Genomic DNA, 57,671 nt, shown 5'->3' on the forward strand with positions numbered 1-57,671 from the left:
GCGATCACCAGCCACCCACCAAGTTCGGTGACAACACCCCCCGGATCATGGGCGACTGGGGGCAACAATCATGCCGAACTTGGCTGGCCAAAACCTTGAGGATCAAGGTCTGTATATAGTAACGGGGCGGGGTCAGCTCTGTCATTTGGACACGTAGCGCTTTTCTTTGATTTGCATCAATGCGGAAAAATGGTCGAATTTGCATATTGAGATAGATCAAAGGATTGGTCGGAGTGTCCAAATGACAGAGCTGACCCCGAATTTGGTTACAAACAGTCACCATGTCTTACAGGTGCAACCGGGAAATTCGGGTACAGTGCGGCTTGTTGTAACTTTAACTTTGGAGCCCGTATGACTATCATGAAAAACTTCGCTGCCGTTGCTGCCATCACGACGATTGCACTGGCTGCGCACGCCGCTCCGATGGAATCGCTGCCGACTACCGGCACGCTGGTGGTGGTGCCCGCTTACGGCGAAGTCAAACACGCTAACGACCAAGCCGTGATTACGCTGGCGATTGAGGAACAGGACAAGGACAAGGCCGCCGCTGCCTCGCGCGTCAACACCAAGATGAAGCAGGGCACGGAGATCGTGAAGAAGGAAGATCCGCAAGCCAGCCTGAAAACGCAGGGCTATTACACCTATCCAGTCTATCCGGAAGAGCGCATGGTGGTGAATGGCCAGCCAGCCAAGCCGCGCGTACCGACCGCATGGCGCGTCGGCCAGTACCTGCAGGTGACCACCGCCAATCTCGACAAGCTGCCGAAAACCGTTGCCGCCGCGCAGAAGATCCTGACGCTGAATGGCATCCAGTTCGGCCTGACGCCTGAAACCACCCGCAAGCTGGACGATGAGCGCATTGCTGCCACCTACAAAAACCTGAACGAGCGCATCGGCTCGATCGCCAACGCCATGGGCCGCAAGGTCGGCGACGCCGTGCTCGACACGGTTGATTTCGAAGGCTCGGGTAACTACGCCGAAGCCCGCCCAGCCGCTGAGCCGATGATGATGCGCATGTCTAAATCCGCCGGCAGCATGGACGTCGCCGAACCAAGCTTCGAACCGGGCGAAACCACTTTGCAGATGCAACTGGTAGGTAAAGTTCGATTCAAATAAAGCGCCTGTGTTTTGAGGTAAAGTATTGTCTTTACCTTAACACTGGAGCTTGCAATGAAATACCTCGTGATGGCCGCGCTGGCGGCTAGTGTCTTCTCCGCCAACGCACAATCGCTGTCCACCACCGGCACGCTGGCGGTGGTGCCGGCCTTCGGCGAGGTGAAGCACGTCAACGACCAGGTCACCGTCACGCTGTCGGTGGAGGAGGTCGACAAGGACAAAGCCGCCGCCGCCTCGCGCGTCAACACCAAGATGAAGCAGGGGCTGGAGATCGTCAAGAAAGCCGATCCGCAAGCCATCCTGAAAACGCAAGCCTATTACACCTACGCAGTCTATCCCGATGAGCCGACCCAGGTACAAGGCCAGCCGCGCAAGGCGCGCGTGCCGACCGCGTGGCGCGTGGGCCAGTCGCTGCAGGTAGTGACCACCAATCTGGACAGCCTGCCGAAAACCGTGGCCGCCGCCCAGGTCCTCCTCAGCCTGAACAATCTCTACTTCTACCTCTCGCCGGAAACCACCCGCAAGCTGGATGATGAGCGCATCGCCGCCACGTACCTGAACCTGAATGAGCGCATCACCTCGATCGCCAAGGCCATGGGGCGCAGAGCCGGCGATGCTGTGCTCGATACGGTGGACTTTGAAGGCTCGGGCAATTACAGCAACCGGGTAGAGGTGACTGGTTCGCGTGTAATGGCAATGGCTGCGCCAGCAGCGCCGCCGGGCCCGGCGGCCGTGGCTGAGCCAAGTTTCGAGCCGGGCGAGACCACTTTGTCGATGCGCTTGGTGGGCAAGGTGCGCTTCAAGTAAGGTGCCAGCCTGCGGCCGGGTCCACTATAATGATGGCGCAATCCCGATAACCAGAAACGGACCACTATGCCCAACTTTCCCCGCCGCCGCGCCAAGAGTGTCGCGGCCCAAGCCAAGCTGCCCAAAACGTCACGCTTCAGCCGTTTTGCGCGTCGCGCCCGCGGAGAGGATTTGGACCGGCCGCGCCATCGCGGCATTTATCTGCTGCCGAATGCCTTCACCACCGCCGCGCTGTTCTGCGGTTTCTACGCCATTGTGATGGCGATGAACCAGAAGTTTGAACACGCGGCGTGGGCCATCTTCATCGCCATGGTGCTTGATGGCCTCGACGGCCGCGTCGCGCGCCTGACCAATACGCAAAGTGAATTCGGCGCGCAGTACGATTCGCTGTCGGACATGGTGTCGTTCGGCGCCGCACCGGCGCTGGTGATGTACGAATGGTCGCTGCGCGGCCTCGGTAAGCTGGGCTGGATCGCAGCCTTTGTGTACTGCGCCGGCGCTGCGCTGCGTCTCGCGCGCTTCAACACCAATATCGAAGTGGTGGACAAGCGCTACTTCCAGGGCATGCCGTCGCCGTCGGCCGCCGCGCTGATGGCCGGCTTTATCCTGATGATTCTTGATCTGGACGTTGATGTATCCGGGCTGGATATGGCCTGGGTATCGTGGGGCATCGCCGTGTTTGCGGGCCTGACGATGGTCAGCAACGTGCCGTTCTACAGCTTCAAAGATGTGAACTTCCGCAAGCCGGTACCCTTCATCGGCGTGTTCCTGATCGCGCTTGGTCTGGCGCTGATCGCCATCAAACCAGCTGCCACGCTGTGGCCTTTGTTTGCGGCTTATGGCCTGTCAGGCTATGTGGTCGCCGCATGGCGCGCAGCCAAGGGCAAGAAGGTCAGTCTGATTCAAACTGATATGGACAGTGACGATCCGAGCGAACGTCACTAATTAGAGGGCGGTAGGCCCTGAGCATCAGATTCAAGGAGCAATCATGAGCAACTCATCCAACCGCCTTATCATCTTCGACACCACGCTGCGCGACGGCGAGCAATCGCCGGGCGCTTCGATGACCAAGGACGAAAAAGTCCGCATCGCCAAGCAGCTGGAGCGCCTGCGCGTCGATGTTATCGAAGCCGGCTTCGCGGCCGCTTCCCCCGGCGATTTTGAATCGATCAAGGCGATTGCCACGGCGGTGCGCGAGTCGACCATCTGCTCGCTGTCGCGCGCCAATGACCGCGACATCGCCCGCGCCGCCGAAGCGCTGCTGCCGGCTGAACGTAAACGTATTCACACCTTCATCGCCACCTCCAAGCTGCACATGGAAGCCAAGCTGCGCATGCTGCCGGAGCAGGTGCTGGAGCAGGCCCGCAACGCAGTGCGCTTCGCGCGCCAGCATACCGACGATATCGAATTCAGCCCGGAAGACGGCAGCCGCTCGGATGAGGACTTCCTGTGCCGCGTGCTGGAAGGTGTGATCGCCGAAGGCGCGACCACCATCAACTTCCCCGACACGGTGGGCTATGCGGTGCCGGAGATATTCGGCGAAACCATCCGCCGCCTGCGCGAGCGGATTCCGAATTCCGACAAGGCTGTATGGTCGGTGCACTGCCATAACGACTTGGGTCTCGCGGTGGCCAACTCGCTCGCCGGCGTGGTGATCGGCGGCGCGCGCCAGATCGAGTGCACCATCAATGGCCTTGGCGAACGCGCCGGCAATACGGCGCTGGAAGAAGTGGTGATGGCGCTGCGCACGCGCGGCGGCTACTACAATCTCGAATGCGGCATCGACACCACGCAGATTGTGGCGGCGTCCAAGATGGTGTCGCAGATTACCGGCTTTGCAGTGCAGCCGAATAAGGCGGTAGTGGGTGCGAACGCGTTTGCACACGCGTCGGGCATTCACCAGGATGGGATGCTGAAGTCGCGTGAGACTTACGAGATCATGCGCGCGGAAGATGTGGGCTGGACTGCCACCAAGATCGTGCTGGGCAAACTGTCGGGCCGTAACGCATTCAAGCAGCGCTTGCAGGAGCTGGGCATCGATCTGGAATCCGAGGCGGAAGTGAATGCAGCCTTTGCCCGCTTCAAGGAGCTGGCTGACCGCAAGGCCGATATTTTTGACGAGGATATCCTGGCGCTGGTTTCGGACGAGCAGCAGTCGCAGGAGAGTGAGTTCTATCGCTTCGTCTCGCTGGAGCAGCGCTCATCCACCGGCGAGACGCCGACCGCCAAAGTGGCGTTCTTCATTGACGGCGAGGAGCACGTCAGCGAAGGCCGTGGCGATGGTCCGGTCGATGCGACCGTCAACGCCATCGAGGGTGAAGTAGGCAGCGGCGCGGAGCTGGTGCTGTTCTCGGTGAACGCGATCAGCACCGGCACCCAGTCGCAAGGCGAGGTGACAATGCGCTTGTCGAAGGAAGGCCGCATCGTTAATGGCGTGGGCGCGGACCCGGACATCATCGTAGCCTCGGCCAAGGCCTATTTGTCGGCGTTGAACAAACTGCATTCGAAGATTGAGCGAGTGAACCCGCAACCATGACCAAGGATTTTGATGTCGTAGCATTGGGCGAGGCGATGGTGGAGTTCAACCAGGCCAAGGCCAGCGAGCCGTTGTATCGCCAAGGCTTCGGCGGCGACACCTCCAACGCGGTGATCGCGGCCAGCCGCCAGGGCGCACGCACGGCCTACCTGAGCCGCGTCGGTGACGATCATTTCGGCCGCATGCTGCTCGACCTGTGGCAGGCCGAGGGTGTGGACACCAGCGCAGTGGCGCGCGACGCGCAAGCGCCGACCGGCTTGTATTTCGTGAACCACGGACCGCAGGGGCACAGCTTCAGTTATCTGCGCGCCGGTTCAGCGGCCAGCCGTATGCTGCCGCAAACGATGGACTTGAGCGCGGCCTCGCGCACGCGCTGGTTGCATGTATCGGGCATTTCGCAGGCCATTTCGGCGAGCGCTTGCGACACCGTGTTCACGGCCATCGAGGCGGCGCGCGCGGCAGGTAGTAAAATCAGTTTCGATCCGAATTTGCGTTTGTCCTTGTGGCCATTGGCCCGCGCCCGCGCGACCATCTGCGCCACGATTGTGTTGACCGATTTGTTCCTGCCTAGCCTCGATGAAGCGGTGACGCTCGCCGGCACCGATGACGTGCTGGCGATCTTCGCGTGGGCGCGCTCGCATGGCGCACGCACCGTGGTGCTGAAGGCCGGTTCATCCGGTGCGTGGTTCGCGGAGCAGAGCGAAGAGCCACAGCTGGCCGTAGCTCGCGCAGTGCAAGCGGTAGACGCCACCGGCGCCGGCGATTGCTTCGACGGCTCGCTGCTGGCTCGCCTAGCAGCCGGCGACACGTTGGCCGATGCAGTGCGTTACGCGAATGCCAGCGCAGGCCTGTCGACGCTGGGCCACGGCGCAGTCGCACCGATTCCAACGGCAGCGCAAGTGCGTGCGGCGCTACGCTGATAATTGGGGCCGCATTATCCCTCGTCTCGGCGGCCGCCTGCTCGGCTACTTCCTGCCGCTGGAAGGCACCAATTACGAGGCTTGGGGGCTGGTGGGCTTTGACTCGCTGGGCGAGTACGAAGCGTACCGCGCGCGCTTGCGCGCAGACGGCGAGGCGCAGGACAACTTAGCCTTCGCCCAGCAGCAGCGCTTCATCCTGCGCGAGGAGCGCACCTTTACGGAGGCAGTGTTATGATCGAAGGCGCGCAGCCGCGTTTCGCGCGGGTGGCCGCAGCGATAGGCGATCCGACGCGGGCGCTGATGCTGTCGCGCCTACTCGACGGCCGCTTTTACACGGCCACCGAACTGGCGCAGCACGCAGGCGTGGCCGCGCCGACGGCCTCGCAGCATCTCAAGCTGCTGGTCAATGAAGGCTTGGCCAGCGTGCGCGCGCAGCTGCTACGGCCATCTGGCAGGTGTGCTGGGTGTGGACCTGTGTCGCTGCTTAGTCGAAAATGGCTGGGTGCAGGGCGATGCGCATCAATACGCGCTGACCACGGCGGGCGCCAAACGCGTGGGAGAGTTGGGCATCACGCTCAACGAAGCACCGCGCCAGTTGTACGGCTGCGTTGACTGGTCCGAGCGCCGCGACCATTTCGCCGGCCCGCTGGCGGTGGCGCTGCTGGATAATTTCATTGAACGCGGCTGGCTGCGCCGCAGCGACGACTCGCGTGTACTGGCCCTGACGGCCGGCGGTGCGACGTCGCTCAAGTCCTGGCTAGCGCAGGATTAATTCAGCAGCCAGCGGTACTGCATGCTGAACCAATGTTCGACTGGCTGGCCGTTTTCCGACGACGGCTTGAACTGGCAGCGCGACAGCGCGTCTTGCGCGGTCACGTCGAGAATCGCATGGCCACTGGTTTTTTCAATGCGCGAATCGCGCACCTTGCCGTCGGTGCCGATCAGGAAGCCCAGTTGGACCGTGCCTTGGTACTCGTTGCGCAGCGCCTCCTTCGGCCATTCCGGTTTCGCACAAACGTAGTATTCGGCTTTGGCTTTGGCCTTGCCCGGCTCCCATTTGAACTTCAGTTGTTGCCACTCGTCCTGCCGCGCACCGTCGGCAGGCCTGAGCGCGTAGGTGCATTTCGCTGCGGCCGTCACGGAGGCCATGTCCAATTCACGGTAGCCGCTGCTGATGGAGATCTTGATGTCCGATGCGCGGCCATCAGGCTTTACCAGCACCTGCATCTCGGTCGTGCCGGATTCCTGGTTGGCCACCGACGAAGCCGGCCACTCCGCATCGCAAGACGACGAGGTGATCACAGCGGAGGGCCGAGCTTCGGTGGGGGCAGCCATCACCGGTATGGCGATGGCGAGAGGTAGGGCGAGCAGGTATTTGAGCATGTTGGCGCGTTCAAAAAGAATTTGCCAATTTTACATGGTCAGAAGCGGAATTTGACATAGGCCGCAGGGCCGTTTAGTCGCATATTGAGGTCGGTGTTATCGCGGTTGCGATTGAGGCTGGTTTTGCTGGCGCTGTATTCTGCCACCACGCCCACTGCCGGTGTCGGATACCACTCGACACCCAGCGCGCCACTGTAGATATGACCGCGAATGGTGCCGCCGTTTTTCTTGATGCCCGAGGCATCTGCATACACCCGCACCGTATCCGATACCGCGTGCCGCCAGCCTAGCTCCAATAACGGCGCGTAAGCGTGCTCGCTTTCGTTGTAGGCGGCATTGCCGGCCACACCGTTCAGCACGCCGCTGGCCGTGCCGTCCAGCCGCGCGCGATAGTAGGCCGCGCCGACGCCCACGCCAACTACGTTGTTGTCGCTGCCGATCCACCACTTGTAGGCGAGTTTGGCCAGATCGAGTTTAAGCTTGGCGTTCAGCTTGCCGTTACCAGTCAGCGGCAAGCCGTTGATGTTGGTGCTGCCGCTGAGTGCGGGATTGTAGGTCTTGTCGTAGCGGTAGTAGTCGAAGTCCAGTCCCTGCGTATCGCCCAGCAGCAACTGCGCTTTCAGGCGCGGTAGGCTGACGTGTTCGCGCAGATAGGAGCCGGTGGCGATGCGGCCGTAATTGGTGTCGCCTTGGTAGTCGATGCGCGGCTCGGTGGAGAACGCGCCCAGCGAGAGGCTGGCGCGGTCCAGCGGTGGTGCCGGCTCCGCCGATGCGTGGACGTGGGCTGCGACCAGCGCAAGCGCGGCGGCGGCATGGATTGCTGAGCGATACATAGGGCTCCGTGTATGCAATGTTGGTGAAAAGATCATAGCAGACATATACGGAGCGGCCTCGTCGGCGCACGCCCTTGGCGGGCGTGGGATTGTTCCTACTTCGTTTCTTTGATGCGCAAGGACAGCGCCGCTGCCAGCAGCATCGATACCCCTCCCAGCATCAGCATCATCACCGCGCTGCCGTGGAATACGTGGGTCAGGAAATAGCCCATCGTCGCGCCCGAAACCAATTGCGGAATCACGATCGACATGTTGAACATGCCCATGTACATGCCCATCTTGTGCGCCGGGATGCGGCCAGCCAGGATCGCATACGGCATCGACAAGGTACTGGCCCATGCCAGCCCAATGCCGATGAACGGCAGCAGCAGCCCGGCCGGCGAGCTGACAAAGTAGATCGACAGGAAGCTCAAGCCACCGGCCAGCAGCGCCAAGGCGTGCGCGGTCTTGCGGCTGGTGCGGCGCGCGATCAATGGCAGCACGAACGCAAATGCGATCGAGGCGGCGTTGTAGACCGCACCGCATACGCCCCACCAGCTGGCGCCATCGTTATACAGCGCCGAGTGGGTATCGGTGGCGTGGTAGATGTGTTGAGTCACAGTCGCGGTGCCGTAGGTCCACATCGAGAACCAGGTGAACCAGGTGAAGAACTGCACCAGCGACAGCTGCACCATGATGCGCGGCATATGCAGGTAATCATGCACGAAGCCGCGCAGGCCGGATGGCGAAGCGGCCGTGTGGTCCACTTCAGGATGGTATTGCTGGAGTTGCTCCGGCGGATATTCGCGCGTGCGCAACACGGTCCACAGCACCGCGCCAAGGTAGACGGCGCCGCCGATGTAGAACGAGTACACCACCGAGTCTGGCGTATGGCCCGGCGCGGCGGTGTTGGCGATATTGAACCAGTTTTGCAGCACGTAGGGCAGGGCGGACGCTGACACCGCGCCGACGCCGATGAAGAAGGTCTGCACGGCATAGCCGGTGGTCAGCTGCTCTTTAGGCAGCATGTCGCCGACGAAGGCGCGGAACGGTTCCATCGAGATGTTGATCGCCACGTCCAGCACCAGCAGCATGGCGGCGGCGGTCCACAGCACGCTCGCATTCGGCATGCCAAACATGCCCAGCGTGGCCAGGATGGCGCCCAGCAGGAAGTAGGGACGGCGCCGGCCAAAGCGGCCCCAGGTGCGATCGCTCATGTAGCCAAGGATGGGCTGCACCAGCAGGCCAGCCAGCGGCGCGGCGGTCATCAGGTAGCCGATCTTGTCGAGCTCGGCACCCATGGTTTCGAAGATACGCGGCACATTGCTCTGCTGCAGCGCAAAGCCGGCCTGAATGCCGAGAAAGCCAAAACTCATATTCCAGATGGCCCAGAACGAGAGGCGCGGTTTGGTCACCGCCTTGGCTGCGGCGGGTGCCGCCGCCGGTGCTGTTGCGTGCTGCATATGCTGTCTCCGTCGATTTTTTGTTAGCGTATTATCCACTCAAAAAGTAGTTTGACTACAAAAATCAACGGCAATTCTTTGTATTTGCGCTACATCCAGAACAGCCGCCATCAAAAAAGGATACACGGGTCTGGTTTTCCGCTATACTTCCGGGTCTGGTCTTTCCGACCGGGTTTTATTGTAATCACGGTGAGCAGGGTTCCGACTCCGCGCACCGCATGTTAAAGGTAAATATCATGACCGTAGAAAACATCAACAAAGCAGCGATCATCGCTGACAACGCACGTGGCGAAAAAGACACCGGCTCCCCAGAAGTGCAAGTTGCACTGCTGACCGCCCGCATCAACGAACTGAACGGCCACTTCAAAGCCCACAGCAAAGATCACCACTCCCGTCGTGGTCTGATCATGATGGTTAACCGTCGTAAATCCCTGCTGTCGTACCTGAAGGGCAAAGATGCAACCCGTTACCGCGATCTGATCGCTAAACTGGGCCTGCGTAAGTAATTTTTGCGCCGTCCGGCTTAAATCAAAATGCCTGCGCCAGTTTGCTGTCGCGGGCATTTTGTTTTTCATGGGTTAGAAAATTGCTAAGTAGTATTTAGTAATGCAGCAAAGGTGGCCTTCCCGGCGACCTGTGGTGAGGTGAACGACAGCTCCTGAAAATCTGTCGGCAAATAGAAAGGGATTACCCATGTTTAATAAAGTTACGAAAACCTTCCAGTACGGTCAACACACCGTCACGCTGGAAACCGGCGAGATCGCTCGTCAGGCCTCCGGCGCAGTGATGGTGTCGATTGAAGACACCGTCATTCTGGCAACCGTGGTAGCGCGTAAAGACGCGAAACCAGGCCAGGACTTCTTCCCGCTGACCGTCGACTACCTGGAGAAAACCTACGCAGCCGGTAAAATCCCGGGCGGTTTCTTCAAACGTGAAGGTCGCCCTTCGGAAAAAGAAACCCTGACTTCCCGCCTGATCGACCGTCCGATCCGTCCGCTGTTCCCAGAGGGCTACCTGAACGAAGTGCAAGTGGTGATCCACGTGCTGTCGGTCAACCCAGAAATCGATCCAGACATCGCTTCGATGATCGGTGCTTCGGCCGCGCTGTGCGTGTCGGGCGTGCCATTCAATGGTCCGATCGGCGCCGCCCGCGTGGGTTACGCCAACGGCCAGTACATCCTGAATCCTACCGTTGAACAACTGAAAACCTCGCAGATGGATCTGGTGGTTGCCGGTACCGAAACCGCCGTGCTGATGGTGGAATCGGAAGCCAAGCAGTTGTCCGAAGAAATCATGCTGGGCGCAGTCGTGTTCGGCCACACCGAAATGAAAGCAGTCATCGACGCGATCCACGAACTGGTGCGCGACGGCGGCAAGCCTGAGCAAGTGTGGACCGCTCCTGCCAAGAACGAAGCCCTGATCGGCCGCGTCGCCCACTTCGGCGAAGCCAAACTGCGCGACGCTTACCAGACCCGCGACAAGCAAGCCCGTACCGACAAGCTGCGCGCTGCGTCGGCTGAAATCTCGGCTGACTTGGCTGCTGAAGCTGCCGCTGCCGGCGTTGCTGCGCCGGATGGCGTTGACGTTGGCAACATCCTGTTCGAGATGGAATCGAAGATCGTCCGTTCGCAGATCCTGGAAGGCGAGCCACGTATCGACGGCCGCGACACCCGTACCGTGCGTCCAATTTCGATCCGTACCTCGGTCCTGCCGCGTACCCACGGTTCGGCTCTGTTCACCCGTGGCGAAACCCAGGCACTGGTCGTAGCGACCCTGGGCACCGCCCGTGATTCGCAGAAGATCGATGCACTGATGGGCGAATTCACCGACCCATTCATGCTGCACTACAATATGCCTCCGTTCGCCACCGGCGAAACCGGCCGCGTAGGTACGCCTAAGCGCCGCGAAATCGGTCACGGCCGTCTGGCCAAGCGCGCGCTGATCGCTGCACTGCCTTCGCAAGAAGAGTTCAGCTACTCGGTGCGTCTGGTATCGGAAATCACCGAATCGAACGGTTCGTCGTCGATGGCTTCGGTCTGCGGCGGCTGCCTGGCGCTGATGGATGCTGGCGTGCCAATGAAAGAGCACGTGGCGGGTATCGCCATGGGCCTGATCAAAGAAGGCGGCAAGTTCGCTGTGCTGTCCGACATTCTGGGTGACGAAGATCACCTGGGCGACATGGACTTCAAAGTAGCCGGTACCCGCAACGGTATCACCGCGCTGCAGATGGACATCAAGATCCAGGGCATTACCAAGGAAATCATGCAAGTGGCACTGGCGCAAGCCAAAGAAGGCCGCGAGCACATCCTGGGCGAAATGCAAAAGGCTGTGCCAACCGTGAAGACCGAACTGTCGGACTTCGCACCACGCCTGATCACCATCAAGATCAACCCAGAGAAGATCCGTGACGTGATCGGTAAAGGCGGCGCCGTGATTCGCGCGCTGACCGAAGAGACCGGCACCCAGATCGACATCAGCGACGAAGGCGTGGTCACCATCGCTTCCGTGGATGCTGCTGCTGGCCAGGAAGCCAAGCGCCGCATCGAAGAGCTGACCGCATCGGTTGAAGTAGGCAAGACCTACGACGGCGTGGTTCTGAAGTTGCTGGACTTCGGCGCTATCGTTCAAGTCATGCCAGGCAAAGACGGCCTGCTGCACATCTCGCAGATCGCCAATGAGCGTGTGAACGCTGTTGCCGACTATCTGAAAGAAGGCCAGCAAGTACGCGTCAAAGTTCTGGAAACCGACGACCGCGGCCGTCTGAAGCTGTCGATGAAAGCTGCTGCTGAAGAAGCCGCCGCTGCTGCTGCCAGCGCACAGTAATCGCTGAGTAGTCCCCAAGAAGCCGCCCGCGCGCAAGCGTCGGCGGCTTTTTTATTGTTGGGGTCGTCGTGCAAGTAGATGGGACAGCCGTTGAAGACCAGCTTGCAAGTGTCCACGGTCCTTGATGCTCCCTAAGGAGATCCGGATCGCATTTACGGATGTGGTGCCAGTGGCGAACGCCTCCGCCGGTGTAACGGCGATCCCCTCGTTGTCGGCGGCATGTGCGAGCTGTGAGGAGTTCCAGTACGCCGGCAATTCGAGCCATACATGCAGTCCGTCGCCGGCGCCGACGTACCGTCCCGCCAGAATATCGCGCGCCATCCGGTGACGCAGGCGCGCTTCTTTGCGTATGCCTTCCATCAATCCCCCGGCCGAACCGTCTAGTATCCACTGCGTGGCCAGTGCGGATGTCAGGGGCGCGGCCATCAGCGCAAATGATCTGAGTGCTGCGAGGAAGCGTTCGCGTTGCTGCGGGTCGCGTATCAGCACGAAGGCGACACGCAAGCCGGGTGTCAGGCATTTCGACAGGGTTGCGATGTAGTACACCTGCTCCGGCGCAAATGTGGCAATCGGTGGTGGCGGGGCATCGGCCAGCAGCCAGTAGGGATCGTCCTCGATAATGCGTACATTGCAGCGCTTGGCGATGCTGGCGAGCTCTTTGCGCCGGCGTGCCGGCATGGTGGTGGCGGTCGGGTTCTGTAATGTCGGATTGAGGTAGACCAGCGCAGGCTGATGCTGGCGGCACGCTGCCTCCAGCATCCCGGGCAGCATTCCGTGCTGGTCCGTTGCCACCGCAACCAGGCGCCGGCCGAATTGGGTCGCTGCGGCACGCAAGCCTGGATAACTCATCGGCTCTGCCAGGATCACATCGCCAGGCTTCGTCAGCGCAAGGATCAAGGCGGCGATCGCCGCTTGCGCTCCAGGGCAGACCATCAGCTGCCGGGCATCCAGATCGCCAAACATCGGCGCGAGCCATTGGGCGCCAGCTTTGCGGTCTGAGTCGCTTCCCCCGGCCAGGTGGTAAGCCATCAGCATTTCATTGTCTGCTCGCATCAGCACTTGCGACAAGCCTTGTTTCAACATATCGTCGAAGTCCACGCCATCGGGCGGTGGCGGGGTGTTCATGCTGAGGTCGAGGATGGCGTTCAGTTCCACTTTGGGCGCTGCGACATACGTGCCTCGGGCGCCGCGGCCCTCCAGCAGGTTGCGGCGCCTGGCTTCGTCGTATGCGCGCGTGATGGTCGTCAGGTCGACGTCCAGCTGCGCTGCCAGCTGGCGCTGCGGAGGCAGGCGGTCGCCTGGTTTCAGCGCTCCGTCTATGACTGCCGTCTGCAACGCATCTGCGATCTGCAAAAAACGTGGCCCGCCGTGCACCGCCAATCGCGGCAACCAGATTTCATCTTGTATGGTTTTCAACTGGGACATTTTGTCTCAATGTATGGATATTGCTTTTAAGTAGTATGCCAGTAATAACCTGGAATATTCAAAATGATCGATTGGATCCCTGTAGTCTTCGTTGTGTTCAAGTTTCTTGTGCTCGTCACCGGAATGTTCTTTGCCATCAAGTGGCATTACGACCAAGGGAAGAAGGGGCGGGAGAAGGAGCGGCGCGCGGTGCTGCGCGCGGCAGGCAAGGTGGCCGCAATCTTCGTGCTGGCGCTGCTGGGCCTGGGACTGCTCACTTTCTTCCTTGTCAGGATGCTGGGTATGGACTTGAACTTCTGAACTTCTTGGCTGTTCTGCTGGTCTAAACGCAGAGGCGGTTGCCATGAGTACCGGTTACGAAGAGGATGTGGCTGCTCGGGCCAAGGGGAGGGTAGCGTAAATGAGGGCCGGGCAGTGGGCGTTGCTGGATGTAGAGCATATCGCCGAGGAAATCGAGGATATGAACATCAGCCATCGCCATCAACTGGCAGCCAACTTCACGGATTTGCCCAAAGACCGTGAGTGGGTCTTTGGGCTCGTTCTGAAGGAGGGTTACTTGCCGTCGTAAGTCACGCGGAAGATGCGGCCGCCGTAGTCGTCGGAGACCAGCAGCGAGCCGTCGGCCAGCGAGACCACGTCGACCGGGCGGCCGACCACTTCGTCGCCACGCAGGAAGCCTTCGATAAAGGCGGTGTCGCTCACCAGCTTGTTGCCGTACAGCGTAATGAAGCGCACGGTGTAGCCGATCTTGGTGCTGCGGTTCCACGAGCCGTGCTCGGCGACGAAGATGTTGTTGCGGTACGCTTCAGGGAACTGCTTGCCGGTGTAGAAGCTCAAGCCCAGCGGCGCCACGTGCGGCCCCAGCTTGGCGACTGGCTCGACAAACTCCTCACACGTGCGGCCCTTGCCGAACTCCGGATCCGGCACCGCGCCGCCGTGGCAGTACGGGAAGCCGAAATGCTGGCCGAACTTGGTCAGCACATTCAGCTCGCACGATGGCGTGTTGTCGCCCAGTTCGTCGCGGCCGTTATCGGTGAACCACAGCTGCTTGGTCGAAGGATGGAAGGCAAAGCCCACCGTATTGCGCACGCCGCGCGCCACTTCTTCCAGCTGGCTGCCGTCCGGATTCATGCGGTAGATCTTGGCGCTTTTGGTGTCGTCGGTGTCGCAGATATTGCACGGCGCGCCGACCGGGATGTAAAGCTTGCCGTCCGGGCTGGCCTTGATCACTTTTTCGCCGTGCCATTTATCGTTCGGCAGGCTGACCTTTACCACTTCGTACGACGGCTTTTGCGCGTAGCGCTTGTCGATGTTGTCGAAGCGGATCACGCGGCTGATTTCGCCCACGTACAGAGCGCCGTTCAGCAGCGTCACGCCGATCGGGTTTTCCAGTCCTTCGGCGATGGTGACCACGTCGGCGCCTTGCTTGTCGGCGCGCGGTACCAGCGCATACACCTTGCCGGCCTTGCGCGAACCAACGTAGACGATGCCGCTGTCCGACACCGCCATGCTGCGCGCGGCAGTCGCGCCTTCAGCATAGACGCTGATGTGGAAGCCCTTCGGCAGTTTGAAGCCGCCCAGCAAATCGGTCGCCGCCGGCTTGGCCGCAGCCGCAGCCGCAGCCGAGGCAGTGGTAGCCGGTGCTACCGCCAGTTGCTTGTTGGCGTTGGAAGCGACGTAGGCGGCCAACAGCGAAATCTGCTGTGGGTTCAGCGTCCCCGACCAGGCCGGCATATTCTTCTCCGGCACGCCGTTGCTGATGACCTTAATAAGATTGGCCTTGGTCGGCGCGCCGTGGAGCCACGCGTGGTCACCGAGAGTAGGGCCGACTGCGCCCTCCAGTTTGGTGCCATGGCAGGCCGCGCAGTTGGCTTGATAAAGTTGTTCGGCAGTCTGTGCCGGCGCCGCGTGCGCGGCAAAGGAGGCGAGCGCCATGCCGATGGCGGCGGCTTGCAGAGCGGTCTTTTTCATTGCTTGTGTCCCCTGATGAGTGATGCCGACATTGTACAAGCTGTACTGCTGACATCACATCATCTTACGGGATCAGCGTGCAGTGCCGGTACGCTGTTGTGCTGGCGCTGCCAGGCGCGCCGAGGCTGGTTGAGTGGCATGCGCCCGCGCGCGGCCGATCGGCGTCACGCTGGCCGCTTGCGCCGCGCCATCCACCTTGAACACGCTGACCAACTCGGCCAGATGGGTGGCTTGCCCTTGCAGCGCGCCAGCCGCCGCCGAAGCCTCCTCGACCAGCGCGGCATTCTGCTGCGTCACGCCATCCATCTCGATTATGGCGCGGTTGATTTGCTCGATGCCGGCTTCCTGCTCGCTGCTGGCGGCGGTGATCTGCGCCATGATCTCGCTGACATTGCGGATGCTGTGCACCACTTCCGCCATCGTCTTGCCGGCTTCGTCGACCAGCATGCCGCCGTTGCTGATCTTTTCCACCGATTCGCTGATCAGGTGCTTGATATCCTTGGCGGCGCTGGCCGAACGTTGGGCCAGCGTGCGCACTTCCTGCGCCACCACGGCAAAGCCGCGGCCTTGTTCGCCGGCGCGCGCCGCTTCCACTGCCGCGTTCAAGGCCAGGATATTGGTCTGGAAGGCGATGCCGTCGATCACGCCTATGATATCGACGATCTGGCGCGACGAAGCACTGATCGCTTCCATCGTGCTGACCACGCCACCCACCACTTCGCCGCCACGCGCCGCCACACTGGAGGCGCTGGCTGCCAGTTGGTTGGCCTGGCGCGCCGACTCGGTATTTTGCTTAACCGTGGCGGTCAGCTCTTCCATCGAGGAAGCGGTTTCTTCCAGCGAAGCGGCCTGCTGCTCGGTGCGCGAGGACAGGTCGAGGTTGCCGCTGGCGATTTCATCGGAGGCGGTAGCGACTGCTTCGGTACTGCTGCGCACTTCGCTGACGATGGCGGCCAGGCGTTCTCGCATGGCGGCAATGCTGTACAGCAGGCTGCTGCGGTCACCCGCTTGCAGTTGCACGTGCACGGTCAGGTCGCCGCCGGCGATGCGGTCGGTGATGCCGGCCGCGTAGCCTGGCTCGCCGCCCAGCTGTTTCAGCAGCGAGCGGCTGATCAGCCAGCCCAGCAGCAGCGCTGCCGCGACCGAGGTGGCGCTGAGCACGAAGATCATCCACGCCGAGCTGCTGCTACGGTTGTGGATGGTGACGCCGATCTCGTCGATCACGGCTTGCTGGCGCGCTACCAGCGCACCCATCTGATTGACGTAGGCGACGCCGGCCGGCATGAATTCCTGCTCAATGATCTGGCGGGCCTGGCCCATCTCTCCGGCTGCCTTGGCGCCCAGCGCCCGCTTGCGAGCGTCCTGGTACACCTTGCGCTGGGCCTGGGCGGCGTCAAACAGTGATTTGGCCTGCGCATCGGTCAGTAATTCGACAATCTGGCGCTGGTTGGCTTCGGCGATTTTGGAGTTGGCGGCGATGCCGTCCTCGAACATTTTTTGCGATGCTGCATCGCCGGCTTCGGCAGCGGCCAGCGCGCGCTGCACGTTGGCCTCGACGATGGCTCTCCAAGCGCTGACCAGCCGTTCCGTCTTCAGGTGCTGGGCCAGCAGGGCGTCAGTGTCGGCTGCGGTCTGGCGAATGCTCAGCCAGCTGGCGGTGGCAACGGCCAGCAGTAGCAGCAAGGTGGCGCCAAAGCCTATGGCCAGCCGGTTGCTGACCTTCATTTCAGATAATTTCATAATGCCTCCGTATATCAGCGGTTGTTTGGGTGATGAGGTGTGTCTCGGAGGTTTTGTTATTAAAAAGAAACATAAGTTTCAATGCGGAATTTTATCACTGAATGATTATGCCGTGTGGCAACACCAAATAAACTACCTGGATTTACAAAACTGCCCAGCTTGGATAGGCTGCGTGGCATGTCTACCATCATTGATTTCGAAGCGCCGTTTGACGGCATGGTGCTGAAAGCCGACCACTACGTGGGTAGCGACAGCAATCGCATCTTGTATTTGCACGGCGCCGGCGCCAGCACGCGGCACGGCCATCACATGCTGCGCGCTGCCTTGCAGCAGCGCGGACTGGGCAGCGTGTGCTTTGACGCCATCGGCCACGGCGAGACTGGTGGCTCGCTGGCGCATTCGTCGGTGGCCAGCCGCACGCGGCAAGCGCAAGCGGTGCTGAAGGCGCGTGAGCTGCCGGAGCCGCTGGTGGTGTTCGGTTCCAGCATGGGCGCGTACAACGCCATCCGTTTGACGCAGCAGCACAAGGTCGATGCGCTGGTGCTGATCGTACCTGGCGTGTACACGCCGGCCGCTTACGAGGTGCCGTTCGGTCCCGAGTTTTCAGCCGTGATCCGCCGCGAGCGCAGCTGGTCCGATAGCGATGCCTGGGACATCCTGTCGCGCTTTGAAGGCCGGCTGCTGGTGATCCACGCCGAACACGACGCCGTGATTCCGCTGGAGATTTCGGAACGCCTGGTCGCTGCTGCCACCCGTGCCGAATCGCGCCAGCTGCACATCGTCCGCGGCGCTGAGCACAACCGCCTATGGGCGCTGCTGGCTGATACTCCGGCCGACTTCGATGCGGCAGTGGAGATGGTTGTGGCTGTGGTAAATGGCGGAAGGCAGTAGGAGTCGAACTTACGAGGGAGCGGCTGACGCCCCCCACCGGGTTTGAAGCCCGGCCCCATCACCGGATGAGTATGCCTTCCTTGGAACTAGTCGCCGTTATAAGATCAAGCGGCGTTCGGCCTGACCAGGTGCTGGTTGCCGACCCGCCGAGTATAGCCGACGCGGTCGAAGAACTCCAATACCTGTATGGCTCGCTTGCGACCGAGGCCGGTGGCGTCGCGGAAGGAAGCGGCCTGCACTTCGGGCAGCGTGGCCACGATGCGCGCCAGTTCATCCAGCCGTTGCGGATGGTAGAACAGATCCTTCACCACTTGATTCAGTTCGCCGGTCTTCGACAGTTTGAGCAGCAGGCGGCGCACTTCCGCTTCCGCCATCGAATGCTCGCGCATCAGGTCACGCACCCACGGCGGATCGAAACCGCCGGCCAGCAGCGAGGCCAGTAGCGGCGCGGCTTGCGCGTGTTCTTCGGCGCTGAGCTCCACGCTGTGGTCGGGCAGGTGCAGGCTGCGGCCGCGCTGCTTGATGTCGCCGGTGGCAAGCAGTGTTTCTATCAGCCGGCTCCACAAGCGGTCTTCCATATCGGGTGAGACGATGCGCTTCAGGCGCCACAGTTCCGGGCCTGCGTCGTCCGCCGCGCGTGCATGGAAATCGGCCAGTGCGGCCAGCACGCATGCTTGCAGTGCCTGCACCTCGGCTTCGGCGATCAGCAGCGTGTCGCCGCCTTGCAGCGGCACTTCCACCGTGCCGGCGGGCGCGATGATCTGTGATGCCGGCAGTTGTGACAAGCGCACCAGCATCGATGCGCGCAAGCCGAGCGGCCCACGCGCCAGCAGCGCTGCGATGTCCCCGCCGGCGATGAAGTCAGCGAGTGCTTGCAGCCACGCGCTGCGCGCTGGGCTGCGGCGTTTGCGCGCGGGCCCGAACGGATCGAGCACCACGCCGCCGCCGATGGTGGCGGTGGCTTGTGCGTTGCGGATCACGAAGCGGTCGCCGGGCACGGCGTGCACCGGTGCGTCCAGCACCAGCTGCACGCGGCCTGTGCGGCCTGGCGCCAGCGCATCATCATCAAGCGGCACCACGTTGGCCGTGTGATGTGCAGCGCCGAGGTGTACGTGCACCGGCGACCACGGTTTGAGCGTCAGGCCACAGTCCAGCATCAGCGTCAGTTCCACGTCCACGCGCGGCGAGCATTCGGCCAGCGCCGGCGCCACTACCCACGTGCCGCGCGCGATATCATCCTTGCTTGCGCCGCTCAGGTTGAGCGCCAGCCGCTGGCCTGCTCGCCCCATTTCTGCTGGCCGGTTTTGCGCATGAATGCTACGCACGCGCACCTGCTGTCCAACGGGCGCCAGTTGCAAGGTATCGCCCACGCGGACGCTGCCCGCCAGCGCAGTGCCGGTGACGATGGTGCCTTGTCCTGCCAGCGTGAATACGCGGTCCACGCCAAGCCGGAACAAACGCCGCTCGTCGCTGGCGGGCAGTGTGGCCGCAATCCCGGCGAGGTGCTGCCTTAGCGCTCGCACACCGGTGTCGTCGGCCGCCGTTGCGTTGGTGCGGAAGATGTGCGCACCGGCGAAATCGGTAGGTGCGAGCAAGGCGTGGATCTCATCTTCCAGCTGCTCCAGCCGCGCTATGTCCGCGCGATCGATCTTGGTCAGCGCCACCGCGCCGCGCTTTACGCCCAGCAGGCGCAGGATGGCGAGATGTTCCAGCGTCTGCGGCATGATGCCATCGTCGGCGGCGATCACCAGCAGCGCGGCGTCGATGCCAGTGACGCCGGCCGCCATCGTACGGATGAATTTTTCGTGGCCCGGTACATCGATCACACCGAGGATTTCACCGTCCGGCGCATCCGCGCGCAATGGTGTGTAGGCGTAACCGAGTTCGATGGAGATGCCGCGCGCCTTTTCTTCCTTCAGGCGATCGGTGTCGACACCCGTCAGCGCGCGTGTGAGCGTGGTCTTGCCGTGGTCAATATGCCCTGCGGTACCGACGATCATGCCGGGAGCAGGGAGAGTTGATCGAGGAAGCGCTGTTGCTGGTGCTCTTGCAGGCAGCGTAGGTCCAGCCACAGCGCGTCTTGCGCCACCCGGCCAATCACCGGCAAGGGCAGGGCGCGCAGGCGCTGTTCCAGCACGCCGAGCGCATTGCTGATGCGGCCTTCCGCTGCTGCGCGTACCACCAGTCCGTGACTCGGCAACTGGTCGACCGGTAGTGCGCCGCTGCCGATCTGGCTCATCATCGCTTCGTCGCTGACCACATAGCCAGCGCCCAGCGCCGCCTGCAGTTGCGGCAGGATGGCTTGCGCTTGCGCGCGCATGGCGGTGGCGGGACGGGTCAGCAGCTTGAGTGTGGTCAGGCGCTCCGGCAGCAGGTCGGGCGCGCGATACAGCGCGAGCACTGGTTCCAGCGCGGCCAGCGTCAGTTTGCCGACGCGCAGGGCGCGCTTCAGCGGATTCTTTTTGATTTGTGCGATCAGGTCTTTGCGGCCGACGATGATGCCGCACTGTGGGCCGCCCAGCAGCTTGTCGCCGCTGAAGGTGACCAGGTCTGCGCCGCCTTCGATAGTTTCGCGCACGGTGGTTTCGTGCGGCAGGCCGTATTGTTCAAGATCGACCAACGTGCCGCTGCCCAGGTCCACGGCCAGCGGGATGTTGTGTTTCTTCGCCAGTGGCGACAGCTGGTCCAGTTCCACGCTTTTGGTGAAGCCGGTGATGGCATAGTTGCTGGTGTGGACCTTCATCATCAGCGCGGTTTGCGGGCCGGCTGCTTCGTCGTAGTCCTTCAGGTGCGTGCGGTTGGTGGCGCCGACTTCGCGCAGCACTGCACCGGCGCGCGTCATTACGTCCGGGATGCGGAAGGCGCCGCCGATTTCTACCAGTTCGCCGCGCGAGACGATTACCTCTTTGCCGAGGGCCACGGTGTTCAGCATCAGCAGCACGGCGGCGGCGTTGTTGTTGACGAGGGTGGCCGCTTCGGCGCCGGTCAGCTCCAGTAGCAGGTCTTCGATCAGGTTATCGCGGTCGCCGCGTTTGCCGGTATCGATGTCCCATTCAAGGTTCATCGGCCAGCGCAGCGCTTCCACCACGGCTTGCACGGCGCTGTCGGGCAGCAGGGCGCGGCCAAGGTTGGTGTGCAGGACGGTGCCGGTAAGGTTGAATACTGGGCGCAGCGGCGAGGTGTTTTGTTCGCGCAGGCGTGTGGCCAACATTGCCAGCAGCGATGGGATGCTGGTGTCAGGCGCTCCGGCCGCCGTCGCCGCCGTGCCACCTTCGCGCGCGGCCAACAGCATGGCACGCAGCTCGGCCAGCAAGGCGCGAGCGGCTTCCAGCGTCTGCACGCGGCCATATTCCGCGATCAGCGCTTCGCAGCCGGCGTCCGACAGGATCAGGTGGACGGCCGGCAGGCGGATCGCGCTGCTGGTGGCGGAAGACGCGGTCATTCTGCGTTGAACCACAACAGGGGATTACCGCTGGCGCGGGAGTAGCCTGCTTCGCCGACCAGCAGGTCGAGCGCCAGACTGGCCAGGTCGTCGGCCAGCGGCTCGACGTGCAGGTCATGTTCCTGATTGAAGATCTTGCGGTAGGTGTGGCAGTCGTCGCAGGTTTCAGCGCGTGCCACTTTGCTTGGATCGTTGGCCTTGTTGGCTGGATCCGGCGCGCCTTCTTCCGGTTCGATGCTCTGGTAAGCCACCTTGGATGTGTTCTCGCAGCAGGAGCACTTCACGCGCACCATGTGCCACTCGCTGGCGCAGCAGCTGCAATGCAGGTAGCGATAGCCCTGTGACTGCCCGCCGATCCGGATTGCCGAAGCCACCGGATGCGCGCCGCACACCGGGCATAAAGTATTGGTCACCAGCGGCTGCACGCTGCGGCCATTGAGCTGGCTGGCGCGCGCGGTCCACATTACTTGCAGGGCAGCCGCCACGAACGGCGCATGCAGCGGGTGCACGCCCTCCGTCAGTTCGGACAGCACGGCATCGGCGCAGCCTTCCAGCTCCGAAGCATCGAGCGCGCGCAACTCCGCCAGCACCACCGCGAGTTGCGGCTGGCTGGCTGCAAGCGAGTCCAGTTGATCGAGAATGGCGTCGAACACGCGCCGCCACACGGCGGGACGCTGGCCGCTGACCGGCAGTGGCGGCATGTGATGGTCGATCGCCAACTGGATGTCGGCGGCATCAGGCAGGGCGAAGGTGTCCGGCGGCAGGGTACGCAGCACGGCTGCCTGCGCATCTACCAGCGCCGCCATCAGGTTGAGGTAACCGGACAGTGTTTCGCCGACTGGAATGCCTTTGATTTGATTGCCGGCCAGCTGACGCAAACGCGCGGCGCGCGTAGTGAACAGGCTGCGCGCATCCGGCAGCAGCAGGCGGGGTATGGAGGTGTGATCGAGCGCCTCGATCTCACCGGGTTCTAACAAGCGTTGTACCAAAAAATTCTCCAATTAGCGGATGGTGAATGCTCCTGGCGCAAGGAGCATTCTATCCTAGTCGCGGCTCTTGCGAACCACTTCTTCGAACCAGCGCGGATGGTGCTTGCGCGCCCACCCGTAAGTGACGGTGCCGCGCACCATCGCCCCGATCGATCCCTTGACCCAGAACGCCGCGTAAATGTGCACGATGATGGAACAGATCAGCACAAACGCGCAGAAGGCATGCAGCAAAGCCGCCAGCCGCACGATCTCGATCGGGAAGTAAAACGCGAAGTAGGCGCGCCAGATCACAATGCCGGACAACAGCAGCCCGCACATGCAGCCGATCAGCGTGAAGAACAGCAGCTTCTGGCCGGCGTTGTACATGCCGATCTTGGGCAGCTTCTCTTCGCGGTTGTTGAGCACATCGTCCATCTGCTTGAGCCACTGCTTGTCGGCTTTGTCGAGATGGTTATGGTGCCAGAAGCGCAGCACCAGAATCGCAAACGACACAAACATCACCAGTCCGATAAACGGATGCAGGATGCGGGTCCACTGGCCGCCGCCGAGGAACACGGCCAGCCACGCCGTCGCCGGGTGGAACATGGCCAGCCCGGAAACGGCCAGCAGGATAAAGCAGATGGCAGTGATCCAGTGGTTACTACGCTCGTTAGGCGTGTAGCGCTGGATCAGTGGGTTGCCTTCTTTATCGCGGTTGGGTGAGCTCATGGCGCTTCCTCCCTGATGCGTTTAGCTTCCTCGACTGCTTCTGCTTCCTCTGCTTTGGACACCTCGTTCGGACCCACGCGCGAGTAGTGGAACCAGCCCGCCAGCGCCGTCATGGCGATGCCCGCCAATGCCAGCGGCTTGGTCAAGCCTTTCCACAAACCGACGGTGACGCTGATGCTTGGATCCTTTTTCAGGCCGTGGTACAGCGACGGCTGGTCCGCATGGTGCAGCACATACATCACGTGCGTGCCGCCCACGCCGGCGGGATCGTACAAGCCCGCTTGCTCAAAGCCGCGCGACTTCAGGTCCGTGATGCGTTCTTCCGCATGCTCCTTCATGTCCTCCTTGGTGCCGAACATAATGGCGCCGGTAGGGCAGGTCTTCACACACGCAGGTTCCTGGCCGACAGCCACGCGGTCCGAGCACAAGGTGCACTTGTAGGCGCGGCTATCCTGCTTGGAGATGCGCGGCACATCGAACGGACAGCCGGCCACGCAGTAGCCGCAGCCGATGCAGTTCTCCTGATGGAAATCCACAATGCCGTTGGTGTACTGCACGATCGCGCCCGGCGAAGGGCATGCCTTCAGACAGCCCGGATCTTCACAGTGCATGCAGCCGTCCTTGCGGATCAGCCATTCGAGATCGCCTTTCGGATTTTCGTATTCCGAGAAGCGCATCACGGTCCACGACTGTGAGGTCAGGTCGATTGGATTGTCGTACACGCCGGTGGTCTCTCCCACCTCGTCGCGCAAATCGTTCCACTCCATGCAGGCGGTTTGGCAAGCCTTGCAGCCGATGCATTTGGAGACGTCGATCAGCTTGGCGACAGTGCCGGTCACCGGGGTACGCGCTTGCGGCGGCGTCACCGTGGTGGCCGACATGCGTTTGATATCAAGTGATTGTAGTGACATATTTATCTCCTCCGGCCGTTAAGCTTTTTCCACTTTCACCAGGAACGACTTCGATTCCGGTGTCTGCGAATTACCGTCGCCCACAACAGGCGTCAGTGTGTTAACCAAGTAGCCCGGTTTAGTGAGCCCCTTGAAGCCAAAGTTGATCGGCAGGCCAACGTGGTGCATCGGTTTGCCATCGATGGTCAACTGCTTGATACGCTTGGTCACCACCGCTTTCGCAATGATGTAGCCGCGTCCCGACGACACTTTCACACGGTCGCCATGCACCACGCCGACTTCCTTGGCCAGCGCTTCGCCGATTTCGACGAACTGCTCCGGCTGAATAATGGCATTCAGACGCGCGTGCTTGGTCCAGAAGTGGAAGTGCTCGGTGAGGCGATAGCTGGTCGCCGCATGCGGGAACTGCTCCTTCTTGCCCAACTTCTTGCGGTCGTTCGGGAACATGCGTCCGGCCGGGTTGTTGAAGGCTTTCGGATTGTTCGGGTGCAGCGGGTTATGCCCGATCGGCGACTCGAACGGCTCGTAGTGCTCGGGGAATGGACCCTCCGCCATGGCGTCGCGCGAGAAGAAGCGTGCCACGCCTTCGGCCAGCATAATGAATGGACCCATGCCGTTTTCCGGCGGTTCATCCACTTTGAAGTCCGGCACGTCCGCGCCGCCCCAGTTGGTGCCGTTCCACGCAATCAGCTTGCGGGTCGGATCCCACGGTTTGCCTTTCGGGTCGCAGGAGGCGCGGTTGTACAGCACGCGGCGGTTGGCCGGCCATGCCCACGCCCAGTTCAGCGTCTGGCCGATACCGGTCGGATCGCTGTTGTCGCGGCGGCCCATCTGGTTGCCCGCAGCCGTCCACGAACCGGCGAAGATCCAGCAACCGCAAGCCGTGCTGCCGTCATCCTTCAACTGCGCGAAGCCTGCCAGCTGCTCGTTCTTCTTCAGGATAACCTTGGTCGGATCTTTCGGATCGGTGATTTCCTTGAGCGCCTTGCCGTTGTACTCCATCGCCAGTTCTTCCGGGCTAGGGGAGGCCGGGTTAGCGTAGTTCCAGGTCAGGTTCAGAATAGGATCGGGGAATTTGCCGCCGTCGGTCTGGTACGCCTTCTTCATGCGCAGGAACAGGCCTGACATGATTTCCAGATCGCTCTTCGTCTGGCCAGGAGCTTCGGCGCCTTGCCAGTGCCACTGCAGCACGCGCGAGGAGCTGACCAGCGAGCCGCGTTCTTCCGCGAAGCAGGTGGTCGGCAGGCTGAATACCTCGGTCTGGATTTGCGCCGGATCGACTTTGTGGAAGTCGCCGTGCGGTTTCCAGAACTCGGAGGTCTCGGTCTGCAGCGGGTCCATGATCACCAGCCATTTGAGCTTGGACAGTGCATCGGTGGTCTTCTGCTTGTCCGGCGCCGATGCCAGGATGTTGAAGCCCTGGCAGATGTAGCCGGTCATCTTCCCTTGGATCATCAGCTCGAACGCCTGCATCATGTCGTACGGCTTATCCAGCTTCGGCAGGTAGTTGAAGGCGTAGTTGTTTTCCTCGGTCGCAGCGTCGCCCCACCAGGCCTTCATGAAGGAGACTAGGAATTTCTTCGAGTTGCTGTAGTAGCTCAACTGGTTGGGACGCAGCGGTTTCAGCGCGCGCTTGGCAACATACGCATCCCAATCCTGCTCGGCCTCACCCGGAAGCGTGAGATAACCCGGCAGCATATTGGTGAGCAGGCCAAGGTCGGTCAGACCTTGAATATTGGAGTGACCACGCAGCGCATTCATGCCGCCGCCAGCGATACCCATATTCCCGAGCAGGAGCTGTACCATGGCGCCGGTACGCAGGGTTTCCGCGCCGGTCGAATGCTGGGTCCAGCCCAGTGCATACAGGATGGTCGCGGCGCGTCCCGGCACTGCGGTCGATGCCAGCGCCTCGGCCACGTGATGGAATTTTTCCGGCGGCACGCCGCAGGCTTTCTCCACCATCTCGGGCGTGTAGCGCGCGTAGTGCTTCTTCATCAGCTGATACACGCAGCGCGGATGTTCGAGCGTTGGGTCGATCTTGGCAAAGCCGTCTTCGCCCATCTCGTAGTTCCAGCTGCTCTTGTCCGTGTACTTGTTCTTCTCGTCGTCCCAGCCCGAATACAGGCCGTCGTTAAAGGCGAAGTCCTCGCGCACGATGAACGGCATGTCCGTGTAATTGCGGACGTAGTCGTGCTGGATTTTGTCGTTGGTGAGCAGGTAGTTGATGATACCGCCCAGGAAAACGATGTCCGCACCGGTACGGGTAGGGACGTAATAGTCCGCCACCGAAGCGGTTCGGGTAAAGCGCGGATCGACCACAATCAGCTTGGCGCCGCGATGCGCCTTGGCTTCCGTGACCCATTTAAACCCGCAAGGGTGTGCTTCTGCTGCGTTGCCGCCCATGACCAGGATGACATCAGCATTCTTGATGTCTACCCAGTGATTCGTCATCGCACCACGTCCAAATGTCGAGGCAAGACCTGCCACCGTTGGACCGTGTCATACACGTGCTTGATTGTCGAATGGGAGCATGCCAGTGGCACGCATCGTTTTATGGGTTAAGTAGCCTACTTCATTGGTACTGGCCGATGCGCATAGCATGCCAGTGGTGGTCCAGCGGTTGACGGTTTTGCCGTCTTCGGTCTTTTCGACGAAGTTGGCGTCACGGTCCGCCTTCATCAGTTTAGCGATGCGGTTCAGCGCATCATCCCACGACATCGGCGACCATTCGGTGGCGCCGGGTGCGCGGTACTGCGGCGCGAGCAGGCGATTCGGCGAATGGATAAAGTCGATCAGGCTGGCGCCTTTCGGGCACAGGGTGCCGCGATTGACCGGATGGTCAGCGTCGCCTTCGATGTGGATGATGCTGGCCGCTGCATTCTTGGCGCCATCGCCAAGGCCGTACATCAGGATGCCGCATCCGACGGAGCAGTATGGGCAGGTGTTGCGGGTTTCGGTGCTGCGCGCCAGCTTGTACTGCCGGACTTCGGCCAAAGCCGTTGCCGGTGCAAAGCCGAGGAGCGCGATACTCGAACCCGCGATGGTCGCGCCAGTCACCCGAAGGAACTGGCGTCTCGACATCTGGTTCATGGTGTCGTCCTCTCTTTTAGGTCTGGTGACCATCAGAGTCTAGCACCGGCAACTAGCGATCCGCGAGTGTAGATTTGTATTAATTGTTGCTATTCGGCCAGAAATACCTTTTGGTATAGAACATTTGATAATCTTGGTTTTATTTATAACAACGTTTCAACTGCTTATAGTCGTAGAAGTGGCTGGCGGCGCTGATTTTGGCGTGCTTGCAGGCCGCTTTGAAGTCAGCTTCCTGCTCGTTGTAGAGCAGGCGCACCAGCGTGCGGCCGGCAGCATTTTGATAGACGTCCCACTGGAGATTGGCGGCCATCGGCGCGACTTGCGCACCGCGCCAGCTGCTGGCCTGGTAACTGTAAGTCGTCGCGCGCGGCAGCTGGGTGGACATGCCGGGTAGGCCGAAAGCGCTGGCCAGCGGTACGACGATTTCTGCGTGGGCGAAGCGCAGCTTGGCGGCGTGAGATAAATCGCCGGCGGCGATGGCGTCGGTCTCTTTGAAAAAATCGTCGAGCAGCGGCGCGGCCATGCGCCAGGTGACGTCGCCGTTTTCCGCGATGCCCGGACCTTTTTCGTAGAAGGCGATGGCGTCTTCCGCTTCAGCGTAGATGATGGCCTGCTCGGGCGGCATGTACTGGCTGAAGTCCGTCGAGAGTTCGGCGCGCATGTCGGCGGCGGCCGCATACAGCTCGTACAGTGCCAGTGCCGCATCGGTGGCGTTGGCGATGACGGTCTTGCCGTCGCCGGTCAGTGTGTTGGTGAATTTGCCGTCAGCGCTGGTGTAGCTGCGCGTGCCGGTGTTGGCGGCGCTGCGTTGGCCGGCGTTGAGCGCTTCGATGAAGGCTGGCGTGAACAGGCGCGCCAGCGTGGCCTGCGCGGCGGGGTGCAATTGCGGCTGCGCGTGGATTGCGTCCTCGCGCGCTTGCAGTTCGTCGCTCTTGACCCAGCGCTGGTAGGCCAGGCTGGATTCCGTCACCAGCGTATCGTCCTTGGCATTCAGTTTGTGGAAGTAGAGCGTGAAGCGGTCTACGCCTGCATCGACCAGCGGCGCGAGCGCAGGTTGCTGCTGCACCAGCGAGCGGCTAAAGAAATAGCCGCTATCGACCGCGCGGTCTTTGCCGGAGGTGACGACGACGAATTTCCGTTTGCCGCTTTCGGCGTCGCGGAACAGTTGCGGCATGCGCGCGCGCAGGCGCTCGGCGAGCTGCGTGTGTTCGGCGATGCCCTGCATGGTCTCATTGCCGTAACCGGGCTTGCTGATGCCAGCCACACCGTAGCCGAGCAGCGCGTTCGCCTGCATCATCTGTTCGATGTCCAGTCCCAGCGTGCGGCCCAGTGGCGTGAGGGCATCTTCCTTCTCCGCCAGCTGCCACAAGTTGTACAGCGCAAAATCAGTCTTGAAACTGCTCAGCCCCCGCGAACCATGACGCGCCAGCATCTGCGTGTAGACGGCCTTGTAGCCGGCCGGTGGAGCTTCGTAGCTGGCGCTGGCCTGCTGCGGCGCGTACGGTGTTTTAGTCGTCAACAGCAGTGACAGTGCGAGGGCGGCAGTATTCATCATTTAGAAGTCTACGCGAACATTGACGCTGGCAGTGCGCGGCGCGCCGATGTTCAGGTAGTTCTCCTGATAGTAGGTCCAGTACTTGCGGTTGGCGATGTTCGAAATATTCGCGCGCACGCTGATCATCTTGCCGAAGTAGCGATGACGGTAGTTGAAGCCCGCATCGAACAGCGTGTAAGCCGGCAGCGTGTTTACATTGGCTGCGTCCATCGCCAGCTCGCCCAGATACTGGGTGCCCACGTGCAGCGCCAGGCCTGGCGCCACTTCGCGCCACGTCGCCTGTACCGAAGCCTGGCGGCGCGGCGCACCGACGGCGCGTTTGCCGCTGTAGCCGGCGGCCGCGTTTTCCAGCGTCGCGTCCAGCAGCATGATGCCGCCTTCGATTGATACGTTCTTCGCTGCCTGCACCACGGTATTGAACTCGAAGCCTTGGTACTTGGTTTCGCCGTCCATCACGTAGAGGTTGGCGGCGTTGGTGTACTGCGCGCCGCGCTCGATGCGGAACAGCGAAGCGGTGGCGTTCCACCAGCTGCGCTCCGTCTTCACGCCGACTTCCGACTGCTTGCTCTTGATCGGAGCGAAGGTCTGGTTGGCGTTGACGGTGGACGTCGGCGCGTTGGCTGCCTGCTCCAGCGCTTCCACGTAGCTGGCGTACAGCGTGGTGTCGGCGGCCGGCTTGTACATCAGCGCGACGGTCGGCGTGGTTTTGTTGGCGGAGTAGTTGGCGGTCAGCGCGCCCTTGTTCGAGTAGGCGTTGTCGCTGAACTGCGTGTAGCGCAAGCCGCCCAGAATCGACCAGTTGTCGTTGAACTTGAAGGTGTCGCTGGCGAACACCGCTTCCTGGCGCGTGGTCTCGTCACGATAAGTACCGCCGCTGTAATTGATGCCCCAGACGTTGATGATGGTCGGCGCGTACAGGTTGCCGGTGCCCAGATAGGTCTTAGGCGTCACCACCGAAGAAGTCGAGACGAGGTTTTGCGACATCACACCGAACACCACATCGTTGCTGCTAAAGTTGCCGTTGATGGTGGCCTGCACCTGGTCGAAGTGGTAGCCGTGCAGCTCGGAGGTAACGCGGTCCTTGTAATCGCCGGCGTTGCTGGTGACGTAGTACTGGTCCTTCTTGTACACGCGGGTCGAATCCGAAGTGCGGTAGGACGCATTGGCTACCCACTGCGGCGCGATGCGGTACTCGATGCCGGTGGTGGCCAGCGTGTATTCCACATCGCTGCCTGCACCGACGCTATTCAGTTTGCTGTCGCCGTCGATCGGCGTTGGAATCTTGTAGGCTGGTGCGATGATGATATCGGTGCCGCCTACGCTGTGGCGGCGCTGGTAGATCGCATCGTAGGTCAGTGCGAAGTCCTTGGTCACGCGCCACTCCAGGTTCAGGCCTGCGGCGTTGCGTTTGATCGAACCGCTTTCCTGTTTCAGGTCGCCGTCTTCGTGCAGCAGGTTGAGGCGATAACCAAAGCCGCCTTCTTCGCCGAGACGGCCGCCGGTGTCGATATGCTCTTTAATCGCGCCGCTCTCCTGGTAGCCCATCGCTGCGCTGAAGCTTGGGCTGGTGGTAGGACGCTTGCTCACATAGTTGACGATGCCACCCGGCGAACCGAAGCCGTACATATAGCCGGTCAGGCCTTTCATGGCTTCCACGCTTTCAAACATCTCCAGCGGCATTTCGGTGCCGCGGTTGATGTTGGCCAGGCCGTCGATCTTGTAGCCGTTCAGGTCATCAAGGCGCAGGCCGCGCATCTGGATGGTGGCCGGGTGGGTGGAGATTGGCGGCGAGATGGCCGTTACCGATGCGTCGTATTTCAGTACTTCGGAAATGCTGGTGGCGAGACGGTCCTCGATCTCTTCACTGGAAACGGCCTTGGTGGAGAAGGGCGTATCCAGTTCCGACTTGCGACCCAATGCACCGCTGCTGACGCTGTCGCCGAGTTTTTTCTTCTCGACGGTGGCTTTAACTTCGACCGTGGACAGCGCACCGCCAACGTCTTCCGCCATGGCGGAGAAGTGGAGGGCGCACAGGCCGGCGGCGGCTAATGCCAGTTGCAGACGGGATGGAGTGAAAGGCGATTTCGAGGACATGAGTAACCTGGAGAGTGTGCAAAGCTCGCAATCTTATCGGGCGTATATGACGCCCGTATGACGCTGCTCCAGGTCCCAAACGATTTACATCGTTTTACAACAGCCGTTCGATATCGGCCAGCGAAGGTGGCGACGCGCCTTGTGCCAGACAGGCCGCAGCACCGGCGGCCACCGAGAACTGCAGATGCTGCAACGGCGCCACATCAGCGCGATGCATCATGCTCCACGCCAGCGCGGCGATGCTGGCGTCACCCGCGCCGACGGTATCGACAATGGTGATCTTCGGCGCCGGCAGCGACCAGCTCTCGCTGCCCACATGCAGCTCCGCGCCGTCGCCGCCCTTGGTGTACAAGTAGGTTGCAGCTGGATTCCAGCTGCGCAGCGTGTTGAAAGAACCGTTGATATCCCTGGTGCGGAACAGGCCTTCCAGATCTTCTTCAGATACTTTAACAACGTCGGCCAGTTCCGTCATGCGGCGCAGCGTGGCGTCGTAGCTGGCGTCCATCAGCAGGCGGTAGTTAGGATCGTAGCTGATGCGCACACCTTCACGCTTGAGCTGCTCGGCCAACGCCACCAGCTTGCTAGCAAGTGGTTGCCGCGCCAGACTGATACCGCCAAAGTGCACCCACTTGCAGTGCGCGCGCCAGCCTTCCGGTAGTTGTGCCGCATCGAAGTGCAGGTCGGCGCTGTCGTCACCGACAAAGAAATAGGCTGGCGGATCGGTGCGATGCACGATCGCCAGCAAAGGAGATTTCTGATAACGCTGCAGGAAGCGCAGGTCCAGCCGCGCTGCTTCGCTGGCCTGCCACAGCGCGTCGCCGAAAACGTCGCTGCTAATGGCGCCTGCGAACGCGGTCGGTACATCCAGCTTGGCCATGGTGCGCGCCACATTCCACGTCGAGCCGCCGACCTGGCTAAGCCACTGCTGCTGTGCGGCGTCCTGCACGATCATATCGGTCAGCGCTTCGCCCGCCGCCACAAAAGAAGGGAAGCTCATCTCAGTCTTTCTTCAACACGTTGAGCACTTCGTAGCAGGCGCCCATGGTGTGATAGTCCACTTTGCCGGCCGGGCTTTTCTCGTCGGTCAGCTTGCTGTTGTCTGCACCGAGGATGCGATACCACGCGCCATGCTGGTGATCGACGAAATGCTCCCAGCTGTAAGCCCAGATCTTTTCATACCAGGTCCAGTAACGCGCCTCGCCGGTACGTGCGGCCAGCAGTGCGGCAGTGGCCATGCTCTCGGCTTGCACCCAGAAGTATTTGAGATCGTCGCAGATGCTGCCGTCCGGCGCGAAGCCGTAGTAGATGCCGCCGTGCTGGTGATCCCACGCCTTGGCCAGCGCCGCATCGAATAGCTCCACTGCGCGCGGCAACAGCCAGTTCGGATTATTAGCGAGGTGCGCGCCGTGGCGCTCCAGCAGCAGCAATAGCTTGGCCCATTCGGTCAGGTGGCCCGGCTGATAGCCCCAAGGACGGAAGATATTGCTCTTGTCGTGGCGGTTGTATTCCGTATCCACGGTCCAATCGGAATGGTAGTGTTCCCACACCATATTGTCGGCCAGTGCCGCCTGTCGTACGGCGATGTTGTGCGCCAGCGTTTCGGCGCGCAGCAGGTAGGCGCGATCGTTGGTCGCTTCGAAGGCGGTGATCAGTGCTTCGCAAGCGTGCATATTGGCGTTCTGGCCGCGATAACCGTCGACGCGCGACCAGTCGGCGCTCGCTTCGTCGGCGTACAGGCCATGCAGCGGATCCCAGAAGCGCTTCTCCATCAGTTCAAAGGTTTCGTCGATCCATGGTGCGGCTTGGGTTTCGCCAGCCATCAGCGCGTGGCTGTACGCCAGCAGCACGAAGGCGAGGCCGTAGCAGTGATTGGTGCCGTCGGTGACGCGGCCCTCGCCGTTGTTCCAATCCAGCTGCCATGCGTAGCCACCGGTTTCAGGATTGCGGTGCGCGTTGCGCAGGAAAGCCAGCGCGTGGCGCAGCCGCTGCCGATCATTCGCATCACCGAACTGTCGCCACGCCATCGCATAGTTAAAGACGAAGCGTGTGCTGCTGACCAGATGGCGCGTGTGCGCATCGTAGATCGTGCCGTCGTCTTTGTAGAAGTGATACAGGCCGCCGCTAGGATCGGTGCAGCGCGCATCATAGAATTGCTTGGTATGGCGAATGTGGTTCAGCAGGGTAGTGCGCGATCGGAAATCAGGGGCCATCTTCAGGTCCGTTTGAAAGTTACCAGGTTCTTGGGGCGCCAGCCGTCCATCACGGTACTGGCGCGGGTGATTAACTCCACCGGCGACACTTTGTCCACCGGCTCTTCATGCGGGCCATTGAGCAGCAGTTCTACGCCCAATGCGCCTAAATTCTTTTTATCGATGCGCAGCGTGGTCAGGGGACGGTGCCCCAGCACGGCGGTCGAAATATCGTCGAAGCCGACAATGGCGATATCGTGCGGCACCTTCATGCCGCGCGCTAAACAGCAGCGCATCGCCACCAGTGCGGCGCTGTCGTTGTAGCAGAACACCGCGTCCGGCGGATGCGGCAGGTCCAGCAGCTGCTCCATCGCTTCCCATGCGCCGGTCTCCAGGTCCACGCCATCCGGCAGATGAGCTTCCAATCGCGGATCGGCGAGAATGCCTTCTTCGAACAGCGCTTGCCGGTAGCCGCGCGCGCGTTCGCGGATTGAGTAATGCGACAGCGGGCCGGAGATGAAGCCGACGCGCATGCGGCCGGTGTCGATCAAATGTTTAGTGGCGAGGTAGCCGCCCATCATATTGTCCGGATTGACCGAGCTGTAACCGCGCAGCTTCATATCGATCAGCACCAGCTGCTTGCCGGTCGAGCGCAACGCGCTCAAGGTCTCCGGTTCAAAGAAGCCTGCGCACACAATGCCGTCCGGCGCGTGCATGCGGATTTGATCGATCAGGCCATCGGCCGGACCCACCGCCATGAACGACAGCACAATCCCTTGCTTGCGGCAGGCTTCCTCCGCACCGTGCAGCACTGGGGAGTAGAACGGGCTGCTGGACGCCGTGTTATGGTGGCGATGCAGCAGGAACGTCAGGCGGCGCAGGCGTTTCGGGCGTAGCTTGCAAAAATCGTAGCCCAGTTCACGCGCGGTTTCCAGCACCATCTGGCGCGTGGCTTCGGTCAGGCCGGGCTCATTTTTCAATGCGCGCGAAATCGTACCCGCCGACACGCCAGCGACGCGGGCGATATCCCTGATCGTTACGTTGGTGGCCATTTTTCTTATGTCTCCCCGATGTGATTGAAGTCTTGCATAGGCTTCCGATGACGGTCAAACAACTCATCGACTTAGCCTTTGAGTTTAGCGCAATTTACTAAACAGACTGCGTTTAGTGAAGATGGCTAAACTGCGACCAAATTTCGCATGTTGTTTGACCCGCGTGCGGCAACTATGCAGAATCTTTTCAACATTACAAAAACAAGCATCATAAAAAGGAGACTGTATGAAGTTGAAACTGGCGATCGCACTCGCCCTGGCTGCCATGTCGGCGCAGGCGGCGGAACCGTGGATGGACAAGTCGTTGAGCGCCGACCAGCGCGCGGAACTCGCGCTGAAAGCGATGACGCAACAGGAAAAGCTTCGATATGTGCTGGGCCATTTCGGCTCCGACTTTGGCAACAAGACCAAGAAACACCCGGCAGCGCTGCCTTCCTCTGCCGGCTACATCGAAGGCGTGCCCCGTCTCGGCCTGCCGGCCCTGTTCGAGACCGACGCCGGTTTGGGCGTTGCCACCCAAGCGACCAAGACCCCGCGTGAACGCACCTCGTTGCCTTCCGGCCTTGCCACTGCTGCGACGTGGAACCGCGAGCTGGCCTACCAGGGCGGCGCGATGATCGGCGCGGAGGCGCGTGCTTCCGGTTTCAACGTCATGCTGGCGGGCGGCGTGAACCTGTTGCGCGAACCGCGCAATGGCCGCAACTTTGAATACGCAGGCGAAGATCCGCTGCTGGCCGGGACCATGGTGGCGCAGCAGGTGAAGGGTATCCAGTCGAACCACATCATCGCCACCACCAAGCACTACGCCGTCAATGACCAGGAGACCGGCCGCTTCGTGCTCGACTCGCGTATTGACGATGCGAGTAACCGCATGTCCGACCTGCTGGCCTTCCAGTTCGTGATGGAGCAATCCGATCCCGGTTCGGTCATGTGTTCATACAATCGCCTGAACGGCGTGTATGCGTGCGAGAGCGATTACCTGCTGAATCAAGTGCTGAAAAAAGACTTGGGCTACAAAGGCTACGTGATGACCGATTGGGGTGCGACCCACAGCACGGTGGAATCGGCCAACGCGGGCTTGGACCAGCAGTCGGGCTGGGAGTTCGACAAGTCGCAGTACTTCGGCGGCGCGCTGGAAGAAGCAGTGGCCAATGGCCACGTGTCGCAGGCGCGTCTCGACAACATGGTGTTCCGCGTGCTGCGTGCGATGTTCGACAAGGGCGTGGCGGACAACCCTGTTGCGGAAGGTGGTGCAATCGATTTCAACGCGCACAAGCTGGTTAGCCGCGCCGACGCGGAAGAGAGCATGGTCTTGCTGAAGAACGCGGGCAAGGTGCTGCCGCTGAAATCCAATGCGAAGAAAATCGTCATCATCGGCGCGCATGCTGATGTGGGCGTGCTGGCTGGCGGCGGTTCGTCGCTGGTGTATCCGGTCGGCGGCAACGCCGTGCCGGGTATTGAGCCGACTGTGTGGCCGGGACCTGTGGTGTATCACCCATCTTCGCCGATGAAGGCGATACAGGCGCGTGCACCGGGCGCGCAAGTGGTCTACAACGATGGCAAAGATCCTGCCGCCGCAGCGCAAGCAGCAGCGGGTGCGGAGGTGGTGCTGGTGTTTGGCCAGCAGTGGGTAGGCGAATCGCTGGACGCGGTGTCGCTGGCGCTGCCGGACAATCAGGACGCGCTGATCGCCAGTGTGGCCAAGGCCAACCCGAATACCGTGGTGGTACTGGAGACTTCCGGTCCGGTGCTGATGCCGTGGGTAGACCAGGCGGCGGCGATTGTGCAGGCGTGGTATCCGGGTACCGCCGGTGGCGAAGCGATTGCGCGCGTACTGTTTGGTGAGGTGAATCCGTCGGGACACTTGCCGGCGACGTTCCCAGCGGCGGAAAGCCAGCTGCCGCGTCCTAAACTGGATGGCGATCCGAAAAATGAAGCTGTGCGCTTCACCGTCAATTATCACGAAGGCGCGGCGGTCGGCTACAAGTGGTTCGACCTGAAAGGACTCAAGCCGCTGTTCCCGTTTGGTCACGGCTTGTCGTACACGCAGTTCACGTACTCGGGACTCGTGGCCAGCCAGAAGGACGGCAAGCTGTCGGTTAGCTTCAAGATCACCAACACCGGCGCAGTGAAAGGCAAGGACGTGCCGCAGCTGTATGTGGCGCCGCTGAACGCCAAGTGGGAAGCGCCTAAGCGTCTCGCTGGCTGGGACAAGGTGGAACTGGCGCCGGGCGAAAGCAAGGAAGTCAGCGTGACCGTCGACCCGCGCCTGCTGGGCGTGTACGACAGTCGCAGCAAGACCTGGCGCATCGCCAAGGGCGGCTACAAAGTCCTGCTGGCGCAAGACGCGTCGGATGTCAAAGCCGCCAGCATCACCATACAACTGCCGCAGCGCACGCTGAACGTAGCAGGCAAATAAAAAACCAAGGAGCGAAACTTGAAACAACTTTATAAATTTTGTGCCGCTGCACTGATGATCGGCGCGGCCGGCATGATCGAGGCGGCACCTGCAGCGGGCAACGACTTTGTCACCGTCAAAAACACCCACTTCGCCCGCAGCGGCAAGGCTTACTACATCGTCGGCGCTAACTTCTGGTACGGCGGCTATCTCGGCGCAGCCAGCGGCGTGGGGGAGCGCGCGCGGCTGCTGAAAGAACTGGACAACATGAAGGCCCTCGGCATCAACAACCTGCGCGTGCTGGCGGTGTCCGAGAAGACCGAGATGACGAGCGCCGTCAGCCCGGCCACCACCGCAGCACCGGGCCAGTACGACGAGAACCTGCTGGCAGGCCTGGACTTCCTGATGGCGGAAGTAGCCAAGCGTGATATGACGGTGGTGCTTTACCTGAACAACTTCTGGCAATGGTCGGGCGGCATGACGCAGTACCTGAACTGGTTCGAAGGCACGCCGGCGCTGGACCCGAACGTGACCAGGGACTATGAAACCTTCATGCAGAAGAATGCAGGTTTCTACCGCAACGCCGCTGCGCAGGCCGAGTATCGCAACGTCATCGCCAAGATCGTCAAGCGCGTGAACACCATCACCGGCAAGCCGTACACCGAGGACACACACATCTTGTCATGGCAGCTGGCCAACGAGCCACGTCCGGGCAACAGCAAATCGACGCCGGAAGAAAAAGCTGTTTATGTGAAGTGGATCGACGACGTGGCGGGCTACATCCATAGCCTCGACAAAAACCACATGGTCAGCAGCGGTAGCGAAGGCCTGGCTGGTTCGGCACAGGATGCGCAGCTCTACCTCGACGCCCACCGCACGAAAAATATCAACTACCTGACCTATCACCTGTGGCCGAAAAACTGGGGCTGGTTTGATTCCAACAACCCAAGCGGCACCTGGGATAACGCCATCGGCAAGAGCCGCGATTACCTGAACACGCACATCGAGCTGGCCAAGAAGCTGGGCAAGCCTATCGTGTTGGAAGAATTCGGCCTCGATCGTGATGGCCCGTCGTTCAGCATCAAGGCCACCACCAAGATCCGTGACCGCTTCTACCGCGAAGTATTCGACGTGATCTCGACCCGCGCGGCGAAAGGCGATCCGATTGCCGGCTTCAATTTCTGGGCATGGGGCGGCGCGGGCCGCGCAGCCAACGCGGATTACTGGTGGAAGCCGGGTAATGACTTCGTCGGCGATCCGCCGCAGGAAGAGCAGGGCTTGTATTCGGTATTCGATTCCGACGTCAGCTCGCTGTTGCTGATCAAGGAGTATGCGGACCGCCTGCACGCAATCAAGCGATGAAGCGCTTCCTGGCCTTGCTGGCGCTGGCCGCCAGCTTCAACGTGCACGCGCAGAAGTTCGACGGACTGGCCGCCTCGCCGCAAATGGGCTGGAACAGCTGGAACACCTTCGCCTGCAATATCAACGAACAGCTGATCCGCGACACGGCGGATTCGATGGTGAAGCTTGGGCTGAAGGACGCGGGCTACGAGTACGTCAACATCGACGACTGCTGGCACGGCAAGCGCGATAAGGATGGCGTGATCCATCCCGATGCGGAGCGCTTCCCGTCCGGGATGAAGGCGCTGGCGGATTATGTGCACAGCAAAGGCCTCAAACTGGGCATCTATTCCGACGTTGGTGCAACCACTTGCGGCGGCCGTCCGGGCAGCCGTGGGCACGAGTATCAGGATGCGATCACGTATGCGTCGTGGGGCATCGACTACGTCAAGTACGACTGGTGCGACAGCAAAGGCCTGAACGCGGTCGGCGCCTACACCACCATGCGCGACGCCATCCGCAGTGCGGGCCGGCCGATGTTGTTCAGCATGTGCGAGTGGGGCGACAACAAACCGTGGGAGTGGGCGACGGATGTTGGCCACTCGTGGCGCACCACCGGCGATATTTATCCATGCTGGGATTGCGAGTTCAGTCACGGCTCTTGGTCGTCGCTAGGCGTGCTGCGCATCCTCGACAAGCAGGCGGGCTTGCGCAAGTTCGCTGGGCCGGGCCACTGGAACGACATGGACATGCTGGAAGTCGGCATGGGCATGACGGAGGATGAGGACCGCGCGCACTTTGCCATCTGGGCGATGATGGCGTCGCCGCTCATCTTGGGCAATGACTTGCGCAGCATGCCGGAATCCACACGCCGTATCTTGTCCAATAAGGATGTCATCGCGATCAATCAGGACAAGGCGGGCATACAGGCGTGGAAGTTCATGGACGCTGGCCAGCTGGAATACTGGGCCAAGCCGCTGGCGAACAACGAGTGGGCGGTGATGGTGCTGAATCGCGGCGAGCAGGCGGCCAACGTGAACTACGACTGGAAGGCGCACCAGCTGAGCGATGACCTGAGCAAGCGCGAGGCGGACTTCAAGCAGATGGTCTACGACTGGCGTGATATCTGGGGTGGCAAATCGGGCGACACTGGCAAGAAGCTGGAAGCCAAGGTGGCGCCGCATAGCGCGCTGCTGTTGCGCCTCAAGCCGCAGGCGGTGGATGGTGCGGCATGCGGCACCACGCCTGCACCACGCAAGTTGAGCTACCCGTGGATGTCGCGCGAGCAGTGGCAGCAGATGTTCGAGGAAGACGTCGCCGTGGCGGAAAAGGGTGGCGTGGATCTGCTGTTCGTCGGCGACTCGATCACGCAGGGCTGGAACCGCGAGGTGTGGGACCGTTCGTTCGGCGGCTGGCGCACTGCCAATTTCGGCATCGGCGGCGATCATACCGGCAACGTGCTGTGGCGCTTACAGAACGGTCACGCGGAAAAGCTGCATCCCAAGCTGGTGGTGCTGACGGTGGGCGTCAATAACCTCGGCTTTTGCAATGCGACGCCGAAGCAGGCTTTCGATGGCGTGAAGGCGGTGGTAGCGCAGCTGCGCAAACTGTATCCGGATGGCCGTATCCTGCTCAACGCCGTGCTGCCTTTCGGGCAGTTTTCAAATAGCCCTACGCGCTTGCAGGTGGTGGAGCTCAATCGACTGGTCGCCACGCTGGGCGACGGTAAGCAGGTGATCTTCCACGACTACTGCAGCAGCTTCCTGCAGCCGAACGGTGAAATGTCGCCGGAAGTGATGGGTGATTTCCTGCATCCGACCGCCAAGGGCTATCAAATCTGGGCCGACGCCATGCTGTCTGATATACGCAAGCTGATGGAGTAATCAATGTTTTTTGCCGCCGCCATTCTCGCAGCCTCGATCACCGCCGCCGATCCGCACGTTACCCGCATGGGGCGCGCTGCGGTGGAGGCGGATGGCGGCGTGCGGTTCAGCTATCCCGGCGTCAGCTTCTTCCTGAATTTTGAAGGAACTCGCCTAGGCGCCGTTGCGCAAGCCAGCGGTGACCAGAGTTATCTTGACGTGATTGTAGACGGCGCTGAACGCAGGATTCATCTCGGCGCGGGCCGCCAGTCGATGGCGCTGGCCGAAGGTTTGCCGGCTGGCCCGCACACGGTGGAAATCGTCAACCGCTCGGAAACGTGGCAAGGCAATGCCGCGCTACTTAGCTTCGACACCGATGGCGCATGGCGCGACGCGCCAGCGCTCCCGGACCGTAAGCTGCTCCTGCTGGGTGACTCCATCACCTGTGGCGCGGCGGTCGACCGCGTGGCCGGCGAAAAGAAAGCCGGTGCATCATGGGCCAACCCGCGCGCCAGCTACGGCATGCTGATGGCGAAGCAGCTTAACGCCCAAGTGCAACTGGTGTGCTACGGCGGCCGTGGGCTGGTCCGCACCTGGGATGGCAAGACGGATGACCTCAATCTGGCCGACTACTACAATATGGCGCTGCCGACGCAGCCTGCATCTGTGCCGTGGGACCAGCGCGGCTACCGGCCGGACGCCATCGTGGTCGCCATCGGCACCAATGACATGAGTAGCGGCATCGTTGAGCGCGAGCCTTACGTGCAAGCCTACGTCAAGCTGGTACGCACGCTGCTGCAAGACCATCCGCAAGCGCAGATCATGCTCACTGAAGGCGCCATGCTGCAGAATGAAAAACAGGCTGCGCTACGCAGCTACATTGCGGAAACCGTGCGCGTAGTTGGCGACCAGCGCGTGCACGCCATCGCCTCTACCGGCTACCCCGGCGACAGTGTGGACAGCCACCCTACCAAAGAGCAAAGCATCAGCATCGCCAACGACCTGCTGCCGCAAGTGCGCGCCGTCATGCACTGGTAAGCAGGTGCCCCAGCAGCGGCGCCAGTAGCACCATCAGCACACCGCTGAAAATCATGGTGAGACTGGCGACCGCACCTTCCTGCGCGCCGATAGCGCGTGCTTTGCTCAATCCAAAACCATGCGCCGCTGCGCCATATGGCGCACCGCGCGCAATCCGCATCCGTAGCGGCAAGCGGGCCAACAGCACTTGCCCAAGCAGGATTCCGAACAAGCCTGTGATGATCACAAACACGCCGGTCAGCTGCGCCGAGCCGCCCAGATGACGCGTGGCTTCCAGCGCAAACGGCGTCGAGACCGAGCGCGCCAGCAGGCTTTGCGCCATGCTGCCGTGCAGGCCAAGCAGGCGGTCCAGCAGCAGCGTGCTGCCCAGCGACGCAATGATGCCGGCCACGCTACCCAAGGTCAGCGCCAACCAATGCTGCTTGATTAATTCGCGATACTGGTAGATCGGCAGCGCAAACGCCACCGTCGCCGGGCCCAGTAGCCACGACAGCCAGCGCGTGTCGCCGAAGTAGACGGGGAAGGGTGTGGCCGACAACTGCACCGCTGCGATCAGCACTGCCGATGTGGCGATGGCCGGTGTCAGCCACCAGCGCGGATAACGCTTGTGCAAAGCCAGGTTAGCGTAGAACAGGCCAAGCGTCAGCAGCAGGAACAACAACGGCTTCATGGCAAACCACGCTCTTTGCGCAGGCGGCGCAAACGCAGGCCGCGCTCAAAACGGCATACCCACTCCACTGTCAACGCAGTAGCAATCATCACGCAGGTGAAGCCGATGCCGATGGCAGCGAACAGCCGCCAGCCGTCTTCCTTCAGCAAACCAGTGAACTGCACCACCGACACCACCAGGGGAATGAAGAACAGCAGCATATTCGACAGCAGCCAGTCCGCGCCCTGTTCAATCGCGGTGGGCCGCAGTACGCCGCCCAGCAGTAGCGCGACCATCACCAGCAGGCCAACCACGCCGCCGGAAAAGGGTAATCCGAGCCAGGCTGCCGCGCGATCCGCCGCATACCACGCCGCGATCAGCCCGAGCACCTGCATCAATGTAAAGGCAATACGTTTCATCATGCCATTCTAGGCGGAGCAGAATCAAAGATGAAATGAATTAAAATTATGAAAATCATTCTAGATTGGAATAGATCATGGACATCCGCGCGCTGCGCTATTTCGTCGCTGTCGTCGACCGTCAAAGCTTCAGCCGCGCGGCGGAAGCGCTGCACGTGACCCAGCCCACAGTCAGCAAAATGATTCAGCAACTGGAACAGTCGCTCGACCTCACCCTGTTGGAGCGCACCGGCAAGCGCTTTACCCTGACCGACGCCGGTCACGTAGTCCTGCAACGCGGTCGCGCGCTGCTCGCCATGCACGAAGAAATGGGCGTGGAGCTGCAAGACCTGCAGCAGCTGCGTCGCGGCGACCTGCGCATCGGCGTGACCCAGCAAGCACACGCACCGCTGGCGCCACTGCTGGCCGCCTACCATCGCCGCCATCCGCAGATTGAACTCAAACTGTTTGAAGGCGGTTCGCAGAGCATAGAAACAGACCTGCGCAGCGGCGTGCTGGAAATGGGGACCTTGCTGGACCACCCGGCCAATCAGGAGATCTGGCAGGAGTTCGACTCCTTCCCGCTGGTGCGATCGCCTATGTGCCTGCTGGCGCCCAAGGACTCCGCATGGCGCGGCCGCAAGCGCGTGGCCTTGCGCGAGTTGGCCGATAGCGCCTTCATTTTTTATGGCGAAGGTTTCGCGCTGAATGACATTATCGCCGACGCCTGCCAGCGCGCGGGATTCACGCCGCGCATTAGTAGCCGTAGCGGCCAATGGGACTTTGTAGCGTCGCTGGTGCGGCTGGGTGTGGGCGTTACGCTGCTGCCCAAGGTTTTCTGCGACACGCTGGAGCAGGGCCAGTTCACCATCGCCAAGTTGACGGAGCCGTCGCTCGATTGGAAGCTGATGCTGGCCTGGCGGCGCGGCGGCCAGCTGTCCTTCGCCGCGCGCGCGTGGCTGGAACTGGTGAGAAGCAAGGCGTAGATCGCGCCTTACAACAGTCGCCTCCACCTTTTTGTTAAGTTTTGTAAGCTTTTCTTGCGTAGCGTTGCAGCGCGCGGCGCGGCTGTACCCTGCGGCGTTAGGAAATGTAATCGCTGCGAAAGACGAAGCCAATAAATTCAATGGCTTAGCTATCGCGGTAGCGCAGGTGCTGTTACGTAAAAGGCAAGCTAAGATGGTCCCATCGCTGTTATGAAAGGGACTTACGAATGCCGCTCCGCCGCTTGCTCCGATACGCTTTGATGCTCGCCCTGTGCTCCGCACCAGCCGCCCGTGCCGGCACGCTGGTGATCGAGAGCTGGCGCGTGGACGACAAGACGCTGTGGGAGAAGGTGCTGATCCCGGCGTTCGAAAAAAACCATCCGGGCATCGAGGTGAAGTTCGCGCCAACCGCGCCGACCGAGTACGACTCCAGCCTGGCCGCTCGGCTGGCCGGTGGCACCGCCGGCGACTTGATCGCCTGCCGCCCGTTCGATGTATCGCTGTCGTTGTACAAAAAAGGCCATCTCGAAAAACTGGACGGCAAGGCCGGAATGCAGAACTTTGCGCCGACGGCCACGGTGGCATGGCAGACCGACGACGGCAAAGATACCTTCTGCATGCCGGTGGCCTCGGTGATCCACGGTTTTTTATATAACAAGAAGATCTTCAAGAAGCTCAATCTGCAGCCACCGCAAACGGTGGACGAATTTTTCTCCTTGCTCGAAACGCTGAAAAAGGCCGGCGTGACGCCGCTGGCGCTGGGCACTGCCGACCAGTGGGAATCGAGCCAAATGGTTTATACCAATATCGGTCCTAACTTCTGGCGTGGTGAGGAAGGGCGCAAGGCGCTCATCGCCGGCAAGGCCAAACTGACCGATGCACCGTTTGTCGAAGCACTGCAATTCGAGCAGCGCATGGGTGGCTACCTCGGTCGCGGCGCCAGCGCGCAAACCTATGGCGACAGCCAGAACCAGTTTGCGCTGGGCCGCGCCGCCATCTATCCGAGCGGCTCTTGGGATATCTCGTATTTCAGCCAGACGCCGGGACTGGAGCTGGGCGCGTTTGCGCCGCCGGTACGCAAGGCGGGCGATGCCTGCTTCATCTCGGATCACATGGACATCGGCATCGGCATCAACAAAAAGTCCCGCAACAAGGATGACGCCTTCAAGTTCCTGGCGTGGGTGGGATCGCAGGAGTTTGCGGATATCTACACCAACCGCGTCACCGGCTTCTTCTCACTGTCGAACCATTTGATTTCGGTGCGCGATCCGGTGGCCAAGCAAATGGCGGAGTGGCGCAACAGCTGCGCCTCCACCATTCGCTTCAATGCGCAGGTGCTGAATCGTGGCCAACCGAGCATGGAGAGCGAACTTTGGAATATCAACTCGCAGGTTTTGAACGGCAAGCTGGCGCCGAAGGATGCGGCGATACGGCTGCAGAACGGTTTTGCCAAGTGGTACAAACCACAGCAAAAGTAGCGTCACACAGAATCCCTCCCACTGATTACGTGTGATCCAGTTGGCCGGCGCCGGGCGCGGCGCCGGTTTTTTTTGTCCGAATTCTGGAGGTGGTTTTGAAGCATGTTGTGAATACGGTGCGGCCCTGGCAGTTGCTGCTCTTCCTGGCGCCGGCATTGCTGATCTATGGCGTGTTTAGCGCGCTGCCGCTGGTGCAGACGCTGGGGCAGGGCTTCTTCGTCGCCGACGATAGCGGCCGCGCGGCATTCGCCGGCCTCGATAACTTCCGCACGGTGCTGCTGGATCCTGACTGGTCTGCAGGCTTCTGGAATGCCATGGTCAATAACGCCAAGTTCTTTTGCCTGCATATGCTGCTGCAAAATCCTATCGGCCTGTTGCTGGCCACTTTGTTTAGTTTGAAAGGGCTGCGCGGCGCGCGCACCTACCGCACGCTGATCTTTTTGCCGACGCTGCTGTCAGTGGTGATCATCGGCTTTATCTGGCAATTGATCCTGTCGCCGCTGTGGGGCGTGGGCGAGAAGCTGATGGGCTTTGCCGGCCTGGCCGATTTCTTCGCGCCGTGGCTGGGCGAGGAGGAGAGCGCGCTGGTAGCGATTTCGATGGTCTCGGTGTGGCAGTACATCGGCATGCCGATGATGCTGATCTACGCGGCGTTGCTGGCGGTGCCGGATGAAATCGTGGAGGCGGCGCACGTGGAGGGCGCCAGCGCCATGCGCATCTTCTGGCAAATCAAGCTGCCGCTGATTTATCCGACGCTGGGTCTTGTCACCATCCTGACCTTCGTCGCCAACTTCAATGCGTTTGATTTGATCTACTCAATCAAGGGGGCGTTGGCGGGGCCGAATTATTCGACCGACATTTTGGGAACCTTGTTCTACCGGACCTTCTTCGGCTATCAGGCGCAGGTGGGCAATGCCTATCTCGGCTCCGCCGTCGCCACGCTGATGTTCCTGGTGATCCTGGCTGGCGTGGGCGTTTATTTTGTTGGCGTGCAGCGCCGTTTGACGAGGTTCGCATTATGAAGAACCGCTTGATGGTCCACGGTGCACTGATGGCGTACACGGTGCTGGCGCTGTTCCCGATTGCGCTGATCCTGATTAATTCGGTCAAGTCGCGCGAGGCGATTTTTGACGATCCGCTGGCGCTGCCGACGATGGCATCGCTGACCTTTGTCGGCTTCCAGAAGGTCCTCGCCAGCACTAACTTTCTGCTTTATTTCGGCAATAGCCTGGTCGTTACGTTGGCTGCGCTGTTCTGCATCCTGCTGTTTGGAGCGATGGCTGCGTGGGCGCTGTCGGAATACAGCTTCAAGGGCAACCGCGTGCTGATGCTGTTCCTTGCGTTTGGCATCATGATCCCGATCCGGCTTGGCACGGTGTCGATACTGGAGCTGATGGTCAAGCTGGATCTGGTCAACACGCTGACGGCGTTGGTGCTGGTGTACACGGCGCAGGGACTGCCGTTGGCGGTGATGATCCTGTCCGAATTTATGCGGCAGGTACCAACGGAGTTGAAGGACGCGGCGCGTTGCGACGGCGTCGGTGAAGTGCGCATCTTCTTCCAGGTGGTGCTGCCGCTGATACGGCCTGCGATTGCAACGGTGGCGGTGTTCACCATGATCCCGGCTTGGAATGACCTGTGGTTCCCGCTGATCCTCGCGCCGTCCGACCGCACCAAGACTGTCACGCTGGGCGTGCAGCAATTTATCGGGCAGTACGTCACGGACTGGAATTCGGTGCTGGCGGCGCTGTCGTTGGCAGTGATCCCGATGCTGGTTTTGTACGCGCTGTTCTCGCGCCAACTGATACGCGGCCTGACGGCAGGCGCTGTGAAATAAGGAGAAGTCCCGCAATGGCAAGTGTAAGTTTAAAACAGCTGCGCAAATCGTATGACGGCAAGAGCGACGTATTGGCCGGCATTGATCTGGACATCGCGCATGGCGAATTCGTGGTGCTGGTTGGGCCGTCGGGCTGCGGAAAATCCACGCTGCTGCGCATGCTGTGCGGTTTGGAGAGCATCACTGGCGGCACCATGCAAATCGGCGAGCGTACGGTGAATGATCTGCCGCCAGCGGAACGTGGTATTGCGATGGTGTTCCAGAGCTATGCGCTGTATCCGCATATGACGGTGTACCAGAACATGGCTTTCGGCCTCAAAGTGGCGGGTAAGGACAAGGCGGCGATCAAGCAGCGCATCGGCGAAGCGGCCGCCATCCTGAAAATCGATCACTTGTTGGAGCGGCTGCCGCGCGAGCTGTCTGGCGGCCAGCGGCAGCGCGTGGCTATCGGTCGCGCCATCGTGCGTGAGCCGCAGCTGTTCCTGTTCGATGAACCGCTCTCCAATCTGGATGCCGCTTTGCGGGTGCAGACGCGGCTCGAAATCGCCAAGCTGCATCGCCAGCTGGACGCCACCATCGTCTACGTCACGCACGACCAGGTGGAGGCGATGACCTTGGGCGACAAGATCGTCGTCATGCACGAAGGGCATATCCAGCAGGCTGGCTCACCGCTGGACTTGTACCAGCAGCCGTGCAACCTGTTCGTGGCGGGTTTTATCGGCTCGCCCAAAATGAATCTCATGGCCGGTAGCGTGATCGATGCGCATGCCGGTGGCGTCTCAGTGCTGCTGGAGGGCGGCGAGACTGTGCGCGCTGCGGTCGACGGTAGCGGCATGCAGGCAGGCGACAAAGTCACGCTCGGCCTACGGGCGGAGCACATCAGCGAATCGCGCAGCGGTTCGGAAGTTTTCACCGGCGAGGTCAGTGTGGTCGAACACCTGGGCGAAGCCAATTACATCTACGTCTGCCACGAAGGCAGGGAAGACGTAGTAATACGCGGGGATGGCGAACGCCATGTCGCGCCGGGACAGTCCATCACCTTCTCGGCCGAGAGTACTGCCTTCCACGTGTTTGACGAAAAGGGCGAGGCGCGGCGGCGCCTCCGCCCCGGAAATATGGTGTCGGCGCCGCGCGGCTTGATGCGCAGCGCTTGATACCACGGGAGTTCTTTTACTTTTCAAAAAACAGGGAGAATTGAATGAGCAAGCCGGTACTAAAGAAAAAAATACTACCTCACGTGATCGCACTGGCGCTGGGCGGCGGCATGATCGCGCAGGTCCACGCGGCGGAAGCGGTCGCAGAAGAAGCGCAAGCGGCGCAAGCCAGCGATGCTGTACCGGCTGCAGAAGCCAACACCGTGGAAGTGCGCGGTATCCGCGAACGCCTCAAGCACAATCTCGCCGAGAAGCGCGATGCGGGCAATGTGATCGACACGGTCACTGCGGAAGAAGTGGGCAAGTTTCCAGACAAGAACGTGGCTGACTCGCTCCAGCGCGTGCCGGGTATTTCGGTGGACCGCACCTGGGGCGAAGGCCGCGACATTTTTGTGCGCGGCACCGACAAAAACCTCAACCTCACGCAGCTGAATGGCCAGGCAGTGGCTTCTGGATACTGGTGGAAGAACGATTCGCAAAGCCGTGGCTTCAACTACGACATCCTCGCCTCGGAACTGGTGGGCAGCATCGATGTCTACAAGAGCCCTTCGGCGGATCTGGATGAAGGTTCGATCGGCGGCTTGGTCAACGTGAAGACTCGCAAGCCGTTCCAGCTCAAGTCTTTCGTGGCGCAGGCTTCGGTGGAAGCGACTTACAGCGCGCTGCCGAAGAAAACCGATCCACAGTTGTCTGGCCTGATCAGCTGGACCAATGACCAGAAGACCTTTGGCGCGCTGCTGGCGATCAGCAAGCAGAAACGCACTATGCGCCGCGACGGTCTGGAAAACTTCACCGATTCGACCAAGTACAACATCGTCGACCAGAATGGCGCAGTAACGCCGGGCGCCTATGCATCGTGGGGTGGTGGTTCGGCCATCTTCCGGCAGGACCGCGAGCGCACCACCGGCAACTTGACCTTGCAGGCGCGCCCGAACGCCAACACCGACATCTCGCTGAACTACATGAACTCTGATATGAGCATGGACAACAGCAACCAGAACTATCTGTGGGAAGCGGGCGGCTTGGCGGATGCCAAGGGCAATATCCAGGTCACTAATCCGAAGTTCATTACCACTTCGGACGGCACCAAAGCACTGGTCGGCGGCACCGTTGGCCCAACCGGTGGCGTGTCGTTCGAGCCTATCTTCCGCCAGTCGTACGTGAAGTCGGAAGTGCTGGACCTGGAAGGTACCTACGATGCGGACAACTGGAAGTTCCACGGCCAGGCCGGCACCACCAAAGGCTCCGGCGGCAGCAACCATGACCGCAACTTCTGGTTTGTCGGGAATACCCGCACCACCTTTAACATCGCGCCGGATACCTACGAGGTCAAATACCAGGATATCAGCCCGCTCGATCCAAGCAAGTTGACGCTGCAAAGTGCGCGCGACTGGGTGCGCCGCATGGAGACCAAGGAAAACTACGCACAGGGCGACCTGACGCTGGACCTGAACGGCGATTTCTTCAAATCGATCAAGGTGGGCGGAAAACTGCGCGACACCACGGTGCAGAACCGCCGCATCATCGGCACCGCCGGTCCGGGCAGCCCTGGCTGGATCTCATACTCGCTGGCGGATCTATCGACCGGCGCTTCGCCAAAACTGAGCCAGGAAGCCGCCACCGCCGGCTCGCTGACGCAGTATGCATGGGTGGATGATGGCCTGGCCGCTTCCAAAGGTTTCACCATGTACGACAAGGCCATGACGTACGCCGAAGCCAAGGGCGAGTACTACAAGATCAAGGAGAAAATCTACGCGACCTACCTGCGCGCCGACTTCGCAACCGGCCAATGGCGCGGCGACTTCGGCGCCCGCGTGGTCAAGACTGACCAAACCTCCGAGGCCTACCAAGACCTGAGCGGCAACGGTAACTATGTGCTGGGCGACGTTAAACGCAGCTACACCGACGTGCTGCCTAACCTGAACGCGGTCTACAACGTCAGCAAAGAACTGCTGGTGCGAGGCGCGATTGCACGCGTGATGGCGCGTAATACTTACAGCGATTTGAGCGCCAGTACGGAGGTAAGTGGCACTACCAACGCCGCCACCGCCGGCAACCCGCTGCTCAAGCCATTCCACGCCAATCAAGGTGAAATCGGCACCGAGTGGTATTACGCCGATGCCTCGCTGCTGTCTGCCACCGTGTTCGTCAAAAAGCTGGATACTTTCATCTACACGCAGACCGCCAGCGAGAACGTGGCTGGTGTCACGCGCTCCGTCACCCGTCCGTACAACGCCAACAACGGCGCCACCGTCAACGGGCTGGAACTGCAATGGCAGCAGGCGTTCAGCAGCGGTTTCGGCGCTATCGTCAACTACACCTTCACCGATGCCAAGACCGGTGCCAATGCGGCGGGCCGTAAGCTGAATGTGATCGGCAACTCGCGCAACCAGGCCAACGTCACTGGCTTCTGGGAGAAGAACGGCTACAGCGCACGCCTGTCGTACAACTACCGTTCCAAGTCCTACGGTGCGCTGGATGAAGGCGGCCAGGATGTGACCAGCGCCTACGGCCAGTGGGATGCATCGGCTAGCTGGGACATCACGCCGAAAGTCTCGGTGTACCTGACGGCGGTGAACATTGGGAATGAAGTCATCCGCACCAATACCACCGATGGTTTGCCGGTCGGCGTGTATGAAAACGGCGCGCGCTACAGCATCGGCGTGAAAGCCAAGTTCTGATAGCGATTTCATAGCATCGCAAGCCCGATTGCCTGTATGGCATCGGGCTTTTTTCTATTACAATCGTGTCATTATTTCGATTTGGGATGTTGAGTGATCCGGTTCCGCGTTCGTTCCATCTGCAGCCTGTTGGCGGCCTGCTTGCTTGCGCAAAGTGTGCAGGCAGCGGCGACCCTGCAAGTACTGCACTGGTGGACGTCGCCGAGCGAACGCAAAGCCGCCAACGCGCTGGCCGCGCGCGCAGCGGAAGAGGGCATCGAATGGAAGGACGCCGCGATTCCCGGCGGCGCGGGCCTCGGTGCCGGCAAGGTGCTGAAGAGCCGCGTGCTGGCCGGCGATGCGCCGGAAGTGGCGCAAATGATCGGTGTGTCAATCGCTGAGTGGGCCGACCTGGGCCTGCTGCTGGAAATCGACAACGTCGCCAGTGCCGGCAACTGGAACGGGACGCTGTTCCCGACCGTTCAAACTCTTATCACGCACCGCAAGCATGTGGTGGCGGCGCCGGTCGGCATCCATCGTGTCAATACTTTGTTTTATAACCGCGCCTTGCTGGCGCAGCAGAAGATCGCGCCGCCGCAAAGCTGGGCCGATTTTGAAGCGGCCGCGCAAAAGTTGAAAGCTGCGGGCATCGTGCCGCTGGCGCAGAGCAGCGAAGCGTGGCAGGTGGCTGCGCTGTTTGAAAATCTTGTGCTGGCCGAAAGCGGGCCTGAATTTTATCGCCAGCTGTTCGTCAAGCGCGATCCGGCTGCTGCTGCGGACAAACGCACGGCAGAAGCATTGCAGCGCCTGCGCACAATCAAAGGCTGGAGCACTGGTGCGCTCGAAGAGCGTTCGTGGCCGGAGGTGGCGCGCCAGTTCGCGCGGCGTGAAGCAGCCATGATGATAATGGGCGACTGGGCCAAGCCCGAACTGCGCGACATGGGCATGCTGCTGGACGAGGACTACGCTTGCGGCACGGCGCCGGGCACCGCCCAATATCATCTCTACAGCGTCGACACCTTCACCATGTTTGCCGGCGAATACCGCCACATGCCGGCGCAGGAAAAGATGGCGCGGTTGCTGGTATCGCCGCCGGTGCAGGTGGAGTACAACTACCTCAAAGGCTCGGTGCCGGTGCGGCGTGACGCTGACCCGGCGCGCATGGACAGCTGCGCGCGCGCTTCGTGGAGCGCCTTCGCGCAGGGCGCCACGGTGCAGGCGCCTAGCCTGGTGCACCGTATGGCGACCGATGAAGCCAGCCGCGACGCCATCATCGCTGAGATACATCGTTATTTTCTGGATGACCGGAGCACGCCGGCTGACGCGCAGCGTCGCCTTGGCGTGTTATTCCGCGTGTTTAACCTCAGAAGCCAAGGAGCATTCGGTGCGCAAGATACTGATCGTAGACGATGACCAAAAGACCCGCGTGCTGCTCAAGACGTATCTTGAGAAGAACCAGTACGAGGTAGTGCTGTCGCATGACGGCGAGAGCTTCCTGGCCGAGCTGAAAACGCACGCCGACCAGCTGTCGCTGGTAATACTGGACGTGATGCTGCCGGATACCGACGGCTTCGCGCTGTGCAAGCAGGTACGCCAGAGCTCTAATGTGCCGATCATTATGCTGACTGCCAGCTCCGATGAAACGGACCGCATCGTCGGCCTGGAACTGGGCGCTGACGACTACATCGCCAAGCCTTATAGCCCGCGCGAACTGCTGGCTCGCATTAAGGCCATCCTGCGGCGCGCGGCGCTGGAGACGCCGTCGGTGCGCTACTACCGCTTCGTTGGCTTCACGCTGGACCTCAAGGAGCGCAAAGTGGTCGACAGCGCCGGCGCGCCGCTGGCGTTGACGGGACTGGACTTCCAGCTGCTGAAGTATTTCGTCGAACATCCGGGCGTGATTCTGGACCGCAGCCTGCTGTGCGAAGAGACGCGTGGCCGCGACGCCGGTCCGCTGGACCGCTCGCTGGACGTGCAGATCAGCCGTTTGCGCCTGCGCCTCAACGACGACGGCAAGCAGCCGGCCTTGATCAAGACGGTGCGCGGCGCCGGCTACGTGTTCTCGGCGGAAGTCAATGTCTCGGCTGCGTAGCCTGTGGCCAGCGTCGCTGCTGGGCCGTCTGACGCTGGTGATGGTGGCCGGTCTGCTGGTGACGCAGCTGGTCGCCAACGCCATCTGGGCCGGACAGCTGCGCGCCAAGGCGCAAGTGGAGGCGCAATCGGCGGCGCAGTATGTGGCGCACAGTGCCTCCGCCGCGATCCGTTTTTACCGTAGCCTGCCCCTCAGTTATCGTGTGCTGGTGATCCAGCAGATGCGGGAGATGGGCGGCACGCGCTTCTTCGTTCACCTCAATCACGCCTACGTTCCGGTTAAAGAGATTGCACCACACCCGCTGGCGGAAAGCGTGAAGACCACGTTGGGCGCAACGCTGAAAGGCGACTTGCCGCATTTGCCGGCCGCGCAGCTGGCCTTCGCCTGGCCGGATCAGCTGGTGGTGTCGGAAGACGCGCACCTGAGCGATTTGCCCGATGCCTGGGTCCAGCACATCCTGCTGGTGCAGCCGGAACCCGCGCCGATACTGGTGATCCAGACGGAGCTTGAACCGGGCAACTGGCTGTACATGGCGGCGCTGATGCCCAATCCGTATTTTTTGAGTGGGAACGATCCGTGGGCGTGGGACCGGCTTGCGCTGCAAGGACTGTCGCTGGCGGCGGTGCTGCTGCTGTGCTTATTGGTGGTGCGCTGGATTACGCGTCCGCTGGCGGCGCTATCCGATGCAGCCGGTGCGTTCGGGCAGGGCGAGCATGCGCCGCCGCTGCCGGAAACGGGCAGCCGGGAATTCATCAACACGGCGCGCGCGTTCAGCGCCATGCGCGAACGCATCCAGCGCTATATCGAGGACCGCGAGCGCTTGTTCATCTCCATCTCGCACGATTTGCGCACGCCGATCACGCGCCTCAAGCTGCGCTCCGAACTGCTGGATGACGAAGTCCTGCGCAACGAATTCGAAGAAGACCTCGACGAACTGGATATGATGGTCAAGGGCGCGCTGCAATGCGTGAAGGACAGCGACATCCACGAAAACCCGGCCGAGATCAAGCTCGATGCGCTGCTGGGACGCATGGTGCGCAGCGCGCGGCTGGCGGGGCATGAGGTGGGCTATGAAGAATCCGGCCTGACGGTGCGCGGCAAGCCGCTGGCGCTGAAACGGGCGATCGGCAACCTGCTGGATAATGCGCTGTACTATGGCAAGCGCGCCGAAATCAGCACGCGCGCGGAAACCGGGGCGGTGGCGATTGCGGTGCGCGATCACGGACCGGGCGTGCCGGAGGATGCGCTGGCCAGTTTGTTCGATCCCTACATGCGGCTTGAGCATGGCCGCGAACAGAATGATAATGGCATGGGGCTGGGCCTCGGCATCGCGCGCGGCGTCATCGAGGCGCACGGCGGACAACTGATATTGGAGAACCATCCGGAGGGCGGCCTGTACGCCACCATTCGGCTTCCGGCATGAGAGAGACAATGAAATCGATGAGCATCAAATCCATTGCGGCGCTGCTGCTGGCTTGCGGCGCGCTGAGCGCGCAGGCCGCGCCGGAGCAGGTCAAGATGCGCTGGGAAGTGCTGCGTACGGAGCTTAATCCGCAAGGCAACCGCACCCACGCGCGCCTGAGTGTGACGGCGCTGCGCGGCCAGTCGCTGCCGGCGCAAGGCTGGTCGCTGTACTTCAACTGCATGGAAGGCGTGCTAACCGGACCGTTGCCTGGCCATCTGGTGCTGGAGCAGGTCGCGGGCGGCAGCTTGTTCCGCGTGCGTCCCACGGCAGGCTTCAAGGGACTGCCGGCCGGCCGCACGCTCAACGTGGACTATGACTATCCAGGCCTGATCATCAAGATGGCGCGCGCGCCGCTTGGTCCTTACCTCGTGTTCGACGCTGCGCCGGATGTGGCTTACGCGGTCAGCGATTTCCAGCTGCAACTGCCAACGCGCCCGGAACAGCTGAAGCGCCCGGCGGGCCGCAATACGCTGGTGACGCCGCAGGATGTCTACCAGCACAACGCGCGCGCCGATGTGCTGCCTGCTACTGCGCTGCCGCCGCTGTTCCCGACGCCGCTGGCATTGAAGGCTGGCACCGGCCGCGTGCAGCTGCTGCGCGCACCGCAAGTCATCTCCGGCCCCGGCCTGCAAAATGAGACTGCGTTTGCACGTTCGCTGTTCGCGCGCTACCTGCCGCAGGGCGATACCAGCCGTGCGGCGGTGCCGCTGCGTTTGCGCATCGGCGCGGTGGATGGGCAGGTGTCGCCGGAGGCGTATGAGCTGACCATCGACGCCAACGACGGCATCAACATCATCGGCAATACTGCTGCCGGCGTCGCGCGCGGCCTGCAATCGCTACACGACCTGCTGCCGCTGCCTTCGGACGCCGTGCAAATCGAGCTGCCGGAACTGGAGATCACCGATGCGCCGCGCTTTGCCTATCGCGGCTTTCAGCTGGACGTGGCGCGCAACTTCCAGCCGAAGGACGTAGTGTTCAAGACACTGGACCTGATGGCGGCCTACAAGCTGAATAAGCTGCACTTCCATATCACCGACGATGAAGGCTGGCGGCTTGAAATTGCTGGCCTGCCCGAGCTGACCACCATAGGCGCGGTGCGCGGCCACAGTGCGAAAGAGGGCGTGCGGCTTCCACCGACCTACGGCTCCGGTCCGCGCGCTGACGATCCGCATGGCAGCGGCTTTTACACGCGCGCAGATTACATCGAGATCCTGCGCTACGCCGCCGCACGCCACATCGACGTGATTCCGGAAATCGAAATACCGGGCCACGCCCGCGCCGCCGTCAAGGCGATGGAAGCGCGCTATCGCCGCATGCAGGCGGCGGGTGAGCAAGGCGCGGCCAAGTACCTGCTTAATGACTTCGATGACCGCTCGGTGTACAAGTCGCCGCAGGAATACACGGACCACGTGATCAATCCAGGCCTTGAATCGAGCTACGCGTTTATTGAGCAGGTGGTGTCGCAAGTAGCGTCGCTGTACCGCGAGGCCGGTGTGCCGCTGAAGACCATGCACATGGGCGGCGACGAGCTGCCGCATGGCGCGTGGGAGCAGTCGCCGGTCAGCCGCGCCTTGATGCAGAAGGAAAAACTGACCACCACCGCCGACCTGTGGGACTACTTCTACAACCGCGTCGACGGCATCCTGCGCAAGCACGGGCTGTATTCGTCGGGCTGGGAAGAGATGGGCGCGCGCCGTTCGGCGCAAGAGGGCGGGCAGCAGCAGCCGAATCCCCGCTTCACGCAGCGCGGTTTCAGTCTCTATGTGTGGAATAACACGCCGGGCAACGAGGACTTTGCCTATCGCCTCGCTAACGCAGGTTATGACATCGTGCTGGCGCCAGTCACCAATATGTACCTGGACATGGCGGCCAATCCGAATCCCGAGGAGCCGGGCGTCAACTGGGGCGCTTACGTGGAGCTGGACACAGTCTACGATTTTAAACCGTTCGGTGCCAGCTTGACTGACACCGGTCGCCGTCATATTCGTGGCATCGAGGCCACGCTGTTCTCGGAAACCATCCGCGATGCCAGTCGCCTCGATTACCTGATGATGCCTCGCCTGCTGGCGGTGGCGGAGCGGGCCTGGGCCGCCGACCCGGCGTGGGCGCAGGAGCCGGACGCCACGCGCGCCGCCGCGCTGCATCGCGCTGCGTGGTCCGGCTTCGTCAATGTGCTGGGGCAGCGCGTGCTGCCGCGTCTCGACCTGGAACGCGGCGATGTGCGCTACCGCATCGCGCCGCCGGGCATGGTGGTGGAGGGCGGCAAAGTGCTGGTCAACCACGCGCTGCCCGGCCTGACGCTGCGCTACACCACCGACGGCAGCACGCCGACCATCCGCAGCAAAGTATTCATCGGGCCGATTACAGCCAGGGGCGTGATCCAGGCCGCAGCCTTCGATCGCACCGGCCGTGCCGGGCTGGTGGCGCGCATCGTCAATCGCTGAACATCCCGCGTTTTTGTCGTCCAGCCCCCGATTTTTGCAGTTTGTCGCAATCCCCGGGAGGCGGGCCGCGGGGCGGGAGTATGATATTTGGACCACTATCCGAGGATTTCCCCAATGAAGAAGCTTTTCCAGTTTGGCCTGCTGTTCGCTGCCTTCTGCGCCCTGTTCGGCCGCGCGGTTGCCGCCGATGACACTGAAACCCGCTCGATTCCCATCGACGCCCGGGTGGTGCGGGTCAAGCTGGACGGCGTGATCGACCTCAAGCTGCGCCAGGGTGACATGCCCTCGCTGCGGCTGATAGGCGTGAAGCGCGAACTCGAAAAGCTGACCGCTTCGCAAAGCGGTGACACCTTGCATCTGGAAAGCGATAGCCACGGCGTGAAGATCGGCCGTGGCAGCACGCGCGCCGAGCTGGTGCTGCCGATGCTGCGCGAGGTGGTGTCGGAAGGTGTGGGCTCGATCGAGATTAACGGCTTTAGCGGCGATGAGCTGGAGTTGACGATGGACGGCGCTGGCACCATGAAGGTGGTGTGCGACTACAAGTCGCTCAAGGCCAACCTCGGCGGCGTGGGTAGCATGAATTTATGGGTGAGCGAGAATGAACGTGTCGACCTCGACCTGCGCGGCGCCGGCTACATCACGCTGGGCGGGCGCAGCAAGCTACTGAAGGCCAACCTGGGCGGCGTCGGCGGCCTGAATGCGCAGCAGTTCCAGGCGGACTCGGTGAATGTGGAACTGAGCGGCCTGGGCAACGCCACCGTCAACGCCAAGACCAACGCGACCTTGAGCCTGAGCGGCCTGGGTTCGGTCATTGTGTACGGCAAGCCTCTGAACCGCAACGTCAGCGTTGATGGTTTGGGCAAAGTCAGCTGGAAATAACGATGAAAAAAATCCTACTAGCGATGATCATCGCACTAAGTTGGCAGCAGGCGGCGCAGGCGGGCTTTACCGAGGGCGCGACGGCCTACAACAGCAAGAATTACGCGGTGGCCCTGAAAGAGATACGGCCGCTGGCACAAGCGGGCAATGCGGATGCCGAGCATTTGATGGGCCTGATGTATTACATGGGCCGCGGCGTGCCGCAGGATTACAAAACGGCGCTGGAATGGCACCGCAAGGCCGCGCTTAAGGGTAAGGCCGATGCGCAGTATGTGGTGGGCGCCATGTATTACACCGGCAATGCGGTGATCCAGGACCACAAGCAGGCGGTGTCGTGGTTCCGCAAGGCGGCCGAGCAGGGCCATCCGGATGCGCAGCAGGTGCTGGGGCTGATGTACCGGTATCACATCGGCGGTATGCCGCAGGATAATGTCATTGCTTATATGTTGTGGAATTTGGCGGCGGCCAATGGCTCGATGAATGCGGGTGAGCAGCGCTCGGCCTTGGTCAAGACCATGACCCAGGAGCAGATAGAAGAGGGTCAGGCGCTGTCGGCCGCGTGGAAGCTGAATACGCCGTTGCCGCAAAAATCGCGTACGGGCGGCGGCTAAATACGGGCTGGCGTACAATCGCCCTTTTAACAGAGGGCGAAAGCATGCGCGCGATTGAAATCATCCAACCCGGCCCGGCCGATGTCCTGAAGCTGTGCGAACGCCCGGTACCGGTGCCCAAATCCGGCGAAGTGTTGATTAAAGTGCACGCCGCCGGCGTCAACCGCCCGGATGTGTTCCAGCGCATGGGCAATTACGCTCCGCCGCCGGGTGCTTCCGACATCCCCGGCCTGGAAGTGGCCGGCGAAATCGTCGATGGTGACCTCGACTACACAACCCTCGATATTGGCGACCAGGTCTGCGCTTTGGTGCAGGGCGGCGGCTATGCCGAGTACGTTGTTGCGCCCGTGCAGCAAGTTTTACCGGTGCCAAAAGGCTGGTCCATGCTCGAAGCGGCCACAATTCCGGAAAATTACTTCACAGTCTGGAGCAACGTTTTTGACCGCGCAAATCTGGCCGCTG

Annotated in this window: 48 protein-coding genes, 1 tRNA gene and 1 pseudogene (1 of these 50 running past the window's edge); 30 read left to right on the top strand and 20 right to left on the bottom strand. The window is 61.4% G+C overall.

Going from position 1 to position 57,671, the window contains the following annotated elements:
* Positions 1-351: 351 nt before the first annotated feature.
* From GTP46_RS17290 to GTP46_RS17320, 8 genes and pseudogenes are all read left to right on the top strand, one after another.
* The gene (locus tag GTP46_RS17290) at positions 352-1,116 is read left to right on the top strand and encodes an SIMPL domain-containing protein (RefSeq protein ID WP_161007890.1); all 765 of its coding nucleotides are present in this window, start codon (positions 352-354) and stop codon (positions 1,114-1,116) included.
* A 54-nt stretch (positions 1,117-1,170) separates the two neighbouring features.
* Entirely contained in the window at positions 1,171-1,923 is a 753-nt protein-coding gene (locus tag GTP46_RS17295) for an SIMPL domain-containing protein (RefSeq protein ID WP_161007891.1), read from the top strand.
* A gap of 66 nt (positions 1,924-1,989) precedes the next feature.
* On the top strand, positions 1,990-2,868 hold the full coding sequence (gene pssA, locus GTP46_RS17300; RefSeq protein WP_161007892.1) for a CDP-diacylglycerol--serine O-phosphatidyltransferase: 879 nt from the start codon (positions 1,990-1,992) through the stop codon (positions 2,866-2,868).
* A gap of 43 nt (positions 2,869-2,911) precedes the next feature.
* A complete protein-coding gene (locus tag GTP46_RS17305) occupies positions 2,912-4,459 on the top strand; it encodes a 2-isopropylmalate synthase (protein WP_161007893.1) in 1,548 nt (515 codons plus the stop codon).
* Positions 4,456-5,379, top strand: coding sequence for a sugar kinase (locus GTP46_RS17310; protein WP_161007894.1), 924 nt, complete (start codon positions 4,456-4,458; stop codon positions 5,377-5,379). Before GTP46_RS17305 ends, GTP46_RS17310 begins: the two co-directional genes overlap by 4 nt.
* Positions 5,294-5,614, top strand: a complete 321-nt coding sequence (locus GTP46_RS17315; protein WP_161007895.1) for an NIPSNAP family protein — start codon at positions 5,294-5,296, stop codon at positions 5,612-5,614. The genes GTP46_RS17310 and GTP46_RS17315 overlap by 86 nt, the downstream gene beginning before the upstream one ends.
* Positions 5,615-5,679: 65 nt before the next feature.
* Positions 5,680-5,742, top strand: a pseudogene (locus GTP46_RS29875) (hypothetical protein); the annotation flags it as partial.
* Between the two features lie 43 nt (positions 5,743-5,785).
* The gene (locus tag GTP46_RS17320; RefSeq protein WP_229259015.1) at positions 5,786-6,151 is read left to right on the top strand and encodes a hypothetical protein; all 366 of its coding nucleotides are present in this window, start codon (positions 5,786-5,788) and stop codon (positions 6,149-6,151) included.
* Here GTP46_RS17320 and GTP46_RS29880 read toward each other — a convergent pair.
* From GTP46_RS29880 to GTP46_RS17335, 3 genes are all read right to left on the bottom strand, one after another.
* Positions 6,148-6,762 carry an energy transducer TonB gene (locus GTP46_RS29880; protein WP_161007896.1) on the bottom strand — a complete coding sequence of 205 codons (615 nt, stop codon included), beginning with the start codon at positions 6,760-6,762 and terminating at the stop codon, positions 6,148-6,150. The two genes, GTP46_RS17320 and GTP46_RS29880, sit on opposite strands and share 4 nt — an antisense overlap.
* Positions 6,763-6,800: 38 nt before the next feature.
* Complete coding sequence (locus GTP46_RS17330) at positions 6,801-7,595, bottom strand: porin (RefSeq protein ID WP_229258994.1); 795 nt, start codon at positions 7,593-7,595, stop codon at positions 6,801-6,803.
* Between the two features lie 95 nt (positions 7,596-7,690).
* Positions 7,691-9,037 (bottom strand): MFS transporter, encoded by a 1,347-nt coding sequence (locus tag GTP46_RS17335; protein WP_161007898.1) that lies wholly within the window; start codon positions 9,035-9,037, stop codon positions 7,691-7,693.
* Between the two features lie 236 nt (positions 9,038-9,273).
* On the opposite strand from GTP46_RS17335, the gene rpsO reads away from it, so the two are divergent.
* Together rpsO and pnp are read left to right on the top strand one after the other, a co-directional pair.
* On the top strand, positions 9,274-9,543 hold the full coding sequence (gene rpsO, locus GTP46_RS17340) for a 30S ribosomal protein S15 (RefSeq protein WP_161007899.1): 270 nt from the start codon (positions 9,274-9,276) through the stop codon (positions 9,541-9,543).
* Between the two features lie 187 nt (positions 9,544-9,730).
* Entirely contained in the window at positions 9,731-11,860 is a 2,130-nt protein-coding gene (pnp, locus tag GTP46_RS17345) for a polyribonucleotide nucleotidyltransferase (RefSeq protein ID WP_161007900.1), read from the top strand.
* A gap of 51 nt (positions 11,861-11,911) precedes the next feature.
* On the opposite strand, the gene GTP46_RS17350 is transcribed toward pnp, so the two are convergent.
* Complete coding sequence (locus tag GTP46_RS17350) at positions 11,912-13,285, bottom strand: aminotransferase-like domain-containing protein (protein ID WP_202414326.1); 1,374 nt, start codon at positions 13,283-13,285, stop codon at positions 11,912-11,914.
* A gap of 63 nt (positions 13,286-13,348) precedes the next feature.
* Between GTP46_RS17350 and GTP46_RS17355 the strand changes: the two genes are divergently transcribed.
* Complete coding sequence (locus GTP46_RS17355) at positions 13,349-13,585, top strand: hypothetical protein (protein ID WP_161007901.1); 237 nt, start codon at positions 13,349-13,351, stop codon at positions 13,583-13,585.
* 100 nt (positions 13,586-13,685) lie between these two features.
* Entirely contained in the window at positions 13,686-13,853 is a 168-nt protein-coding gene (locus tag GTP46_RS30380; protein WP_161007902.1) for a DUF29 family protein, read from the top strand.
* Here the strand turns inward: GTP46_RS30380 and GTP46_RS17365 are convergent.
* Together GTP46_RS17365 and GTP46_RS30205 are read right to left on the bottom strand one after the other, a co-directional pair.
* Positions 13,838-15,256, bottom strand: coding sequence for a c-type cytochrome (locus GTP46_RS17365; protein ID WP_161007903.1), 1,419 nt, complete (start codon positions 15,254-15,256; stop codon positions 13,838-13,840). The two genes, GTP46_RS30380 and GTP46_RS17365, sit on opposite strands and share 16 nt — an antisense overlap.
* Before the next feature lie 72 nt (positions 15,257-15,328).
* A complete protein-coding gene (locus GTP46_RS30205; RefSeq protein ID WP_161007904.1) occupies positions 15,329-16,996 on the bottom strand; it encodes a methyl-accepting chemotaxis protein in 1,668 nt (555 codons plus the stop codon).
* Positions 16,997-17,173: 177 nt separating this feature from the next.
* Between GTP46_RS30205 and GTP46_RS17375 the strand changes: the two genes are divergently transcribed.
* Positions 17,174-17,887, top strand: a complete 714-nt coding sequence (locus tag GTP46_RS17375) for an alpha/beta hydrolase (protein WP_161007905.1) — start codon at positions 17,174-17,176, stop codon at positions 17,885-17,887.
* Here the strand turns inward: GTP46_RS17375 and GTP46_RS17380 are convergent.
* The 12 genes from GTP46_RS17380 to GTP46_RS17435 all read right to left on the bottom strand — a co-directional run bounded on the left by GTP46_RS17380 (position 17,872) and on the right by GTP46_RS17435 (position 33,917).
* Positions 17,872-17,967: transfer RNA gene (locus GTP46_RS17380), tRNA-Sec, on the bottom strand. The genes GTP46_RS17375 and GTP46_RS17380 overlap by 16 nt on opposite strands.
* 24 nt (positions 17,968-17,991) lie before the next feature.
* Positions 17,992-19,887: a selenocysteine-specific translation elongation factor gene (selB, locus tag GTP46_RS17385; RefSeq protein ID WP_161007906.1), complete on the bottom strand. Its 1,896-nt coding sequence runs from the start codon at positions 19,885-19,887 to the stop codon at positions 17,992-17,994.
* Positions 19,884-21,329 (bottom strand): L-seryl-tRNA(Sec) selenium transferase, encoded by a 1,446-nt coding sequence (gene selA / locus GTP46_RS17390; protein WP_161007907.1) that lies wholly within the window; start codon positions 21,327-21,329, stop codon positions 19,884-19,886. Before selA ends, selB begins: the two co-directional genes overlap by 4 nt.
* Positions 21,326-22,318 (bottom strand): formate dehydrogenase accessory protein FdhE, encoded by a 993-nt coding sequence (gene fdhE / locus GTP46_RS17395; protein ID WP_161007908.1) that lies wholly within the window; start codon positions 22,316-22,318, stop codon positions 21,326-21,328. Before fdhE ends, selA begins: the two co-directional genes overlap by 4 nt.
* A gap of 54 nt (positions 22,319-22,372) precedes the next feature.
* Entirely contained in the window at positions 22,373-23,026 is a 654-nt protein-coding gene (locus GTP46_RS17400) for a formate dehydrogenase subunit gamma (protein WP_161007909.1), read from the bottom strand.
* Complete coding sequence (gene fdxH / locus GTP46_RS17405; RefSeq protein ID WP_161007910.1) at positions 23,023-23,937, bottom strand: formate dehydrogenase subunit beta; 915 nt, start codon at positions 23,935-23,937, stop codon at positions 23,023-23,025. Before fdxH ends, GTP46_RS17400 begins: the two co-directional genes overlap by 4 nt.
* A gap of 18 nt (positions 23,938-23,955) precedes the next feature.
* Entirely contained in the window at positions 23,956-27,027 is a 3,072-nt protein-coding gene (fdnG, locus tag GTP46_RS17410) for a formate dehydrogenase-N subunit alpha (RefSeq protein ID WP_161007911.1), read from the bottom strand.
* Positions 27,028-27,166: 139 nt separating this feature from the next.
* Positions 27,167-28,582 carry a histidine-type phosphatase gene (locus tag GTP46_RS17415; RefSeq protein WP_161007912.1) on the bottom strand — a complete coding sequence of 472 codons (1,416 nt, stop codon included), beginning with the start codon at positions 28,580-28,582 and terminating at the stop codon, positions 27,167-27,169.
* Entirely contained in the window at positions 28,583-30,676 is a 2,094-nt protein-coding gene (locus GTP46_RS17420; protein WP_161007913.1) for a TonB-dependent siderophore receptor, read from the bottom strand. It lies immediately after the preceding gene.
* Between the two features lie 94 nt (positions 30,677-30,770).
* Positions 30,771-31,673, bottom strand: coding sequence for a carbohydrate kinase family protein (locus GTP46_RS17425; protein WP_161007914.1), 903 nt, complete (start codon positions 31,671-31,673; stop codon positions 30,771-30,773).
* 1 nt (position 31,674) lies between these two features.
* The gene (locus GTP46_RS17430) at positions 31,675-32,886 is read right to left on the bottom strand and encodes an AGE family epimerase/isomerase (protein WP_161007915.1); all 1,212 of its coding nucleotides are present in this window, start codon (positions 32,884-32,886) and stop codon (positions 31,675-31,677) included.
* A gap of 2 nt (positions 32,887-32,888) precedes the next feature.
* Positions 32,889-33,917, bottom strand: a complete 1,029-nt coding sequence (locus GTP46_RS17435) for a LacI family DNA-binding transcriptional regulator (RefSeq protein ID WP_161007916.1) — start codon at positions 33,915-33,917, stop codon at positions 32,889-32,891.
* Between the two features lie 226 nt (positions 33,918-34,143).
* Here GTP46_RS17435 and GTP46_RS17440 point away from each other — a divergent pair, with 226 nt between their 5' ends.
* From GTP46_RS17440 to axe2C, 4 genes are read left to right on the top strand one after another with little or no spacing between them, the layout of a single operon-like run.
* Positions 34,144-36,336 carry a beta-glucosidase family protein gene (locus GTP46_RS17440; protein WP_161007917.1) on the top strand — a complete coding sequence of 731 codons (2,193 nt, stop codon included), beginning with the start codon at positions 34,144-34,146 and terminating at the stop codon, positions 36,334-36,336.
* Positions 36,337-36,354: 18 nt separating this feature from the next.
* Positions 36,355-37,677: a glycoside hydrolase 5 family protein gene (locus GTP46_RS17445; RefSeq protein ID WP_229258995.1), complete on the top strand. Its 1,323-nt coding sequence runs from the start codon at positions 36,355-36,357 to the stop codon at positions 37,675-37,677.
* Entirely contained in the window at positions 37,674-39,539 is a 1,866-nt protein-coding gene (locus GTP46_RS17450; protein WP_161007918.1) for a GDSL-type esterase/lipase family protein, read from the top strand. Before GTP46_RS17445 ends, GTP46_RS17450 begins: the two co-directional genes overlap by 4 nt.
* Before the next feature lie 3 nt (positions 39,540-39,542).
* Positions 39,543-40,556, top strand: a complete 1,014-nt coding sequence (gene axe2C / locus GTP46_RS17455) for a bifunctional acetylxylan esterase/glucomannan deacetylase AxeC2 (RefSeq protein WP_161007919.1) — start codon at positions 39,543-39,545, stop codon at positions 40,554-40,556.
* On the opposite strand, the gene GTP46_RS17460 is transcribed toward axe2C, so the two are convergent.
* Both GTP46_RS17460 and GTP46_RS17465 read right to left on the bottom strand, forming a co-directional pair.
* On the bottom strand, positions 40,543-41,226 hold the full coding sequence (locus GTP46_RS17460) for an LrgB family protein (protein WP_161007920.1): 684 nt from the start codon (positions 41,224-41,226) through the stop codon (positions 40,543-40,545). The two genes, axe2C and GTP46_RS17460, sit on opposite strands and share 14 nt — an antisense overlap.
* Positions 41,223-41,627, bottom strand: coding sequence for a CidA/LrgA family protein (locus tag GTP46_RS17465; RefSeq protein ID WP_229258996.1), 405 nt, complete (start codon positions 41,625-41,627; stop codon positions 41,223-41,225). Before GTP46_RS17465 ends, GTP46_RS17460 begins: the two co-directional genes overlap by 4 nt.
* A 74-nt stretch (positions 41,628-41,701) precedes the next feature.
* Between GTP46_RS17465 and GTP46_RS17470 the strand changes: the two genes are divergently transcribed.
* From GTP46_RS17470 to GTP46_RS17530, 13 genes are all read left to right on the top strand, one after another.
* The gene (locus GTP46_RS17470) at positions 41,702-42,589 is read left to right on the top strand and encodes a LysR family transcriptional regulator (protein ID WP_161007921.1); all 888 of its coding nucleotides are present in this window, start codon (positions 41,702-41,704) and stop codon (positions 42,587-42,589) included.
* A gap of 227 nt (positions 42,590-42,816) precedes the next feature.
* Entirely contained in the window at positions 42,817-44,067 is a 1,251-nt protein-coding gene (locus GTP46_RS17475; RefSeq protein ID WP_161007922.1) for an ABC transporter substrate-binding protein, read from the top strand.
* Between the two features lie 107 nt (positions 44,068-44,174).
* Positions 44,175-45,089, top strand: coding sequence for a carbohydrate ABC transporter permease (locus GTP46_RS17480; protein WP_161008084.1), 915 nt, complete (start codon positions 44,175-44,177; stop codon positions 45,087-45,089).
* Positions 45,086-45,904, top strand: coding sequence for a carbohydrate ABC transporter permease (locus tag GTP46_RS17485; protein ID WP_161007923.1), 819 nt, complete (start codon positions 45,086-45,088; stop codon positions 45,902-45,904). Before GTP46_RS17480 ends, GTP46_RS17485 begins: the two co-directional genes overlap by 4 nt.
* A 14-nt stretch (positions 45,905-45,918) precedes the next feature.
* Complete coding sequence (locus GTP46_RS17490) at positions 45,919-47,058, top strand: ABC transporter ATP-binding protein (protein ID WP_161007924.1); 1,140 nt, start codon at positions 45,919-45,921, stop codon at positions 47,056-47,058.
* 44 nt (positions 47,059-47,102) lie between these two features.
* Complete coding sequence (locus GTP46_RS17495) at positions 47,103-49,739, top strand: TonB-dependent receptor (RefSeq protein WP_161007925.1); 2,637 nt, start codon at positions 47,103-47,105, stop codon at positions 49,737-49,739.
* A 141-nt stretch (positions 49,740-49,880) separates the two neighbouring features.
* Positions 49,881-51,131, top strand: a complete 1,251-nt coding sequence (locus GTP46_RS17500; RefSeq protein WP_229258997.1) for an ABC transporter substrate-binding protein — start codon at positions 49,881-49,883, stop codon at positions 51,129-51,131.
* Positions 51,103-51,810 (top strand): response regulator, encoded by a 708-nt coding sequence (locus GTP46_RS17505; protein ID WP_161007926.1) that lies wholly within the window; start codon positions 51,103-51,105, stop codon positions 51,808-51,810. The genes GTP46_RS17500 and GTP46_RS17505 overlap by 29 nt, the downstream gene beginning before the upstream one ends.
* The gene (locus GTP46_RS17510; protein WP_161007927.1) at positions 51,794-53,233 is read left to right on the top strand and encodes an ATP-binding protein; all 1,440 of its coding nucleotides are present in this window, start codon (positions 51,794-51,796) and stop codon (positions 53,231-53,233) included. The genes GTP46_RS17505 and GTP46_RS17510 overlap by 17 nt, the downstream gene beginning before the upstream one ends.
* A gap of 17 nt (positions 53,234-53,250) precedes the next feature.
* On the top strand, positions 53,251-55,719 hold the full coding sequence (locus GTP46_RS17515) for a family 20 glycosylhydrolase (protein ID WP_229258998.1): 2,469 nt from the start codon (positions 53,251-53,253) through the stop codon (positions 55,717-55,719).
* 114 nt (positions 55,720-55,833) lie between these two features.
* Entirely contained in the window at positions 55,834-56,598 is a 765-nt protein-coding gene (locus GTP46_RS17520) for a GIN domain-containing protein (protein WP_161007929.1), read from the top strand.
* Between the two features lie 2 nt (positions 56,599-56,600).
* Positions 56,601-57,209, top strand: coding sequence for a tetratricopeptide repeat protein (locus tag GTP46_RS17525; protein ID WP_161007930.1), 609 nt, complete (start codon positions 56,601-56,603; stop codon positions 57,207-57,209).
* A gap of 44 nt (positions 57,210-57,253) precedes the next feature.
* Positions 57,254-57,671 carry the 5' end (the start) of an NAD(P)H-quinone oxidoreductase gene (locus GTP46_RS17530; RefSeq protein ID WP_161007931.1) on the top strand. The gene runs 563 nt beyond the window's last position, so only the first 418 of its 981 coding nucleotides appear in the window; it begins with the start codon at positions 57,254-57,256; its stop codon lies off the right edge, out of view.

Source organism: Duganella flavida (assembly GCF_009857445.1).
GTDB lineage: Bacteria > Pseudomonadota > Gammaproteobacteria > Burkholderiales > Burkholderiaceae_D > Rugamonas > Rugamonas flavida.

Coding starts and splice junctions, on each gene's coding strand:
- GTP46_RS17290 (WP_161007890.1), top strand. CDS start 352: ATGACTATCATGAAAAACTTCGCTGCCGTTGCTGCCATCACGACGATT.
- GTP46_RS17295 (WP_161007891.1), top strand. CDS start 1,171: ATGAAATACCTCGTGATGGCCGCGCTGGCGGCTAGTGTCTTCTCCGCC.
- pssA (WP_161007892.1), top strand. CDS start 1,990: ATGCCCAACTTTCCCCGCCGCCGCGCCAAGAGTGTCGCGGCCCAAGCC.
- GTP46_RS17305 (WP_161007893.1), top strand. CDS start 2,912: ATGAGCAACTCATCCAACCGCCTTATCATCTTCGACACCACGCTGCGC.
- GTP46_RS17310 (WP_161007894.1), top strand. CDS start 4,456: ATGACCAAGGATTTTGATGTCGTAGCATTGGGCGAGGCGATGGTGGAG.
- GTP46_RS17315 (WP_161007895.1), top strand. CDS start 5,294: ATGCCAGCGCAGGCCTGTCGACGCTGGGCCACGGCGCAGTCGCACCGA.
- GTP46_RS17320 (WP_229259015.1), top strand. CDS start 5,786: ATGAAGGCTTGGCCAGCGTGCGCGCGCAGCTGCTACGGCCATCTGGCA.
- GTP46_RS29880 (WP_161007896.1), bottom strand. CDS start 6,762: ATGCTCAAATACCTGCTCGCCCTACCTCTCGCCATCGCCATACCGGTG.
- GTP46_RS17330 (WP_229258994.1), bottom strand. CDS start 7,595: ATGTATCGCTCAGCAATCCATGCCGCCGCCGCGCTTGCGCTGGTCGCA.
- GTP46_RS17335 (WP_161007898.1), bottom strand. CDS start 9,037: ATGCAGCACGCAACAGCACCGGCGGCGGCACCCGCCGCAGCCAAGGCG.
- rpsO (WP_161007899.1), top strand. CDS start 9,274: ATGACCGTAGAAAACATCAACAAAGCAGCGATCATCGCTGACAACGCA.
- pnp (WP_161007900.1), top strand. CDS start 9,731: ATGTTTAATAAAGTTACGAAAACCTTCCAGTACGGTCAACACACCGTC.
- GTP46_RS17350 (WP_202414326.1), bottom strand. CDS start 13,285: ATGTCCCAGTTGAAAACCATACAAGATGAAATCTGGTTGCCGCGATTG.
- GTP46_RS17355 (WP_161007901.1), top strand. CDS start 13,349: ATGATCGATTGGATCCCTGTAGTCTTCGTTGTGTTCAAGTTTCTTGTG.
- GTP46_RS30380 (WP_161007902.1), top strand. CDS start 13,686: ATGAGGGCCGGGCAGTGGGCGTTGCTGGATGTAGAGCATATCGCCGAG.
- GTP46_RS17365 (WP_161007903.1), bottom strand. CDS start 15,256: ATGAAAAAGACCGCTCTGCAAGCCGCCGCCATCGGCATGGCGCTCGCC.
- GTP46_RS30205 (WP_161007904.1), bottom strand. CDS start 16,996: ATGAAATTATCTGAAATGAAGGTCAGCAACCGGCTGGCCATAGGCTTT.
- GTP46_RS17375 (WP_161007905.1), top strand. CDS start 17,174: ATGTCTACCATCATTGATTTCGAAGCGCCGTTTGACGGCATGGTGCTG.
- selB (WP_161007906.1), bottom strand. CDS start 19,887: ATGATCGTCGGTACCGCAGGGCATATTGACCACGGCAAGACCACGCTC.
- selA (WP_161007907.1), bottom strand. CDS start 21,329: ATGACCGCGTCTTCCGCCACCAGCAGCGCGATCCGCCTGCCGGCCGTC.
- GTP46_RS17400 (WP_161007909.1), bottom strand. CDS start 23,026: ATGAGCTCACCCAACCGCGATAAAGAAGGCAACCCACTGATCCAGCGC.
- fdxH (WP_161007910.1), bottom strand. CDS start 23,937: ATGTCACTACAATCACTTGATATCAAACGCATGTCGGCCACCACGGTG.
- GTP46_RS17415 (WP_161007912.1), bottom strand. CDS start 28,582: ATGATGAATACTGCCGCCCTCGCACTGTCACTGCTGTTGACGACTAAA.
- GTP46_RS17420 (WP_161007913.1), bottom strand. CDS start 30,676: ATGTCCTCGAAATCGCCTTTCACTCCATCCCGTCTGCAACTGGCATTA.
- GTP46_RS17425 (WP_161007914.1), bottom strand. CDS start 31,673: ATGAGCTTCCCTTCTTTTGTGGCGGCGGGCGAAGCGCTGACCGATATG.
- GTP46_RS17430 (WP_161007915.1), bottom strand. CDS start 32,886: ATGGCCCCTGATTTCCGATCGCGCACTACCCTGCTGAACCACATTCGC.
- GTP46_RS17435 (WP_161007916.1), bottom strand. CDS start 33,917: ATGGCCACCAACGTAACGATCAGGGATATCGCCCGCGTCGCTGGCGTG.
- GTP46_RS17440 (WP_161007917.1), top strand. CDS start 34,144: ATGAAGTTGAAACTGGCGATCGCACTCGCCCTGGCTGCCATGTCGGCG.
- GTP46_RS17450 (WP_161007918.1), top strand. CDS start 37,674: ATGAAGCGCTTCCTGGCCTTGCTGGCGCTGGCCGCCAGCTTCAACGTG.
- axe2C (WP_161007919.1), top strand. CDS start 39,543: ATGTTTTTTGCCGCCGCCATTCTCGCAGCCTCGATCACCGCCGCCGAT.
- GTP46_RS17460 (WP_161007920.1), bottom strand. CDS start 41,226: ATGAAGCCGTTGTTGTTCCTGCTGCTGACGCTTGGCCTGTTCTACGCT.
- GTP46_RS17465 (WP_229258996.1), bottom strand. CDS start 41,627: ATGATGAAACGTATTGCCTTTACATTGATGCAGGTGCTCGGGCTGATC.
- GTP46_RS17470 (WP_161007921.1), top strand. CDS start 41,702: ATGGACATCCGCGCGCTGCGCTATTTCGTCGCTGTCGTCGACCGTCAA.
- GTP46_RS17475 (WP_161007922.1), top strand. CDS start 42,817: ATGCCGCTCCGCCGCTTGCTCCGATACGCTTTGATGCTCGCCCTGTGC.
- GTP46_RS17485 (WP_161007923.1), top strand. CDS start 45,086: ATGAAGAACCGCTTGATGGTCCACGGTGCACTGATGGCGTACACGGTG.
- GTP46_RS17490 (WP_161007924.1), top strand. CDS start 45,919: ATGGCAAGTGTAAGTTTAAAACAGCTGCGCAAATCGTATGACGGCAAG.
- GTP46_RS17495 (WP_161007925.1), top strand. CDS start 47,103: ATGAGCAAGCCGGTACTAAAGAAAAAAATACTACCTCACGTGATCGCA.
- GTP46_RS17510 (WP_161007927.1), top strand. CDS start 51,794: ATGTCTCGGCTGCGTAGCCTGTGGCCAGCGTCGCTGCTGGGCCGTCTG.
- GTP46_RS17515 (WP_229258998.1), top strand. CDS start 53,251: ATGAGCATCAAATCCATTGCGGCGCTGCTGCTGGCTTGCGGCGCGCTG.
- GTP46_RS17520 (WP_161007929.1), top strand. CDS start 55,834: ATGAAGAAGCTTTTCCAGTTTGGCCTGCTGTTCGCTGCCTTCTGCGCC.
- GTP46_RS17525 (WP_161007930.1), top strand. CDS start 56,601: ATGAAAAAAATCCTACTAGCGATGATCATCGCACTAAGTTGGCAGCAG.